This window comes from Roseovarius sp. B-10 (assembly GCF_056859295.1).
The window spans coordinates 113,954-169,111 of record NZ_JBSXOE010000034.1 but is presented as its reverse complement, the minus strand read 5'-3'; the positions used below and the strand labels follow the sequence as shown (position 1 = coordinate 169,111).

General features: G+C 64.5%; 54 protein-coding genes and 3 pseudogenes (1 of these 57 running past the window's edge). 30 read left to right on the top strand and 27 right to left on the bottom strand.

The window, feature by feature from the left end:
• Positions 1–50: 50 nt before the first annotated feature.
• Positions 51–1,190: a ferredoxin reductase family protein gene (locus tag AC13D8_RS11930; protein ID WP_482969024.1), complete on the bottom strand. Its 1,140-nt coding sequence runs from the start codon at positions 1,188–1,190 to the stop codon at positions 51–53.
• Positions 1,191–1,401: 211 nt separating this feature from the next.
• Positions 1,402–1,725: a PepSY domain-containing protein gene (locus tag AC13D8_RS11925; protein ID WP_482969023.1), complete on the bottom strand. Its 324-nt coding sequence runs from the start codon at positions 1,723–1,725 to the stop codon at positions 1,402–1,404.
• A gap of 145 nt (positions 1,726–1,870) precedes the next feature.
• Between AC13D8_RS11925 and AC13D8_RS11920 the strand changes: the two genes are divergently transcribed.
• Positions 1,871–2,530 (top strand): response regulator transcription factor, encoded by a 660-nt coding sequence (locus AC13D8_RS11920; RefSeq protein WP_482969022.1) that lies wholly within the window; start codon positions 1,871–1,873, stop codon positions 2,528–2,530.
• Positions 2,527–3,876, top strand: a complete 1,350-nt coding sequence (locus tag AC13D8_RS11915) for an ATP-binding protein (protein ID WP_482969021.1) — start codon at positions 2,527–2,529, stop codon at positions 3,874–3,876. Before AC13D8_RS11920 ends, AC13D8_RS11915 begins: the two co-directional genes overlap by 4 nt.
• A gap of 38 nt (positions 3,877–3,914) precedes the next feature.
• Here the strand turns inward: AC13D8_RS11915 and AC13D8_RS11910 are convergent, their stop codons facing one another.
• A complete protein-coding gene (locus tag AC13D8_RS11910) occupies positions 3,915–4,622 on the bottom strand; it encodes an IS6 family transposase (protein ID WP_482969020.1) in 708 nt (235 codons plus the stop codon).
• A gap of 55 nt (positions 4,623–4,677) precedes the next feature.
• Here AC13D8_RS11910 and AC13D8_RS11905 point away from each other — a divergent pair.
• The 9 genes and pseudogenes from AC13D8_RS11905 to AC13D8_RS11865 form a co-directional block, all read left to right on the top strand.
• Positions 4,678–4,932 (top strand): annotated as a pseudogene (locus AC13D8_RS11905) (integrase core domain-containing protein); the annotation flags it as partial.
• Positions 4,933–5,213: 281 nt separating this feature from the next.
• A complete protein-coding gene (locus AC13D8_RS11900) occupies positions 5,214–6,359 on the top strand; it encodes an MHYT domain-containing protein (RefSeq protein ID WP_482969019.1) in 1,146 nt (381 codons plus the stop codon).
• Between the two features lie 164 nt (positions 6,360–6,523).
• The gene (locus AC13D8_RS11895) at positions 6,524–7,378 is read left to right on the top strand and encodes an FAD binding domain-containing protein (protein WP_482969018.1); all 855 of its coding nucleotides are present in this window, start codon (positions 6,524–6,526) and stop codon (positions 7,376–7,378) included.
• 11 nt (positions 7,379–7,389) lie between these two features.
• On the top strand, positions 7,390–7,884 hold the full coding sequence (locus AC13D8_RS11890; protein ID WP_482969017.1) for a (2Fe-2S)-binding protein: 495 nt from the start codon (positions 7,390–7,392) through the stop codon (positions 7,882–7,884).
• On the top strand, positions 7,881–10,301 hold the full coding sequence (locus tag AC13D8_RS11885; protein WP_482969016.1) for an aerobic carbon-monoxide dehydrogenase large subunit: 2,421 nt from the start codon (positions 7,881–7,883) through the stop codon (positions 10,299–10,301). Before AC13D8_RS11890 ends, AC13D8_RS11885 begins: the two co-directional genes overlap by 4 nt.
• 46 nt (positions 10,302–10,347) lie before the next feature.
• Positions 10,348–11,226 (top strand): AAA family ATPase, encoded by an 879-nt coding sequence (locus AC13D8_RS11880; protein WP_482969015.1) that lies wholly within the window; start codon positions 10,348–10,350, stop codon positions 11,224–11,226.
• On the top strand, positions 11,223–12,413 hold the full coding sequence (locus AC13D8_RS11875) for a vWA domain-containing protein (RefSeq protein ID WP_482969014.1): 1,191 nt from the start codon (positions 11,223–11,225) through the stop codon (positions 12,411–12,413). The genes AC13D8_RS11880 and AC13D8_RS11875 overlap by 4 nt, the downstream gene beginning before the upstream one ends.
• Positions 12,410–13,237 (top strand): XdhC family protein, encoded by an 828-nt coding sequence (locus AC13D8_RS11870; protein WP_482969013.1) that lies wholly within the window; start codon positions 12,410–12,412, stop codon positions 13,235–13,237. The genes AC13D8_RS11875 and AC13D8_RS11870 overlap by 4 nt, the downstream gene beginning before the upstream one ends.
• Positions 13,238–13,276: 39 nt before the next feature.
• Positions 13,277–13,765 carry an SRPBCC family protein gene (locus AC13D8_RS11865; RefSeq protein ID WP_482969012.1) on the top strand — a complete coding sequence of 163 codons (489 nt, stop codon included), beginning with the start codon at positions 13,277–13,279 and terminating at the stop codon, positions 13,763–13,765.
• 288 nt (positions 13,766–14,053) lie between these two features.
• Here the strand turns inward: AC13D8_RS11865 and AC13D8_RS11860 are convergent.
• From AC13D8_RS11860 to AC13D8_RS11820, 9 genes and pseudogenes are all read right to left on the bottom strand, one after another.
• A pseudogene (locus tag AC13D8_RS11860) lies at positions 14,054–14,317 on the bottom strand (transposase); the annotation flags it as partial.
• Between the two features lie 72 nt (positions 14,318–14,389).
• Positions 14,390–14,794: pseudogene (locus AC13D8_RS11855) on the bottom strand (single-stranded DNA-binding protein).
• 419 nt (positions 14,795–15,213) lie between these two features.
• A protein-coding gene (locus tag AC13D8_RS11850; RefSeq protein ID WP_482969011.1) for an IS5 family transposase occupies positions 15,214–16,007 on the bottom strand; the annotation gives its coding sequence in 2 pieces (ribosomal slippage) (positions 15,214–15,647 and positions 15,647–16,007; 795 coding nt in all).
• A 478-nt stretch (positions 16,008–16,485) separates the two neighbouring features.
• Positions 16,486–16,614 (bottom strand): hypothetical protein, encoded by a 129-nt coding sequence (locus tag AC13D8_RS11845; RefSeq protein ID WP_277815881.1) that lies wholly within the window; start codon positions 16,612–16,614, stop codon positions 16,486–16,488.
• A gap of 25 nt (positions 16,615–16,639) precedes the next feature.
• The gene (locus tag AC13D8_RS11840; RefSeq protein WP_482969010.1) at positions 16,640–17,809 is read right to left on the bottom strand and encodes an alanine/ornithine racemase family PLP-dependent enzyme; all 1,170 of its coding nucleotides are present in this window, start codon (positions 17,807–17,809) and stop codon (positions 16,640–16,642) included.
• Positions 17,806–18,060, bottom strand: coding sequence for a hypothetical protein (locus AC13D8_RS11835; RefSeq protein WP_482969009.1), 255 nt, complete (start codon positions 18,058–18,060; stop codon positions 17,806–17,808). The genes AC13D8_RS11840 and AC13D8_RS11835 overlap by 4 nt, the downstream gene beginning before the upstream one ends.
• A 774-nt stretch (positions 18,061–18,834) precedes the next feature.
• Positions 18,835–19,182 carry a hypothetical protein gene (locus tag AC13D8_RS11830; protein WP_482969008.1) on the bottom strand — a complete coding sequence of 116 codons (348 nt, stop codon included), beginning with the start codon at positions 19,180–19,182 and terminating at the stop codon, positions 18,835–18,837.
• Positions 19,183–19,256: 74 nt separating this feature from the next.
• Positions 19,257–20,129, bottom strand: coding sequence for an extracellular catalytic domain type 1 short-chain-length polyhydroxyalkanoate depolymerase (locus AC13D8_RS11825; protein WP_482969007.1), 873 nt, complete (start codon positions 20,127–20,129; stop codon positions 19,257–19,259).
• A gap of 407 nt (positions 20,130–20,536) precedes the next feature.
• Positions 20,537–21,118, bottom strand: a complete 582-nt coding sequence (locus AC13D8_RS11820; protein ID WP_482969006.1) for a hypothetical protein — start codon at positions 21,116–21,118, stop codon at positions 20,537–20,539.
• A gap of 290 nt (positions 21,119–21,408) precedes the next feature.
• On the opposite strand from AC13D8_RS11820, the gene AC13D8_RS11815 reads away from it, so the two are divergent.
• Positions 21,409–22,782: a hypothetical protein gene (locus AC13D8_RS11815; RefSeq protein ID WP_482969005.1), complete on the top strand. Its 1,374-nt coding sequence runs from the start codon at positions 21,409–21,411 to the stop codon at positions 22,780–22,782.
• A gap of 111 nt (positions 22,783–22,893) precedes the next feature.
• Here the strand turns inward: AC13D8_RS11815 and AC13D8_RS11810 are convergent, their stop codons facing one another.
• Positions 22,894–23,127: a hypothetical protein gene (locus AC13D8_RS11810; RefSeq protein WP_129431891.1), complete on the bottom strand. Its 234-nt coding sequence runs from the start codon at positions 23,125–23,127 to the stop codon at positions 22,894–22,896.
• A 176-nt stretch (positions 23,128–23,303) separates the two neighbouring features.
• On the opposite strand from AC13D8_RS11810, the gene AC13D8_RS11805 reads away from it, so the two are divergent.
• Positions 23,304–24,035 (top strand): Crp/Fnr family transcriptional regulator, encoded by a 732-nt coding sequence (locus AC13D8_RS11805; RefSeq protein WP_482969004.1) that lies wholly within the window; start codon positions 23,304–23,306, stop codon positions 24,033–24,035.
• A gap of 55 nt (positions 24,036–24,090) precedes the next feature.
• Here AC13D8_RS11805 and AC13D8_RS11800 read toward each other — a convergent pair whose 3' ends face one another.
• Positions 24,091–24,285 carry a hypothetical protein gene (locus tag AC13D8_RS11800; RefSeq protein WP_482969003.1) on the bottom strand — a complete coding sequence of 65 codons (195 nt, stop codon included), beginning with the start codon at positions 24,283–24,285 and terminating at the stop codon, positions 24,091–24,093.
• A 355-nt stretch (positions 24,286–24,640) separates the two neighbouring features.
• On the opposite strand from AC13D8_RS11800, the gene AC13D8_RS11795 reads away from it, so the two are divergent.
• Positions 24,641–24,799, top strand: a complete 159-nt coding sequence (locus AC13D8_RS11795; RefSeq protein ID WP_482969002.1) for a hypothetical protein — start codon at positions 24,641–24,643, stop codon at positions 24,797–24,799.
• Positions 24,800–24,870: 71 nt separating this feature from the next.
• Here the strand turns inward: AC13D8_RS11795 and AC13D8_RS11790 are convergent, their stop codons facing one another.
• The 6 genes from AC13D8_RS11790 to AC13D8_RS11765 all read right to left on the bottom strand — a co-directional run bounded on the left by AC13D8_RS11790 (position 24,871) and on the right by AC13D8_RS11765 (position 30,016).
• The gene (locus AC13D8_RS11790; protein WP_482969001.1) at positions 24,871–25,893 is read right to left on the bottom strand and encodes a fatty acid desaturase; all 1,023 of its coding nucleotides are present in this window, start codon (positions 25,891–25,893) and stop codon (positions 24,871–24,873) included.
• 597 nt (positions 25,894–26,490) lie between these two features.
• Positions 26,491–26,976: a hypothetical protein gene (locus tag AC13D8_RS11785; protein WP_482969000.1), complete on the bottom strand. Its 486-nt coding sequence runs from the start codon at positions 26,974–26,976 to the stop codon at positions 26,491–26,493.
• Positions 26,977–27,539: 563 nt separating this feature from the next.
• Positions 27,540–28,364 carry a nucleoside phosphorylase gene (locus tag AC13D8_RS11780; protein WP_482968999.1) on the bottom strand — a complete coding sequence of 275 codons (825 nt, stop codon included), beginning with the start codon at positions 28,362–28,364 and terminating at the stop codon, positions 27,540–27,542.
• The gene (locus AC13D8_RS11775) at positions 28,361–28,714 is read right to left on the bottom strand and encodes a MerC family mercury resistance protein (protein ID WP_482968998.1); all 354 of its coding nucleotides are present in this window, start codon (positions 28,712–28,714) and stop codon (positions 28,361–28,363) included. The genes AC13D8_RS11780 and AC13D8_RS11775 overlap by 4 nt, the downstream gene beginning before the upstream one ends.
• Before the next feature lie 100 nt (positions 28,715–28,814).
• Positions 28,815–29,168 (bottom strand): DsrE/DsrF/TusD sulfur relay family protein, encoded by a 354-nt coding sequence (locus tag AC13D8_RS11770; protein WP_129431836.1) that lies wholly within the window; start codon positions 29,166–29,168, stop codon positions 28,815–28,817.
• A complete protein-coding gene (locus AC13D8_RS11765) occupies positions 29,165–30,016 on the bottom strand; it encodes a sterol desaturase family protein (RefSeq protein WP_482968997.1) in 852 nt (283 codons plus the stop codon). Before AC13D8_RS11765 ends, AC13D8_RS11770 begins: the two co-directional genes overlap by 4 nt.
• A gap of 84 nt (positions 30,017–30,100) precedes the next feature.
• On the opposite strand from AC13D8_RS11765, the gene AC13D8_RS11760 reads away from it, so the two are divergent.
• Positions 30,101–30,769: an ArsR/SmtB family transcription factor gene (locus AC13D8_RS11760; RefSeq protein ID WP_482968996.1), complete on the top strand. Its 669-nt coding sequence runs from the start codon at positions 30,101–30,103 to the stop codon at positions 30,767–30,769.
• A 285-nt stretch (positions 30,770–31,054) separates the two neighbouring features.
• On the opposite strand, the gene AC13D8_RS11755 is transcribed toward AC13D8_RS11760, so the two are convergent.
• Positions 31,055–31,384: a hypothetical protein gene (locus AC13D8_RS11755; protein ID WP_482968995.1), complete on the bottom strand. Its 330-nt coding sequence runs from the start codon at positions 31,382–31,384 to the stop codon at positions 31,055–31,057.
• The gene (locus AC13D8_RS11750; protein ID WP_482968994.1) at positions 31,381–32,325 is read right to left on the bottom strand and encodes a DnaJ C-terminal domain-containing protein; all 945 of its coding nucleotides are present in this window, start codon (positions 32,323–32,325) and stop codon (positions 31,381–31,383) included. The genes AC13D8_RS11755 and AC13D8_RS11750 overlap by 4 nt, the downstream gene beginning before the upstream one ends.
• A gap of 285 nt (positions 32,326–32,610) precedes the next feature.
• Between AC13D8_RS11750 and atpD the strand changes: the two genes are divergently transcribed.
• From atpD to arcC, 13 genes are all read left to right on the top strand, one after another.
• Positions 32,611–34,095 (top strand): F0F1 ATP synthase subunit beta, encoded by a 1,485-nt coding sequence (gene atpD, locus AC13D8_RS11745; protein ID WP_482969047.1) that lies wholly within the window; start codon positions 32,611–32,613, stop codon positions 34,093–34,095.
• Entirely contained in the window at positions 34,092–34,502 is a 411-nt protein-coding gene (locus AC13D8_RS11740) for a F0F1 ATP synthase subunit epsilon (RefSeq protein WP_482968993.1), read from the top strand. The genes atpD and AC13D8_RS11740 overlap by 4 nt, the downstream gene beginning before the upstream one ends.
• Positions 34,499–34,810, top strand: a complete 312-nt coding sequence (locus AC13D8_RS11735; RefSeq protein WP_482968992.1) for an AtpZ/AtpI family protein — start codon at positions 34,499–34,501, stop codon at positions 34,808–34,810. The genes AC13D8_RS11740 and AC13D8_RS11735 overlap by 4 nt, the downstream gene beginning before the upstream one ends.
• Positions 34,792–35,097: an N-ATPase subunit AtpR gene (locus tag AC13D8_RS11730; protein ID WP_482969046.1), complete on the top strand. Its 306-nt coding sequence runs from the start codon at positions 34,792–34,794 to the stop codon at positions 35,095–35,097. Before AC13D8_RS11735 ends, AC13D8_RS11730 begins: the two co-directional genes overlap by 19 nt.
• Positions 35,094–35,807, top strand: coding sequence for a F0F1 ATP synthase subunit A (locus AC13D8_RS11725; protein ID WP_482968991.1), 714 nt, complete (start codon positions 35,094–35,096; stop codon positions 35,805–35,807). Before AC13D8_RS11730 ends, AC13D8_RS11725 begins: the two co-directional genes overlap by 4 nt.
• A complete protein-coding gene (locus AC13D8_RS11720) occupies positions 35,807–36,052 on the top strand; it encodes a F0F1 ATP synthase subunit C (protein ID WP_104018562.1) in 246 nt (81 codons plus the stop codon). Before AC13D8_RS11725 ends, AC13D8_RS11720 begins: the two co-directional genes overlap by 1 nt.
• A gap of 4 nt (positions 36,053–36,056) precedes the next feature.
• Positions 36,057–36,791, top strand: a complete 735-nt coding sequence (locus AC13D8_RS11715; RefSeq protein WP_482968990.1) for a F0F1 ATP synthase subunit B family protein — start codon at positions 36,057–36,059, stop codon at positions 36,789–36,791.
• Complete coding sequence (locus AC13D8_RS11710; RefSeq protein WP_482968989.1) at positions 36,781–38,304, top strand: F0F1 ATP synthase subunit alpha; 1,524 nt, start codon at positions 36,781–36,783, stop codon at positions 38,302–38,304. The genes AC13D8_RS11715 and AC13D8_RS11710 overlap by 11 nt, the downstream gene beginning before the upstream one ends.
• Positions 38,301–39,155, top strand: coding sequence for a F0F1 ATP synthase subunit gamma (locus tag AC13D8_RS11705; protein WP_482968988.1), 855 nt, complete (start codon positions 38,301–38,303; stop codon positions 39,153–39,155). Before AC13D8_RS11710 ends, AC13D8_RS11705 begins: the two co-directional genes overlap by 4 nt.
• A 195-nt stretch (positions 39,156–39,350) precedes the next feature.
• Positions 39,351–40,802: a YfcC family protein gene (locus AC13D8_RS11700; RefSeq protein WP_482968987.1), complete on the top strand. Its 1,452-nt coding sequence runs from the start codon at positions 39,351–39,353 to the stop codon at positions 40,800–40,802.
• Entirely contained in the window at positions 40,799–42,022 is a 1,224-nt protein-coding gene (locus tag AC13D8_RS11695) for an arginine deiminase (RefSeq protein ID WP_482968986.1), read from the top strand. Before AC13D8_RS11700 ends, AC13D8_RS11695 begins: the two co-directional genes overlap by 4 nt.
• 10 nt (positions 42,023–42,032) lie before the next feature.
• Complete coding sequence (gene argF, locus AC13D8_RS11690) at positions 42,033–43,034, top strand: ornithine carbamoyltransferase (RefSeq protein WP_482968985.1); 1,002 nt, start codon at positions 42,033–42,035, stop codon at positions 43,032–43,034.
• Position 43,035: 1 nt separating this feature from the next.
• Positions 43,036–44,052: a carbamate kinase gene (gene arcC / locus AC13D8_RS11685; protein ID WP_482968984.1), complete on the top strand. Its 1,017-nt coding sequence runs from the start codon at positions 43,036–43,038 to the stop codon at positions 44,050–44,052.
• A 168-nt stretch (positions 44,053–44,220) separates the two neighbouring features.
• On the opposite strand, the gene AC13D8_RS11680 is transcribed toward arcC, so the two are convergent.
• Entirely contained in the window at positions 44,221–44,583 is a 363-nt protein-coding gene (locus AC13D8_RS11680; protein ID WP_482968983.1) for an SHOCT domain-containing protein, read from the bottom strand.
• Between the two features lie 230 nt (positions 44,584–44,813).
• Here AC13D8_RS11680 and AC13D8_RS11675 point away from each other — a divergent pair, with 230 nt between their 5' ends.
• Entirely contained in the window at positions 44,814–45,200 is a 387-nt protein-coding gene (locus AC13D8_RS11675) for a DUF302 domain-containing protein (protein ID WP_482968982.1), read from the top strand.
• A 303-nt stretch (positions 45,201–45,503) separates the two neighbouring features.
• On the opposite strand, the gene uvrA is transcribed toward AC13D8_RS11675, so the two are convergent.
• Both uvrA and AC13D8_RS11665 read right to left on the bottom strand, forming a co-directional pair.
• Positions 45,504–48,362 carry an excinuclease ABC subunit UvrA gene (gene uvrA / locus AC13D8_RS11670; RefSeq protein WP_129431817.1) on the bottom strand — a complete coding sequence of 953 codons (2,859 nt, stop codon included), beginning with the start codon at positions 48,360–48,362 and terminating at the stop codon, positions 45,504–45,506.
• Positions 48,363–48,572: 210 nt separating this feature from the next.
• On the bottom strand, positions 48,573–50,996 hold the full coding sequence (locus tag AC13D8_RS11665; protein WP_482968981.1) for a GcvT family protein: 2,424 nt from the start codon (positions 50,994–50,996) through the stop codon (positions 48,573–48,575).
• A gap of 286 nt (positions 50,997–51,282) precedes the next feature.
• Here AC13D8_RS11665 and AC13D8_RS11660 point away from each other — a divergent pair, with 286 nt between their 5' ends.
• Complete coding sequence (locus AC13D8_RS11660) at positions 51,283–53,700, top strand: GcvT family protein (protein ID WP_482968980.1); 2,418 nt, start codon at positions 51,283–51,285, stop codon at positions 53,698–53,700.
• A gap of 63 nt (positions 53,701–53,763) precedes the next feature.
• Here the strand turns inward: AC13D8_RS11660 and AC13D8_RS11655 are convergent, their stop codons facing one another.
• The gene (locus AC13D8_RS11655) at positions 53,764–54,006 is read right to left on the bottom strand and encodes a DUF2842 domain-containing protein (protein ID WP_482968979.1); all 243 of its coding nucleotides are present in this window, start codon (positions 54,004–54,006) and stop codon (positions 53,764–53,766) included.
• Between the two features lie 10 nt (positions 54,007–54,016).
• Positions 54,017–55,158, bottom strand: the 3' portion of a protein-coding gene (locus tag AC13D8_RS11650; RefSeq protein ID WP_482968978.1) for an adenylosuccinate synthase. 154 nt of this gene lie beyond the right edge of the window; 1,142 of the gene's 1,296 nt are visible here — the last part of the coding sequence; its start codon lies off the right edge, out of view; it ends in the stop codon at positions 54,017–54,019.

Genomic DNA, 55,158 nt, shown 5'->3' with positions numbered 1-55,158 from the left:
GCTGGGCACGGGGGCCGCATGACGCGCGTGCCGAACCGGCGCACTGCGCGTCAGGCGAACTCGAAATGCTCGAAGCGGACACGTCGCGGTGTCTGGCCCCGTGCCTTCAGCCCCTTCAGGATCCCGTCTTTCAGCCCCTTCGGGCCACAGAACCACAGATCGGCATCGCGGATCGCGAACGGTGCCATCTCGGTCAGACGCTCGGCCGTCAGGCGCCCTTCGCGCGCGGTTGCGACCAGCTGATAGCTGAACCTCGGGTTGCGCGCCGCTGCCGCTTGCAAGGTTTCCACTCCGATCGCCTCTTCTGGTGTCCGGACACAATGAACAAGGTGAATGGTTCGCCGCTCTGCCTCGGTCAGGCTTTCCGCCCACGCCAGGAACGGCGTGATGCCGATGCCGCCCGCTAGCCAGATCTGGCGCGCGCCACCCTTGCGGAAGTCGAACCGGCCACCATAGGGGCCCTCGACCTGCACGCGCATCCCGGTCCGAAGGGCGTCAGACAGGCGCCGGGTCCAGCCACCGAGCCCCTTGATCGACAGGGTCAGCGCACCATCCGGGCGTGGGGCGCTGGCAATCGTGAACGGGTGCGGTTCGGAAAAACCCGCATCCGGCACGCAGAAGAAGACGAACTGCCCCGGTCGCCAGCGCATGGTCCGCCCCTTGGGGCTGAGCGTCACCGCCGTGGTGTCATCGTGTCGGCTGATATCGCTGACCGTGAACTCCCTGCGCCGCAGGCGCGGTGCGACAAATTCGGTGTAGACCCAAGCGATCACCCCAACGATACCGAAAGTGTTCAGCATCACAGACAGCGACGGATCAACCCCGGTCGGCATGTCGACGAAGAACTGGTGAAACACGATGATTGCGAACAGGACGCCCATGAACCGATGGCTGAACCGCCATAACTGATAGGGAATCTCCAGTGGCATGAATGGCACTCGTCGGAACCAGCTGATCGCGATCAGCACGAGCAACGCGTTGAAGGCGACCTCGCCTGCCTCCTCGGCCAGCTCCCCCAGCCCGGTCTCGCGCACCGTCCGCTCGAAATCGGGCTCGATCTGTTGGTGCAGGATCATCAGGACCATCGCGGAGATGCCCAGCCACATGTGGACCCGGTACATGCGGTCAAGCCCGCCGAACAACGGCTCCAGCAGACGCTGGCGTGCGGCGAGGATCAGGGTCTGCGCCATCGCGACAACCGCCGCGGCGCCGACGGCAATCCCGAGGGCTGCATCCGAACCATAGGACGCATACGTGGTAAAGCCCAGTAGCCCCGCCAGAACGCAGAGCGGGGCGACCAGCAAGGGGCCAGACAGATTGAGGAGGTTGCCAAGTGCTGTGGTCCAGGGAACGCCCGACCGGACTGGCCCCAGGCCGCCATTCCTGGCGGGCTGCGCCAGATCAGTCATCGTTTCGTTCCTGCCGGTCCCGGCGGGGGCGATCGTCCTTGTCCTCGTCATCCTCGTATTCGAACTCGATAACGTCCAGCGTGGCGGGATGAACCGTCACCTCGATCAGGCGCCCCTCGGCATCGCGACCGTCGATCTCGTAACAGCCGTCGTCGATCTTGATGCGGCGCACCGTCCAGCCGTTGTCTTCGGCGAGGCGCTGAACGGCGTCCCTCGGTTGCCAGTCCGCCATCGGCACGAAGCAGTCGTCATCCGCAAGCGCCACTCCAGCCGGAAAGACCGCGAGGAAGCCGAGAATTGTCAATATCTTCTTCATGGGGCAAACTCCTGTTGGCACGCCTCTTGATGCAACACATGCGCGGCGAAGCTGACAGGAGCCTGAAGCTCGGGGCCCGGCGGTGTCAGCTTTGCGTCAGCCTGACAGATCATGACAGGGTCATCGGAAAAGGAACGGGACCAACATGCGCATCCTGCTGATCGAGGACGACACGGTTCTGGGCGCCGCCATACGCGACCAGATCGCAGGCGACGGGCAGTCGGTCGATTGGGTCACCCGGCTGGATGCGGCAGGGGATGCCATGGCCGGCGCCACCTACGATCTCGTGTTGCTCGACCTGATGCTGCCCGATGGTCGCGGCATCGGCTTCCTGAAGGCCCTGCGCGCGCGCGGCGACGTGACGCCCGTGATCATCCTGACCGCGCTCGACCAGGTGTCGGGCCGGATCGAAGGCTTGAATGCCGGGGCCGACGACTACCTCGTGAAGCCGTTCGACCTGTCGGAATTGTCGGCGCGCATCGGCTCGGTCGCCCGGCGCTACACTGGCAATCCGAACCCGATCGTCAGCCATGGCGCACTGAACATCGACCTTGCAGCCCGCAGCATCCACCGCGAGGGCAAGCCGATCGCGCTGACCGCACGCGAATGGGCGCTGTTCGAGGCGTTCCTGACCCGCCCCGGGCAGCTTTTGTCAAAGACGCAGCTGGAAGAGAAGCTCTACGCCTTCGACACCGAGGTGGAGAGCAACACCATCGAGGTCCATGTCAGCCGCCTGCGCAAGAAGCTGGGGCCCCAGATCATCGAGACCGAGCGCGGCATGGGCTACCGCTTGGGCAAGCCATGAGGCTGCCGCGCAGCCTTCAGGCCCGGCTCGGACTGTTGCTCGGCATTCTGTTGACCGTGCTGTGGATCGCTGCCGCCTCCGTGACGGCTTTGATCCTGCGCGGCGAGATGGACGAGGTCTTCGACTCCGCGCTGCAGGAAACCGCGCAGCGCCTGTTGCCGCTGGCTGTCGTGGATATCGTCGGGCGCGAAGAGGATGGCATCACGCAGCGGCTTGGCACGATCCGCGAGCATGACGAGCTCTTCACCTACATCGTGCGGGACGCCGATGGTCGCATCCTGCTTCGGTCGCACGCTACGGACGTGGCGATTTTTCCGGACTATGACGGCCCGGGCTTCCATCAGACCGCAACCCATCGGCTTTACAACGAAGACGCGCTGCAGGGGACCGTCAGGATCACGGTGGCCGAGCCGCTTGAGCACCGCGCGTCCGTCGCGCGCGAGATACAGATGGGTCTGGGGCTGCCCCTGCTGATCGTGGTGCCCCTGGCGCTGCTGTCCATAGTTTTCGCCGTAAAGGCGAGCCTCGCACCCCTGCGGCGCTTCGGCGAACGACTGGATGCGCGCAATGCCCGGGACCTGTCACCGGTTCCAGACGATGACATCCCGTCCGAGATCACTCCTGTGGCTGCCACCCTGAACAGGCTGCTCGACCGGCTGAAGGCCGTCTTTGATGCCGAACGGAGCTTTGCCGCGAACGCCGCGCATGAACTTCGCACGCCTTTGGCCGGCGCCATCGCGCAGGCCCAGCGCCTGCAGTCGGAAACGCGCGACCATGCCGCCCGGGCGCGGGCGGCCGACATCGAAGGCACTCTCAAGCGACTGACCCGGTTGTCCGAACATCTCATGCAGCTCACACGCGCCGAAGGCGGACAGCTTCGCCTTGACCTGTGCTCGGATCTCAGGATCGTCGCGCAGCTGGTGGTCGAGGATGTTGCCCGAACGGGAGCGCCGGGTCGCATCGCGTTGAAACTGCCGGAGACGCCGGTCATGTCGGACCTAGACCCCGACGCCTTCGGCATTCTGTGTCGAAACCTCGTGGAGAACGCTCTGCGTCATGGCTCGGACGCCGCCCCGGTCGACGTGACCTTGACGCCGGATGGCCGGTTGATCGTCGCAAACGACGGGCCCGTCCTGCCACCTGAAACTCTGGATCGGCTCACAGCCCGCTTCGAGCGCGCGGGCGCAAGTGCAGATGGCAGCGGGCTGGGCCTCGCGATCGTCGCCGCCATAGCCGATCGCATCGAAAGCCCTCTTGTCCTCAGATCACCGCGTCCCGGCACGTCCTCGGGGTTCGAGGCGTCCGTCAGGTTGCCTGTAGGCGATGCCAAGGTGCTGTCAGACTAATGCGACGCGGTCTCCGCAAGTGCAGGCAAGCTGACCCTTCAGGCCGCGAAAAGGTCGCGCCGCTCGGCGAGGGCGGCGGCACGGTTCCGCTTGAAGATCGAGCGGAAGGAGAGGCTGCGTTCCTGGTTGAAGTGGTTGTGAACCGTGGCATGAACGGAGGCGAATTTCTGCAGACATCGCATTTGCCGGAAGCGCTGCATCGCCCGCTCCCGTCTTCGGAATGGCAAGTGTGAATTCTCGGCGCGGTTGTTCGTCCACCGCCCCATCTCGCGATCGTCGCCCCGCCCCATCTCCTTCAGGGCGGCACCGTAGCAGCGGAGACGATCCGTCACCACGTCCACGGGTCGACCGTGCCGCTTCATCGATTTCCTGAGGAATTTCAACGCCGAAGCCTTGTCCCGTGTAACCGTGACAAAGCTCTCCAGAACCTCCCCCTCGTGGTCAATGGCCCGCCACAGGTAGTGCTGCTTACCGTAGATCTTCACGAACATCTCGTCCAGATGCCAGCGCGACCGGCTCGACCGCATGCCCTGCACCCGGCGCTTCCGGATCTCGGCCGCGAACATCGGCCCGAACCTGTTCCACCAGTACCGCACCGTCTCGTGGCTCACCTCTACACCCCGCTCGTGCAACAGGTCCTCCACGTTCCGAGGCGACAGAGGGAAGCGAATATACATCATCACCGTGAGGCGGATGATCTCGGGTGACGTCTTGAAATATCGGAACGGGCTGCGCTTCTGGGTCATCGCCGCAGACTACGCGCGCCCTGCCCCGCTCAAGCCGGTTTCCTCTGACACCTCCATCTCGATGGATGGGAAAGGCCGGTTCCTCGACAACATCTTCATCGAGCGGCTATGGCGGACGCTGAAATACGAATGCGTCTACCTGCATGCCTAAGAGACCGGATCAGAAGCCAAGGCCGGAATCCGGAAAGGGATGACCTTCTACAATCACCAACGCCAGCACTCAGCCCTTGGCGTCAGACCGCCAGCCATGGTCCATTGGCTAGGAAAAAACGAAACCAAACCCGATCAGCAGGTGCAAAGAGTAGCGTAATTTACGCCAGATCCTGTCCAAGGGATGGCGAGTAGCTCACCCGCGACCTGCGGTCTCGAGCGCATTCTCGACCAACATGCACTGAGCGACGGCGCGTGCGCAGTCGAATACTGCCACATTAGGCGCTAACTTGCGAGCGGCTTCATGGCCTTCTCCGGGCCTTTCGAGCCAGCGTCAACGACCGTGCCGAAGCCGCGCCGTTCACAACGGAAGGGACGGATCACAAAAATGTCGACTGGAAATTCGGCCCGCGGTGGTATTCTATTGTTCGCGGAGCTTTCTTGGGAGGGAGGGCCCGAGACATCGTCGCCTATTCACACGATCCGCTGCTGGTCATCGCCTCGCTCGCCGTCGCGCTGATGGCGGGGTTCACCGGGCTGACGCTGACGCGCGGGGCCTCGGCCCTGCCCGCAGGGCGGCGGCAGTTGGTCGTCGCAATGTCGGCCTTCGCGCTTGGCGGCGGCATCTGGTCTATGCATTTCGTGGCAATGCTCGGGCTCGAGCTGCCGATCCTGTTCTATTACGACGCGCTGACCACCATGATCTCGGCGCTGATCGCGATCCTGATCGTGGGGCTGGCGTTGCTGCTAATGCATTTCGGGCGGCGTACGCGCCCGCGCATCGTCATGGCGGGCGTACTGGTGGGGCTGGGCATTCCGGCGATGCACTACACCGGCATGTCGGGGATGGAGCTGTGCCGCCCGGTCTATTCGATGGGCGGCATCGCCGCGGCGGTGGGGTTGTCGGTGGCACTGGCGGTGGCCGCGTTCTGGATGGCCTATGTCAGGCGCGACACCCGCAGCATCGTGTTCGGCACGCTGGGTTTCGGCGTGGCGGTATTCGCCGTGCATTTTACGGCGATGGCGGGCACGCAGTTCACCATCGTCGAGCAGGCGGGTGCGGACGGGCCGCGCATCAGCAACGACACGCTCGCCTTCGGGGTTACGCTGGCGGTGTTCCTGATCTCGGGCGCGTTTCTCATGACCGGGGCGACCGTCGCCGCGCTCAAGGACGGGCAGACGGGTGCCGACATACCCGTCCCCGCCGCCACCGGGCCGGAGGCACTGGAGAGCGCGCCCGCGCCTGCCTCTGGCGACGCCCGCATCCCCTACGAGAAGGACGGGCGCATCCATTTCGTCGAGGCGCGGATGGTGGCGGCGATCCGGGCGGAGGGCCATTACACCGTGATCTATTTCGGCGCACAGCGTGCCCTTTCGCCGTGGTCGATGTCCGAGATCGAGCGGCGGTTGCCGGGCACGGGCATGATCCGCACCCATCGCAGCTATATCGTCAACCCGCTCCACGTCTCGGGTTTCGAGCGCAAGAAGGACACCGGCGTGGTGTTCTTCGAGGGCGGCGGGGCCATCGCCAAGGCACCGGTCAGCCGCTCGCGCCTGTCGGCGGTGCGTGCGATGTTCGGGGTCTGAGCGGGGCAGATTGCGATTTTCTGCGGGTGCATACGCCGTTCGTGCGCCATCGTCGCATTTGGTGAAGACGAGCGCGACATCCGTGCGCCCCCGCTCGCCCCCGCCTCCTGCCCTGATCCAGCCTGACCTGCATGGGCCGACACGGCCCCGTCAGGGAGGACAAAATGATACCGTCAGCATTCGAGTATCACCGACCGCCCAGTGTGGCGGAGGCGATTCGCATCGTGTCCGAGCGTGGCGACGATGCGCGCGTCATCGCCGGTGGGCACAGCCTCATCCCGATGATGAAGCTGCGCATGGCCCATCTCGAGCACCTCGTCGATCTGCAGGACGTGGCCGAACTCAAGGAGCTCAGCATCGCGGACGGCATCGTCCGGATCGGCGCGATGGTCACGCAGCATGAACTTATCACGCACGAGGGGCTGGCGCAGGCTGTGCCGATCGTGCGCGAGGCCGCGCTGCTGATTGCCGATCCGCAAGTGCGCTACATGGGCACGATCGGCGGCAACCTCGCCAATGGCGACCCGGGCAACGACATGCCGGGGCTGATGCAATGCCTGGATGCGCGCTTTGCCCTCGAGGGGCCGGAGGGCAACCGCGAGGTCGCCGCGCGCGACTTCTACGAGGCTGCCTACATGACCGACCGCGCGGACGAGGAAATCCTCACGCGCATCACCTTTGCCGCCCCGACCGGAGGCTATGCCTACGAGAAACAGAAGCGCAAGATCGGGGATTACGCCACAGCCGCGGCGGCGGTGCTGATCAACGCGCAGGACGGGCGGGTGATCCGCGCCTCGGTGGCGATGACCAACCTCAGCGACGTGCCCGTCTGGTCCGAGGCCGCCGCCGACGCGCTGATCGGCACGGCCTGCGACGCGGCCGCCTGCGACGCGGCGGTGGCGGCGATGAGCGCCGAAATCGACCCGCAGGAGGATTCCCGCGGACCGATCGAATTCAAGCGCCACGTAGCCGGCACGATCCTGCGCCGCGCCATCGCGCGGGCATGGGCCCGCGCCTGAGGGAGGACAGCATGAGCGACAAGATGCACATAAAACTCACCGTGAACGGCGCGCCGCGAGAGGTGCTGGCCGAGCCGCGCGAACTCCTGATCCACGTGCTGCGCGAGCGGCTCGGGCTGACGGGGCCGCATATCGGCTGCGAGACGACCCATTGCGGCGTCTGCACCGTGGACATGAACGGCAAGTCGGTGAAATCCTGCACGGTTTTCGCCGCGCAGGCCGACGGGGCCGAGATCACCACCATCGAGGGTCTCGGCACGCCGGACGAGCTGCACGTGCTGCAGCGGATGTTCCACGAGCATCACGGGCTGCAATGCGGCTTTTGCACGCCGGGGATGATCACCCGCGCGCACCGCCTGCTCCAGGAGAACCCGGACCCGACCGAGGAGGAGGTGCGCTTTGGCATGGCCGGAAATCTCTGCCGGTGCACGGGATACCAGAACATCGTTCGCGCCATTCTTGCGGCGGCGGCGGAACTGAACGCAGCCAGGGAGGCGGCACAATGAACGACATGACTCCGGAGGGCCGCGAGGAACGCCGCGGCAAGCTCAAGGGCCTCGGCCATGCGCGCCGACGCGTAGAGGATGCCCGCTTCACCCAGGGCAAGGGCAATTACATCGACGACATCAACCTGCCGGGTATGCTGTTCGGCGATTTCGTCCGCTCGCCCCATGCCCATGCCAGGATCACGTCCATCGACGCCTCTGCCGCGTTGGAACTGCCCGGCGTGGTGGCTGTGCTGACGGCGGACGATCTGCGCCCGCTCGACCTGCACTGGATGCCCACCCTCGCGGGCGACAAGCAGATGGTGCTGGCCGACGGCAAGGTGCTGTTTCAGGGGCAGGAGGTGGCTTTTGTCGTGGCGCGCGACCGCTACGTCGCCGCCGACGCGGTCGATCTCGTCGAGGTCGAGTACGAGGAACTGCCGGTCATCACCGACCCGTTTGAATCGCTCCAGAGCGACGTTGTGTTGCGCGAGGACCTTGACCCCGAGGCACCCGGTTCCCACGGTCCCCGCCGCCATCACAACCACATCTTCCTGTGGGAGGAGGGCGACAAGGCGGCCACCGAACAGGCGATCGAAAGCTCGGAGGTGGTGGCCGAGGAGATGATCTATTACCACCGCACCCATCCCTGCCCGCTCGAGACCTGCGGCAGCGTCGCCTCGATGGACAAGGTCAACGGCAAACTCACCCTGTGGGGCACGTTCCAGGCACCGCATGTGGTACGTACCGTGGCGTCGATCCTGTCGGGCATCGAGGAGCACAACATCCGCGTGATCTCGCCCGATATCGGCGGCGGCTTTGGCAACAAGGTCGGGGTCTACCCAGGCTATGTCTGCTCGATCGTCGCCTCCATCGTTACAGGCAGCCCGGTGAAATGGGTCGAGGACCGGATGGAGAACCTGATGTCCACGGCCTTTGCCCGCGACTACTGGATGAAGGGCCGAATCAGCGCCACGAAGGACGGTCGGATCACCGCCCTGCACTGCCACGTCACCGCCGATCACGGCGCGTTCGACGCCTGCGCCGACCCGACGAAGTTTCCCGCCGGGTTCTTCCATATCTGCACCGGCAGCTATGATATCCCGGTGGCCTATGTCGCCGTGGACGGGGCCTATACCAACAAGGCACCGGGGGGCGTGGCGTATCGCTGTTCCTTCCGCGTGACCGAGGCCGCCTACATGATCGAGCGCATGATCGAGGTGCTGGCCATCGAACTGGGCATGGACGCGGCCGAATTGCGGGCCAGGAACTTCATCCGCGAGGACCAGTTTCCCTACCAGTCGGCACTGGGCTGGGAATACGATTCGGGCGACTATCACACCGCCTGGAACAAGGCGCTCGAGGCGGTGAATTACGAAGGGCTGCGTCGCGAGCAGGCCGAGCGGGTCGAGGCGTTCAAGCGCGGAGAGACGCGCAAGCTGCTGGGCATCGGCCTCACCCATTTCACCGAGATCGTGGGGGCGGGCCCGATGAAGAACTGCGACATCCTTGGGATGGGTATGTTCGACTCCTGCGAGATTCGCATCCACCCGACAGGATCGGCCATCGTGCGGCTGGGCACGATCAGCCAGGGCCAGGGCCACGCCACGACGTTTGCGCAAATCCTCGCGTCCGAGATCGGCATCTCCTCGGATTCGATCACCGTGGAGGAAGGCGACACCGACACCGCACCCTATGGGCTGGGCACCTATGGCTCGCGCTCCACGCCGGTGGCAGGGGCCGCCGCGGCGATGGCCGGGCGCAAGATCCGCGCCAAGGCGCAGATGATCGCCGCCTACCTGCTCGAGGTACACGAAGACGATCTGGAATGGGACGTGGACCGCTTTGCCGTCAAGGGCGCGCAGGAGCGCTTCAAGACCATGGCCGAGATCGCCTTTGCCTCCTACAATCAGGCGATCCCCGGCGTCGAGCCGGGGCTCGAGGCGGTCAGCTATTACGATCCGCCCAACATGACCTATCCGTTCGGTGCCTATATCTGCGTGATGGAGATCGACGTGGATACCGGCGAGCACGAGATCCGACAGTTCTACGCGCTCGACGATTGCGGCACGCGGATCAACCCGATGGTGATCGAGGGGCAGGTGCATGGCGGGCTGACCGAGGCACTCGCCATCGCGATGGGGCAGGAGATCGCCTATGACGAGCTCGGCAACATCAAGACGGCCACGCTGATGGACTTCTTCATGCCCACAAGCTGGGAGACGCCAACCTACACCACGGCCTTCACCGAGACGCCGAGCCCGCATCACCCGATCGGGGCCAAGGGTGTCGGCGAGAGCCCGAACGTGGGCGGGGTGCCGGCCTTCTCCAACGCGGTGCACGACGCCTTCCGCGCCTTCGGGCTGCGCCACAGCCACATGCCGCACGATCACTGGCGCATCTGGAAGGTGGCCCACGAGCTGGGCCTGCACGGATGATCGCAGTGGCTGACGGACCCGCGCTCAACGACCGGGGAGGTTTGACATGAACGACTGGCGCGCACTGCAGGACGGGCTTGCCGGGCAGGGATACATCGCCGCGCCCGACCTGGCGATGGCGCTGCACCTATCCATCTCTCTCGGGCGACCGCTGCTGCTCGAAGGGGCGGCCGGGGTGGGCAAGACCGAGGTCGCCCGCGCGCTCGCGGCGGCCGAGGGGACGCGGCTGATCCGGCTCCAGTGTTACGAGGGGCTGGACGCGGCGCACGCGATCTACGAGTGGAACTACCAGAAACAGCTCCTGGCGATCCGCGCCGCCGCCGAGGACGGGGAGACCGGAACGGCGGTGGAGCGGCGCATCTTTTCCGAGGAATTCCTGCTGGAGCGTCCGCTGCTGCAGGCCATACGCCAACCCGAGGCACCGGTGCTGCTCATTGACGAGATCGACCGCGCCGACGAGGAATTCGAGGCCTACCTGCTCGAGGTACTCTCGGATTTCCAGATCACGGTTCCCGAGCTCGGCACGATCGCGGCGCGCAGCATTCCCCGCGTGGTGTTGACCTCGAACGGCACGCGCGATCTCTCGGACGCGCTGCGCCGGCGCTGCATGTACGCGCACGTCGCCTATCCCGACCGCGAGACCGAGCTGGCCATCCTGCACGCCCGCGCGCCCGAGGTCGAGGCGCGGCTCGCGGCGCAGATCGTCGGCTTCGTGCAGGCGATTCGCCGGGAACGGCTCGAGAAGGTGCCGGGCGTGGCCGAGATGCTGAACTTCGCCGCCGCCGTGGCCGGGCTCGGGGTGGCCGATCTCAGCGCCGACCCGGCGGTGCTGCACGCCACGATGGCCACGCTTCTCAAGACCGAGGGCGACCGCGCGGCGATTCCGCCCGAGGTGGCCGCACGGCTGGTGGGCAGGGCGGCATGAGCCGCGTCGCCCGCTTTGCCGCGCGCGACCCGGGCGTGGCGGCGCGCATCACCGGGTTTCTTGCCCACCTGCGCGCGCATGGCTTCGGGTTAGGCGTCGCTGAGGCCGAGACGGCGCTGCGCGCGCTCGAGCATGTCAGCGCCGCCGATCCGGAAATGACGCGCCGCGCACTCAAGGCGGTGTGCGCGGGCTCTGCCGACGAGGTGACGCGCTTCGACGAGTTCTACGATGCCTTCTGGCTCAATGGCGGGCGGGTGCGCCTGCGGGTGACGGCCGACGCGACCTCCGCGCGCTCCGACCTTGTGCGCGCCCCGGGGGTGGACGACGACCGCGCGACAAGCACCGCCTCGGGCCGCGCCGAAAGCCCCGATGACGGCGGCGACGACGGCGAGACCGACGCCGAGGGCAGCGGGCGGCTTATCGCCTCGGGGCGACGCAACCTGATGACGACCGACCTGCGCGAGGTCGTCAGCCCCGCCGACGTGGCCGAGGCCGAGACGGTCGCCGAACGGCTGGGCCGGGCACTGCGCGACCACCGCTCGCGGCGGCGCAAGGCGGCACGCCGGGGCTGCACGATCGATCTGCGGCGCACCATCCGCAAGAGTCTCGGCACCGGCGGCGAGCCGCTGCGGCTGGAGCGGCGCACGCGCCCCGACCGTCCCGTGCGCATCACCGCGCTGTGCGACGTGTCGGGGTCGATGACAGTCTATGCGCGGCCCTTCCTCGCGTTTCTCTCGGGGCTGATGCGCGCCGATCCCGATACCGACGCCTATCTCTTTCATACCCGGCTGGTGCGGATCGCCGATGCCCTGCGCGAGACCGATGCGCTGCGGGCGCTCAACCGGCTGAGCCTGCTGGCCGATGGGTTCGGCGGCGGCTCGTGCATCGGCGCATCGCTCGATCACTTCTCGCGCAGTTATGCGCGGCGGCTGGTCAATGGGCGCACGGTGGTGCTGATCCTGTCGGACGGCTATGACAGCGCCGACCCCGAGGAGGTCGGGGCCGCGCTCGCCCGGATCAGGCGGCGCGGCTGCCGGATCATCTGGCTCAACCCGCTGAAGGGCTGGAAGGGCTACGAGCCGGTGGCGCGGGGCATGGCCGCGGCGCTGCCGCATCTCGACCTATTCGCACCGGCGACGACGCTCGCGGACCTCGCCGCGTTGGAGCCGGAGCTCGTACGCCTATGACCCTGTCGCGCCCTGCCGATACCGAACTCGAGGCCGAGATGGCGCGGCTGCGCGCCGCCGAAGTGCCCTTCGCGGTCGCCACGGTGGTGCGCACGCTGGCCGCCACCTCGGCCAAGCCCGGCGCCAAGGCGCTGATCGACGAGGCTGGCACGCTGCGCGCAGGCTGGCTGGGCGGGGGATGTGCGCGCTCGGCCATCGGATGCGCCGCACGCGCGGCGATCGCCGAGGGGCAGCCCCGGTTCGTCTCGATCCGGCCCGAGGAATTGCTGGAAGCCGGTGGCGTCACCGCCGGAGAGGAGCGCGAGGACGTGCATTTCGCGCGCAACGGGTGCCCGAGCAAGGGCTCGATGGACGTGTTCGTCGAGCCGGTCCTGCCGCCTCCGCGGCTGGTGATCTGCGGGAGCGGGCCGGTGGCGACCGCGCTTGCCCGCCTCGCGGACCGTTTCGGCTTTCACCGGATCGTCTGCGCGCCGGGGGCCCAAGCCTCCGCGCATCCGGACGCCGAGGAGGTGGTGGATGGTCACGCCCCCGACAGCGCAGTTCGCTTCTACGTCGTGGCCACGCAAGGCATGGGCGATGCCCCGGCGTTGCGAGCCGCGGTCGCGTCCGAGGCGGAATATGTGGCCTTCGTCGGCAGCCGGCGCAAGTTCGCCGCGCTGAGCGACCGTCTCGCCGCCGAGGGAGCGAACCGCGCCGCGCTTGCCCGGGTCCATGCGCCCGCCGGTCTCGACATCGCCGCGATCACCCCAGACGAGATCGCGCTCTCGATCCTGGCCGAGATCGTGGCCCAACGCCGGGCGGGCGAGCGCGCCTCGCCCGCCTGACCCGCCCCCGGGACCCGTAACGCTTAAGAGGAGAGCCCAATGAAACTGACCGACGAGGTATTTATCGCCGCCCCGCGCGAGGACGTCTATGCCGCGCTCAACGACGTGGAGGTGCTGAAAGACTGCATTCCCGGCTGCGAGGAGCTTGTCCGCCACTCCGACACCGAGCTCGAGGCGAAGGTGTTGCTCAAGGTCGGCCCGGTCAAGGCGCGGTTCTCCGGCACCGTGACGCTGATCCCCGAAGAACCGCCCCGGCGGTTCACGCTGACCGGCAGCGGCAGCGGCGGGACGGCGGGCTTTGCCAAGGGCGGCGCGGATGTCGTGCTGCAGGAGCAAGACGGCGGAACCTGCCTGACATACGAGGCGCATGCGGATATCGGCGGCAAGCTCGCGCAACTGGGCAGTCGACTCGTCCAAGGTACCGCGAAGAAGCTGTCGGCCAGATTTTTCAAGGCTTTCGCCGTACGGGTGACCACTTGCGAAACGGCTCTTGTTCCAGGCCAGGCGACAAGCGCAAATGGCGGATAAGTCGGCAATGGGTATCATGAGTCCTCCCATCCGGCGCGGTCCACCACATCACCAACTCGACGTTGGCTATTGAAGGTAACCCTGCCGGGTGCAAGTGCGGCGAATGTCAGGATGGGATTTGGTGAAGCCAACCGGCGTAGATGTCCGCTTTTGACGTGGTTATAATGATTGTGACCAATCGTGCCGCGAATGCATCAGGGCGGTTTGTTTAAGGTTTTTCGATGCGGGCGGCGTTGAGACATTTGCTGTCAGCGCGGTTTCGGCCCGTGTTGCAAAACCCTGACAAGGAGGAAGCTGCGGCGGGCTTGGTGCTGTGTCCAGCGCGGTCGCCGCGAGCAGCTGGCGGATTCTGGCGATGTTGGCCTTGCGTTGCGCGGAGGCCAGCAGGCCACAGTGGCGGATGCGATGGATGAACTCGCTGGTCTCGAGGCGCATCACCTTTTGCCGCTCGCCGCGCTTGATCCGGTAATCCTTCCAGCGGAAGGCCACGGTATCCGCGTCGGCGCTGACAAGGCGATGGTTCGAGATGGCGACGCGATGGGTGTATCGGCTCCGAGCGGCCTTGCGGCGATGTAGCGAACCCGGCGGGTTTCCACGTCGGGCCCGAGGGGGAAACCCCGTTCCTTAGAACGGGATCTCGTCGTCGCGGTCGACCAGCTCGGGGTTTTCGTTCTCGGCCAACTTCGGGCGGCTCAGGAAGTCGACCTTCTCGGCGATGATCTCGCAGCCGTAGCGGTCGTTCCCCATGCTGTCGATCCACTTGGTGTAGTGGATGCGGCCGTGGACGAGGACCTTCATGCCCTTTTCGCAATGCTCCGCGATCGTCTTGTCGAGACCGTTGAAGCAGGTATGCGGTGCCATTCGGTGTCCATGACCCGGTAGCCGTTCTCGTCGCGCAGCACACGACCTTCCGAGAGGCGGCGGCGAGAGGTAGCGAGGCTGAAGTTGGTGATGTTGGTGCCGCCCTGGGTGGTGCGGGTTTCGGGTTTTTGACCGATGTTGCCGGGCGAGGATGACGATGTTTTGCATGATTAGCTCCTGTGTTTCCTGTCTTCGGGACCGTCCCTTCGACAAGACCCGGAAAACGCCCGTCGGGTGACGCGTGCATGGTGGACAGAATGGACACCGGAAACCCCCCAAAGGACCGGGGTGGAGCGGGCAGGACGCCATAGGCGGCCAACACGGCCCGGGCTGACGCGGGGTTGCGCGCAGGAGGCCGAACGGGATTAGGGGATTGTCAGTCGAAGGGATGAACCAGAAGCCAGAGAGGCACGGGGAGCCCACGACAGAACCAGTCTCCTGCCAATCGGGACTGCCTGAACCCAAGCCCAGCACCCTACACAGGCGGCAGAGACTATGAATCAACCCTCGTGACCTGGCCCCAGCCTACGGGAGTTGCGGGGTCATGCCACGACGGCTATCGAGACCGGAACATTTAGGGTCAGGACTCATAGCCAATAGATGACGGTTGCTGCGAGTGCGATTGCGGATAGAAAGACCTTCGGGCACCTGTCGTATCTGGTTGCGACGCGCCGCCAATCCTTGAGCCTGCCGAACATGATCTCGATGCGGTTGCGGCGCTTGTAGCGGCGCTTGTCATATTTGACAGTTTTGTTGCGCTGTGACCGCCCCGGGATGCTGGCACGTATCCCCTTGTCTTTCAACGCGTCTCTGAACCAGTCTGCGTCGTAGCCTCGGTCTCCGAGCAGCCATTCGACCTTTGGCAAACCGCCCAGCAATGCCCGTGCACCGATGTAGTCGCTGACCTGTCCAGCGGTGACAAAAGGGTCAAGCGGACGTCCCTGGCTGTCGCAGATGGCGTGCAGCTTGGTGTTCATGCCGCCCTTGGTGCGCCCGATCAGGCGGCCACGCCCCCCTTTTTCGCGGCCAGGCTGGTCGTGGTCCGGTGTGCCTTCAGATACGTCGCGTCGATCATGGCTGTCTTCTTCTCGCCGTGCTCGGCGGCCAGACCGACCATCATCCGCGCAAAGATGCCCTTGTCGCTCCACCGCTTCCAACGGTTGTATAGCGTCTTGTGCGGACCGTATTCCGCGTTCGGGCCTTCATTCGGACCAGTGGCATTCAGGCCCTCACTATCGCGCCACCGCACCCCATTGCGATTGATGAAGATAATACCGCTCAGCACACGCCGATCATCGACACGCGGCTTACCGTGGGACTTCGGAAAATAGGGCTCCAGACGCGCCATCTGCGCGTCGGTCAGCCAGAAGAGATCAGACATGTTCACCGCTCCGTTTTCGGAGCCGTGAATCACGCAAAGGACCTGAAATCAATGGGTCCTGAGCCTGGCGCATCGCCGCATCAATCTGCTCGGGCTGAGGACCACATCGCGGCGCGATCGTTACCTCGTCGTTTACAGCTTGCCGAGGCTGGGCAGAAGGTCCCTCCTTGCCGGTATGCGGGATGCGGCGGACATGGGGATGCGTTCAGCGGTTGCGGGATGTGCCCGGATTGGCGGGGGCCGAATTGCGCCACGCGCTCAACCCCTTACAGCGACGACAAACCCGCTCGCCGAACCCGGAGCTCCAGAATTTGACCTTGCATCGAAGGCAATTGCGCTCCTTGGGCGTGTCATTCAACGTGCTGGGTGGTTGGTATATCTCGGTGACTTCGGTTTTCATCTATGGGTCTCATTCGGGGTGACGTGACGCGGAATCTGGCCGGAAAGAACGTTCGCTCGCCGGCGCAGAGAGCAACGTTCAGACTTTCGGGGCCGGCTTCCGGGGCGGATCGTTCGGCGCTTTCGTTGCGGTTTCCTTTTCCGGTTTCTTGTCTGATTTCGCCTTGTCCAGGTCGGCGGTCTTCTTTGTCAGATCGTTGAAAGACATGGGTTCATCCTTTGGTTGGGTAGAGTCATATCCGGCCCGGGATTGGGCGCGGGATCGGTTCGGGCCTGTCCGCACGCCACCAACGCGGGATAGCTTTGTCGCGGGTGTTTGCGGCGTCTCGTTTGACAGCGGGTGTGGTGTGAAAGGATTTTGTGACGGCAGGTGTGGTCATGGCCCGCATGAGCGCGCCATAGCGCAGGCGCATCCGGACCTCGCTGCCCACCCGTAGAGACATATCCTTGCTGTCGACAATCAGATGATCGCTGGTTGCACCGAGAAAACGGAGGCCCGCGTCAAAGCCGAGCCCCTCCGGATCGGTATCCTGTTGGCCGACCGCGAGGACAGCGCGTGTCCGGCCATCGGCCTCCCCGATCAGGCTCGGCATCGCCCGCCCCGCGCCGGTCATGGGCGAGGGCAGCCAAAGCGGCTTGCATTTCGCCTCGATTACCTCTGCCACGAGCGTGAAGGCGTCCGTGTGCAGGCCCGGGATCGGCCGCCCGGAGGCGGGATCGGTGCCCAGAAGGATCGCCTCGCCCAGACGCAGGTTGTTGATGCGCCCCGATGACCCTTGACCGAGGGCCCATGTCAGATTGGCCGACGCGCCGCCCGACACGGTTTCCAGCATCGGACCACATGCGCCTTCGACGTCATTGGCCAGATCGGAAAGCATGGCCATGGCTGCCGCATCCGGCGCAACATCGCCGAGGCAGGCAAAATTCGCGGCAATACCTTTCAGGGCGAGACCCGGTTTACCGGTGACATAGGCCGCGATACGCACCAGTTGGGCAGGCAGGATACCATCGCGCATATCCCCCATTTCGACCAGCAGGACCACATTGTGGATGACGCCGCGCCGCACGGCGGCCTCGGACAGGGCCGCGAGGATATCCGGCTCGGTATTGTAGCTTGTCTCGCAATTCCGAACGACCTGCCGAACCTCGCTCCGCATCGGGGGGCGGATCATCGTGATCGGACAGGTGAGACCGGCCCTGCGCAGACGCTGGATATTCGCAAGCCGTGCATCGGCCAGACCTGTCGCACCCCCGGCAAGCATCGCCCCGGCGAGAGCCGGACATCCGCAAACGGCCTTGGTGACACCGGTCAAGGTGATGCCGCGGCGGGCCAGATGCGTGACCAGGGTCCGCGTGTTCTCGCGAATCTTGTCGAGGTCGATCTCGATGCGGGGCGTGGTCATTGCGCGGCCAAGACACGATTTTCCCGCAAGCCGGGACAGGCCGCGAGAACCATCGCGACCAGATCCGCAGCCGGTCGGGCGAGGGCATCGCTGACCGGCAAGACCAGATCGCGCCGACACCGCGTGATGGTCGCATCCAGATCCGCCTCGGTCATCTGATCGACCGGCGTGTTGGTTCCCCTCCATGCCAAGAAAAGCAGCACGGTGCCCAGGACAAACGCGACAAGACCGATGATGTTTGACTGTGTCATTGTGTGATCTCCTGAGACGGGTATCTTCCGGCGCGACACATGTGCCGCAGCGGCGCAATTCCCCGACCCTTGGCCCCCGCGAGATGCGGCGGTGAGGGGTCAACATGGCGGTTTCCCGCACGACCGCACTTACCTGGATCAGCCCGGCCACGATACACCCGCGCCACCGGGGGCAGCTCGCGAGCCTTTCTCTGCCGATACTGATCCATGTTGTTTCGCTGGTTGGGCGAAGCGCTAGTGTTGCGCGAAGGGATGCCAATGTTGGTGACCCCGAACGGGACAGGCACCCAAATGAACCGGATCATCTATCTCGTAGGGCTGATCGTGATCATCGTGTTCGTCCTGGGCCTTCTGGGACTTCGCTGAACGCAACCACTCTTCGCCGCACGCAAAAATGACACCGGCCAGCGTCGGTCCGATGACGCCGGTCTGCTCTGCCGCTTGCGGCCTTCTTTCTGGCGCGCCGGTCCTGATGGTTTCGCAACGAACCCCTTACACTAATGCAGGTTAGTGTCCGGGCTGTCGTATCGGATCAAACTGATGATTTGTGGCGCGCGCTCTTACAGGATCTCCGTTCCTCGCCGAACCCCGCGTCAAGGATTGCTTCAAAACGACCTGAGGCATCCTTCGAAAAGAATTCGGCAAGGGCAAGGTGGCCATGCGCAAAGCCTGAGCCCCGTGCCGGATGGCCCCGCCGCCTTTTACCTCGTGCGGCGGGGCCCGATATCTCATGGATCGTCCTGCATCGCGACGTGAAGACAGGAGGTGCCGGGCCTAGGACAAGGGCGTCTGCTGGTGCACCATTCGCCGCCACGTGCCATTGTCCTTCAGGTAAGAGGACGTGCAAAGCGCCTCATAGATCGGCGTGTCGTCGCGCTCGGCGGACACATGATAGGCCAGGATGGCCACGTCCTTTTCGCGGGTGAAGCAATGCTCGGAGAAAGCAACCGTGCGCCAGCGCTGCGCGACCTGGCTTTCCCGCCAGATGTCGTTACCCCGCAGGATGCCCACCGGGTAGGGGAAGACAAGAACGGCTCCCTTGGCCGTCATCGACCGCGCGCTGTCCGCGCCTTCGGTCCAGAACCGCTCTTCCATGGCCCAAAGCGTGTCTTCATCTGTCATGGTCCCATCCCTTTCCTTGAAATTTCAACTTTCGTGGCGTGGTCCTGGTCTCTCTCAGGATCAGCGAACCCGTCTCACGCCGGCTTGTCCAGAAAGAAACGCACCATCTGCGCCGAGGCATCCCGGCCTTTCGTGTCGGTGTAGGATCCCGCCGCGCGGCCCCCGGACCAGGCGTGTCCGGAGCCCTCGATCATCCACAGCTCTATCAGGACCGCGCCCTTGGGGTCCGCGTAGAAACTACGGGAATAGTCACGCCCGCGCACGGACCGCTTGCCCACTCTGGTGGGCGCGACATCCTCGCCCATCTCTGCCGCGACGATAAATCCGGCATTGAGCGGGTTGACCGTGCGGTCGTCTGCACCCTGGAAAATGATCCGGCGCACCGGCCCTGCCCGCGTGACGGCGATGGCGGCAATTCCGGTGGGCGCGCCGCCGCTATGCATTGCCGACATCGCCGAAAGCGTATCCCATGCTGCCCCCCGCGCAAGGCCGGAATGCACCCCGGCGGCGGCAAAGACATCCGGGTAGACATCTGCAAGAATTGTCGCCATCGCACCACCTGCCGAGAGCCCGGCCACGAAGACATCATCGCGACCCAGGCCGAATTCGCGCATCAGCTTGCGCGTCAGCGCGGCGAGAATGGCGGACTCTCCGGTGCCGCGCATCTGGTGGCGTGGTTTGAACCAGTTCCAGCACGCCCCACGATTTTGCCGCTTGGTCTGCGCCGGATAAGCCAAGGCAAGCCCATGCTTTTCTGCGAGGACATTCATATGTGTGCCGATGGCAAAATCTTCCGGGGTCTGGTTGCAACCATGCAGCATCAGGATGAGGCCCTTGGGCCGGTCGGGATGGCTGGCCGGCAGATAGAGCCGGAAGCTACGCGAGCCCGCAGCGCTTCGATGCCTGCGGGTCAGGTATTGCGCCTCCGATGGAATGCGGAGGGGCATCTGGCCGCCCCCTGCTCGGGTGGCGGGCCCGGTCGCAAGCGTCGGCATATCCCGTAACCGCCGGATCACGGCTCCCATCCGGCGTTTGATCTTGCCCGCCCCGGATGCGTCTGTGTCGGCCGTTGTCGCGGGGCTGAACGTCCTGAAAGGCAGCAATGCCGTCTCGACAACAAGGTCGCTAAGCGCCGCCTGGAGCGACAATGCCGGTCGGATCAGGCTGCCTGGCCATTGCACTGCTTGTGTCGCGGTCGTGAGAACATTTACCATTCGGGAAGCCTCCGGTAGGTTGATATCCGGTCGGGATTGTAGAAAATGCCCTGCGCGCCGGTCCTTGCCTTTCGGAAACCTGTCCCGAATCGGAAAAACGCCGGTCCGACAGATGTCGGACCGGCGTCTCATATCAGCGATTATTCCTCGATGCGCTCGACAATGGTCGTCGCGTATGCATCAACGAGAGCGGTGTAGAAATCGTCCTGGGACGGGGCCACGGTGACCCAGCCATCGGGCATCTCGCGCTCTGCGCTGGTGGCCGTCATGCGCAGGGCGTAGCTGCCGATCTGGGAATCGGGGTCGTCCGCCTTGTTGGTCGATTCGGGATCGTTGCCCCCTTCATGCGTGGTCACGGTGCCCTCGAGCGTGTTGAATTCGCCCGAATCCGGCAACACCGTGTCGCCATCGACCGAAACCTTGTTGATCTCGACCGAGATCCGCGGCGCGTCGGCCTTGTCATCAATGTTCAGCTTCGAACTGATCGCGGTGGCGAGGTCTTCGTCCAGGCTTGGCCAGAACTTGAGGACATTGGCTTCCTCATAGGAACTCAGGTCAGATGTGACCTCCACGCCGGAGAGGGTTTTTTCCAACGCGGCCAGCGGGCCGGCGGCGGCCAGCGCGAATACGCTGCAAAGAACTGTGGTCTTGAAAAGGTTCATTTTGATTGTCCTTGATTTCACCATCATCGCCAGATGCCTCTGCGGTGCCCTGATGGGCATGCCGCACGGCTCCTGTTCGGATGTGATGTCAGGTGTGAAGGTCTGCGGACGACTTATCGTTTCGCCCGTTCGTTCCTTATGTATCGCAGGTTTCACGACCACTGGCACTTACATGCATCAGCCTGTCCGCGTTCCTTTCGGGCTAGCTTGGACATGATCGGGCGCGCACGGCATGGCGCCCTTCACGGACGATAACGAACCCGTTTGTCTGGAAAAATGCCGGGCCGCTGTCGATGCGCTGGAGTGATATCCGCGACGCTTATCCTGCCCCCCCTTGAGAGGAAAACGACATGACACGCAATTCCCTGAAATCGACCACTGCAATTCTCGCTGCCATCTCATTGCTGCAACCAGTCCCGTCGCTGGCACAAGCCAACGCGAACACTGCCGATGCCGAAACACACGCAGAAACAGTGGACGACGAGGGAGCACTTGCCGCAGCCGTGACGGTGGCTGAAAACCTTGTCGACGACGCTGCGGCCCAGATCGAGGCAGAAGCGGGAGCCGAAGCACAGGCAGAGGTTGACGCTGCGGCAGCGGATCAGACCGAGGCAGAAGCGGAGGCAGCCGCAGAGGCCCACGCCGAGGCAGAAGCGGAAGCAGAGGCCCTGGCGGCGGAGGAAGCCGAGGCAGAGGCCGACGCAGCGGCAGCGAATCAGGCCGAGGAAGATGCGGCGGCGGCTGACGCCCACGCAGAGGCGGAAGCGGAAGCGGAAGCAGAGGCTCTGACGGCGGAGGAAGCCGAGGCAGAGGCCGACGCAGCGGCAGCGGATAAGGCCGAGGAAGATGCGGCGGCGGCGGCTGACGCCCGCGCAGAGGCAGAAGCGGAAGCAGAGGCCCTCGCGGCAGAGGAAGCCGAGGCACTCGCGGCCGAGGTCGATGACGAAACTCCGGCCGACGTGACGACCGAGACGATCACCGAAGATACAAGCCGTTCGAGCGATGAAGAGTTCGACGAATGGAACCCTGAAAATCAGCAGGGCACCCTCACCCAACAGAATGCCGCACCACAAGCGAAGTCCGATAGCGGAATGAGCGATCTGCAAAAGGCAGGTCTGCTCGCGCTCGGCGCGGCGGTGGTCGGCGGGATCCTGTTGAACGGTCAGCGCGCCGAGGCGAATACCCGGGACCGGGTCATCGTCGTGGATGACGACAATGACTACCGTATCCAAAAGGACGACGATGCGTTGCTTCGTCAGCCGGGTTCGGATGTGCGCACCCAGCGGTTCAGCGACGGCTCCACGCGCACCAATGTCATGCGCAGCGATGGCACCGAGATCGTCACCATCCGCGATTCCCGCGGGCGCGTCCTGAGGCGCGTTCTGATCGAGATGGACGGGCGCGAATATGTGCTGTTCGACGACACCCAGGAGTTTGCGCCGGTGGTGGTTCGTGACCTTCCCGAACCGAAAGTCGACACTTACGACTATCAGGCGGCCAGCGACCGCGAGAGCCTGTGCGCGGCCCTGCTTGCGGCCGACCAGCGCGACATCGGACGCAGCTTCAGCCTGCAACAGGTGCGCGAGATCCATGAAGTGCGTAAGTTGAGCCCCGAGATCAACCTCCAGAACGTGACCTTCGCCACCGCGTCTGCCGCGATCCAGCCGTCGCAGGCAGAGCAGTTGCGGCAGATGGGCCTGCTGATGCGCGATAGCGAGAGGTGATCAAGCGGGGCCGTCAGGGTGCCGGATTGTCGGTCAAAACCGCAGCCCCGCCGGCGTCGCCCGGCGGGGCTGCCCCGAATGCGTCTTTTCCCCGGCCCCTGGCGCGGGGCCTCAGGGCCGTCGCACCGAGTTGCCCCCATTCAGAATTCCGTTGATCAGTGCAGCCACCTCGGCGTGCAGTGCATCGTCGTCGCCTGCCGGTGCATTTTCATGCGCGGCGGCCGCATCCTTGAGAATGCCCACGATCTCTTTCTCGGGCAGGATATTGCGGTCATTCATGGCAAGCAGCAACGACTCGCAAATCGCCAGGGCGGCCGTTCCGGCAGTGTCGTTGTAAAGGGGCATGTCAGCTTCTCTTTTCAAATCGAGATCAATGTGCCGGCCCTCATTGACCTGCAACATCGTGCGATCATAAACGTTTTCTGTTAGCGTGGGCTGATGCAAAGCAGTTTTGCCCACTCATTTCCCAACTATCCGCATTCGTACGCCCGCCTGCCGAGACTTTAGCAATGGAAGCGAGAATGGTGCTATTGAACAGCCCGTTGACCCGAAAACTCTTGGCCTTCGTCGCCCTGACGGAGGTCGATCTCGATACGCTGGCGCGGTTTCACCGACGCCGCCGCACTTTTTTGCCGGGGCACGAGATGATCCATGAGGGGCAATCGAACGCCTCCGCCTTCATCCTGGCCGAGGGCTGGGCGCTGTCCTACAAGATTCTGCCCGATGGCGAACGGCAGATCGTGGATGTCCAGATTCCGGGCGATTTTCTGGGGCTGCGCAGCGTGCTGTTCCGCACCGCCGATCACAGCATCGAGGCGGTCACGCGCATCGAGGCATCCGAGGTTCTCGCCACGGATATTCTCGATGCCTTCGCGCATGCGCCGCGGCTGGCCACCGCCGTTCTCTGGGCGGCCTCGCGGGACGAGGCGATGGTGGTGGAACATCTGGTCAATATCGGCCGCCGGTCGGCCGAGGAACGCATGGCGCATTTCCTGCTCGAGCTCGGGTCACGGCTGATGCTTGTGGGATTGGCGGACAAGACCGGTTTTGCCTGTCCGCTGACGCAGTATCACCTGGCCGACGCGCTCGGGCTGAGCGCGGTGCATGTGAACCGGGTGTTGCGCCATCTGCGCGATGACGGGCTCGTCACCTTCCAGAAGGGGCAGGTGGTCTTCGACGATATCGAGCGGTTACGCAAGATGGCAGGGTTCGACACCGCCTATCTGGATCAGGATGGGCCGCTCCTGCGCTGACGCGCCGCCCCCGGAAGGTCCTGCCGGAGGGGCACCGTTTCCAACTGAGCGAAACTTATGCCAGCGCGTGCCTGGCCGAGTCGAGTTCGCGGTTGCATTCGCCGTCATTCTTCGCCGTGTGCGCCTTCTCGGCTGCCTGGAGGTGCTTCATCGCCGAGTCCTTCATGGGGCCGGCGGTGGCTCCGTCGCAGGCCGCCTTGACGTTCTTCATCTTGTCGGCGGTGCTCAGTGCGGGTGTTTTCGAGTCCATGGAATGGATCCTTTCAAGCGTCTGTACGAATTGACAAGGCTTCCTGCCGGGCCGGGCTGGAGGCCGGTCCGCCGGCAGAAAGCCTCGCCGTCACTCGCAACAAACATCCGACGGCTGAATGGTCTGCCGCCAACAAGAACCCTACACGGTTCGCTCCGGTGCGGGACTGATCCAGGTTGGTACCTGACGCGTAAATCGGCACGAGCCGCCCGGCGCTTTGACCTTTCATGGCCGAGACGGAAAGGTCCGGCGCGATGGCTGATACAGGTAAGCGCCCGCGTTCGCGAACCGGTGTAGGAATGACCAAGCAGATCGCGGCAGATGCCGCTTTGATCCGCGGCAAGGAGAGATCAAGATGAAAACCTCATGGTTCACGACAGCGCCGTTGCTCACACTCGCCATCGTCACGGCCTTCTTGGTGCAGGCGTGCAGCACGACCGCCGGGATCGGCCGTGACGTCTCCGCCGGGGCGGATGCCATCACCGAATCCGCCGAGGCGAACAAGACCTACTGAGCCGCGCCATCGGCGCAGCCCCGCTGGCATCTGTGCCCGCCCTCGGATGACCGGGTGTCCCGTTGCAATGCTCAGGCGGCACTCGCCCGCGCTTCGGCAAAGGACAGCAGCCTGCCGCGCTGTTCGTCCCAGAGGTGAAGCCGGGCACAGCGCAGGCTTTCCCAAAGCGTGATGCGCTTGGACTGCGCCAGCAGGTCGTGATCCTCGATCACCTCGGGCAGGCGGTAGAACGGGATGCGGCTTGCCAGGTGATGCACGTGGTGGACACCGATATTGCCGGTGATCCAGCGCAGCACGCCGGGCAGCGCGTAGTGCGAACTGCCGTGCAAGGCCGCCTCCTGAATGTTCCAGTCTTCGTCGTACTCCCAGCTCGTTTCCTCGAACTGGTGCTGCACATAGAAAAACCACATGCCTGCCATCGCGGCCAGAAGCATCGTCGGCAGGAACACGAACAGCAGGACATCCCAACCGCCCAGCCAGACAATGAGGGTCAGTGTCAGGCCGATAGCGGCATTCGTCGCCATGGCGCTCAACCAGTAGCGCCACCCCGACCGCATCAGGTGGACGGGCAACCGATTCTGAAGGAAGAACGTGTAGAACGGCACCACCCCGAACAGAAAGACGGGATTGCGGACGAGGCGATAAAGCGCCCGGTCGAGCCAACCCTTTTCCTGGTATTCCCGAACGGTCAGCGTCGGCAGGTCGCCGATGCCCCGCCGGTCGAGATTGCCGGTGGTGGCGTGGTGGATCGCGTGGGTCTTGCGCCAGACATCATAGGGCGTGAGCGTGAGCACGCCGATCCCGCGTCCGATCCAGTCGCACAGGCGCCGGTCGCGGAACAGCGAGCCGTGCCCGCAATCGTGCTGGATGATGAACAGGCGCAGCAGGAACGCCGAGTTTGCCAGGGCAAGCGCCACAGCCAACACGGTACTGATCGAGAGCATCCACCAGGCCACCGCCCATATCCCGACGAAAGGTGCAAGCGTGACGGCCAACTCGAATATACTACGAGAGGGGATGGGTTGACGATACTTCATCAGCGACCGCGTCCAGTCCGACGCAGCGGGCGGGCTCTCCGGCTGTGCATCGGGCACGCCGGAGCAAGGCTGGGTGTCAGAGGACACGGCCGGGACCGGCGCGCGCGGCGCTCGGGACGGAGCACCCTTTCGCCCGGTGTCCTGCAGCATGTCCTGTTCGTTGGGTTGCGTGACCCTCTCTTGGCAGGGTCTTGGCGAGTCTGTCATTGAAGGTTCCTTATCCTTCGTCGTCATGTGTATCACCCCGGCGGATTTCCAAAGGGTTGCCGCCGCTGATGTTTCGGTCAAGGCTTGCCACCACGGCCCGGTGCGTTCTCGGTTTACCTCGGCACCGATGACGGCCTGATGACTCGCCGCGGCACGGGGCATCCCCCGTGATCCGGCATTCCGGCAACCGCAATCGACCGCGCGGAACAGGCCGATTCGAGCCTGTTGACCGGGACGCTGGCACAAAATCCGCGATGCCATACTGATCCAAAGCAGCTTTTGCGTCGAAAATCTGGCCACAACGCCCCGGCGCATGAACCGTTCACAGCGCAGCCTGTCATGCCAGCCACGCCTGTAACCTCGGCACATCCTTCGCTTTGGCAATGCGCGCGGAAGGTCTCTGCAAGCGCGTTATCTTGCATCACGCGCGTTTTGCGTCGTCACACCTCAGGTCTTGACTGGCATCCCCTCGTTCTCCGCGGCCCGGATCGAAGCCTCGTCCCGCCGGGTCATCGTTGCCGTTTTCAAACCCGTCGCGTCATCCCCGGTTCGGGGAGTCCGCGAACCGGAATAGAGATGCCGAAGCTGCGCTTCGCTGACACCGTCGGCCTCCATCACGAGAAGGACAAGCGGATCGCCCAGCATTTCCTCCAGGAAAAGGTCCGTCAGTTTCTTGCCCGTCGCATTGTCTCGCGCGCGTGCGCGGTCGAGGTCGATCAGCGAAACGGTCAGTATCCGGGCAAGACCGGGATGCGATTGCCGGGCGTGCATTTTCACCATGACAGAGGCTTTCCATGCGTCCGGGTCAAGTAGATCGGGAGGGGCAAAGTGTTCGGTTTCAATCTCATATGCGCCCGCTGGCAGCGTTTCATCGAACCCCGGAACACTAAAGGGCTGTGCGAACACGGCAATCGTCTTGGTGGTCTGGTTCATCGCTGCATTCCTCTCGTATTCTCTGAATTCGGTGTCCGGCCCATCGCGGGGTGTGTCCGCCCCGAGACGTCGTCTTTCGCTGGCCTTGTGCACGCGGCTCGACACCTCGGCGAGCGCCGTCCCAAAGCCCGTTGTCCGCTTGTTTCGCCACGGCCCGAGGGGGTGGTCCTGAGCGGGGTCATTCGGGCGCACTCATTCGAAGCCTTTCCGAATGCCCCGACCGACCATGTAGATCGCGGTGGCGCGATAAACCGCGAAGCTGATGCCCCGGCGACGCGCCTCCGCTTCCGGAGAACTTGCCGTCAGCGGGCAGTTCGCCTTGATACCTGCGGGGTGTGAAGGGTCGCGGGGAAGTCGCAACCGACCTTCTCGAGCGAAGGACGATGCAGCGGCCCCGTCATGCTTTCGTGTCCGACCCGCTTGGTCGATTTCCGTCGCCAAGTCGACAAGAAGGGTCAACCCGGCGCCCTGCTCGCTTGTTATCCTTGGAATATATCCCGCGCGCTGACCTATGTTAGCACCGTCCGAAATTCGGCTGCGCGAGTGAGATTGGACACCTCCCGTCAGGGGGCTTGTCGGGTCGATATCCCGGGCGCGCCCCGCCCCACCCGTGCCACGATCCGCGCCACGACGCTCAGCGCATCTTCGCTGCCATTGGCCTCACCCTTTTCGAAATCACCCTCGATGGTGCCCATCTGGTTGGTGACATGGGCAAGGCAGATGACGTCGCGCATACGGGCGGTGGCAAAGGCATATAGCGCCGCCGCCTCCATCTCTACCGCGAGGATGCCACGGGCACGGGCGGCGGCAATGGCGGCCTCCGTCTCGCGAAACGGCGCATCGGTGGTCCATGTGGGGCCGGTCAGGACGCGCGGGACGTCCTCGAACGCGCCCCCCAACCGCTCCAGAAGCGGCGCGGGTGCGTCGCTCCAATCCGATGGCGGAAGGTAGTGATAGCTCGTGCCTTCGTCGCGCCACGCCCGGTCGATCACGATGAAATAGGGCGGCGCGCGTTGCGGCGTGATCTGTCCGGACGAGGTGATGCTGATCAGCAGATGGCAGCCCGACGCGAACATCTCTTCGGCCACCAGAACCGCAAAGGACGCCCCCACGGCGCAGCCCACCACCCCGATCTCGAGCCCCTCCAGATCCAACACCCACATCTCCGTGTGGTAACAGACCCATCCCGTATGCCGCCACGCACGGCCCACGGCGCACAGCGCGCGGACGATATCGCCATCGGGATCGAGCAGGCATATTTCGGGCACCGCGACGGACTCCGCCCGCTTCTGACGCCGCGCTTCGCGCAACAGGCTCTCGGGCGTGAAGGCCGAGGGCGCGTCGCGATCCTTGTCGCGCAGGAGCGGCGGCAGGCGCGCGTCGCTCATGCCCGCCCGCCGCGCCAATCGGTCCAGGTGCCCAGGCAGAGCAGCACGAAACCCCCCAGTTCGGCGGGCAGGGAATAGCTGACATACATCGCAAAGGCGATCAGCGCCAATCCGGCACCGCCCAGAAGCACCGGCACGCCGCGCCCGTGCCGCCGCCACCTGAGCGCCAGCGCCGCCACCGCAAGCGCGGCAAATAGCACGATGGCCCCGGACCAGACCGCCTCGTTGAGGGCGATGCCAACCCCGAGCGCACCCAGCAACGCAATCGCCGCCAGCGTTCCGTAGCAGGCGATGAGCGACAGGCTTGTGGCAAGCGCGGCCATCCAGGATCGGTTCGGGGTGTCAGACATCAGGGCCTCCCTGTGCAATGGGTCGCTTGTCAGCCCTCAGACATGATCGCGCAAGCCGTTCAGCGGCCAGGGCCCCGTATCTCGCGCCCTTGTGACCAGCTCAGAACACCAGCACCTTGTCCGCCGCGAGGGTTTCCTCGGCCAGCTCGTCCATGGTCGAGCGCGCGGCCCCTTCCAGCATCTCGGCCTCGCTCAGCCCCCGCGCCTCCATGCAGGTGCCACAGATCAGAACGCGCCCGCCCGCCGACAGAACGCGGCGCAGCATCCGTTCGATATTGTAGAACCCCTCCGGCGTCTTTTGCCCCGCCTTGGCGCAGAGCGCGGCGTCGGCCATCAGGAACACGGTGATCTCGGCCTCCGCGTCATGCTTGGCCAGCGCATGTGCCATGCGCAGCCCGTTGAAGCTGCGCTCGGTGCCATAGGGCGGATCGTTGAGCAGGATCAGGTGCTTCATGGGCGGTCCTCCTTGGTGTTGCGGGGATCGAGCGCGCCACCGCTCGCCGGGCCGCGCAACGGCTGCACCAGCATCCGGTCTAGCCACAGGTCGCGCCGCGTGCGAAACTGCTCGATCCCGATCTCCATGCCCTCATGCCCCTTGGCCGGCTGCGCCACATAGGTGCCAAGCAGCCGATCCCACCACGGCAGGTTGAAGCCATAATTGGAATTCGTCTCGCGCGGATCGATCGAATGATGCACACGGTGCATGTCCGGCGTCACCACGATCAGCCGCAGCCAGCGATCCACCCTGCGCGGCAGGTCGATATTGGCGTGGTTGAAGAGCGCGGTACCATTCAGCAACACCTCGAAGATCAACACCGCCACGGCGGGCGGGCCCAGCGCCGCCACCACCGCCAGCTTGATCCCCATCGACATCACGATCTCGACCGGGTGAAAGCGCAATCCGGTGGTGGCGTCGAATTCCAGATCCGCGTGATGCATCCGGTGCAACCGCCACAGCCCCGGCACCGCGTGGAACAGCACATGTTGCAGGTAGATCGCCAGGTCGAGCAGCAGCACCGAGACGAGGATCGCCACCCAGCCGGGCACGTCGATGTTGTTGAAGAGACCCCAGCCGCGCTCGGCCCCGATTATCGCCAGCCCGACAGCCAGCAGTGGAAAACTCAGCCGCAGGATCACCGTATCCAGCACCACGAGGCCGAGGTTGTTGGTCCAGCGGATCACGCGCGGAATTTCCTTCCGGCGCCGTGGTGCAGCCAGTTCCCAGACCATCATGGCGATGAGGATGCCCAGGAATGCCGTCACTCGGATCACCGGCTCGGCGCTCAGGATCGCGTCTGACATGGGCGGGCCTTTCGGGCTTGCGCGGCGGCGCGTAGCCGTTATCATTCAAGTAACCACTTGAATGATTAGAGACACGTCTACGCCATGTCAACCAGCCCCAAACAAGCCCTCCTGAAGGAATATGCCCTCGTCGCGCAGGCGCTTGCCGCCCCCGCGCGCCTCATGCTGCTGGAGCAACTCGCGCAGACCGAGGCGTCGGTCGAGACGCTGGCGCGCAAGACCGGGCTGACGGTGGCCAATGCCTCGCAGCATCTGCAACAGCTGCGCCGTGCCGGGCTCGTCACCAGCCGCCGCGCGGGCAAGGCGGTGATCTACCGGCTACAAGACGCCCGTGCGATTACGCTCATGGCACTGTTGAATGAGGTGGCCGAGGCCAACCTGGCGCAGGTCACGGATATTCTCGACGGGCTCTACGGCGGTGCCCCGGCCCCCGAGCCGATCACCCGCGCCGATCTCGCCGAGCGGCTCGCACAGGGGGCCGTCACCCTGCTCGACATCCGCCCCGAGGACGAATTCGCCGCCGGGCACATCCCCGACGCACGCAACACCACACTGGCCGATCTCGACCGGCTCCTGCCCACGCTCGACCCCAAGGCAGAGATCATCGCCTATTGCCGGGGGCCCTATTGCATCTACGCCCACCAGGCCGTGGCCCTGTTGCGCAACCGCGGCTTCAACGCGCGGCGCATGGATGGCGGCCTGCCGCAATGGCGCGAGGACGGGCGCGAGGTTCGGGGCGGCACTCGGGCGTGACCGTGCCCCGCTTTTCGCGGGTTTGCCTCACTCGAAAGCTGCGCCGAACGCCCCCAACTTCCAGCAATTCTCAATATGATTGGGTGTTTTCCAAGAGCCGCAAAAGCAGAAAGGAGAGGACGTCCAGTTCTCCATCTGCCCTTTCTGCAATAGAAGTTTCCGATGCGGCCAGTATATTCTGCGGTTTGAAGACGATACATATCGCGGCGAAGCGACCAGAGAGTGAGAGGCGTGCAGTGCTGTTACGTGCAGGAACACCAACCTCGGGTCCCATTCGAATTGCGCTCAGGGCTGTTTCGTGGCGGCAATGATCCGGGCTTGAAGGTCTGTTGGCAGGGTGTCTATGGCGCGTGCCATGGTAGCAAGGTCTTGTCGCGCGGCATGCAATTGATCGATGAGCAAGATCACGATGCCCAAGGCCGTCTCGTCCAGGTCGAGATCCTGGGACAATTCGCACAGGAGTTCCAGGCGCGCGATGTCGACGCGGCGATAGATATCGCCGCTTTCACTGCGCTCCGGGCGAACCAGTTCGCACTCGACAAAGCGCGAAAGTTGCCTTCGGGTCAGACGAGTGACAGCAATGATGACGTCGTCTTCGGAAAATCTTTCTGTCATGCGCTGGCTCCTTTCATCAGATCGACGCGTGGATCGAAGCTATGCGTCTTGCGCCATTCCGTGAAAAAATCGCGCAGGCCCGCGTCAATTTGGGGCGGTGTGACGATCCTCAACTCGACCTTCTGGTCGCCCTTCGCCTTGCGCCCGACATGACCGATCCCGCGCCCCCGCAAGCGCAGGACTTGGCCTGAACTCGCCCCCGGGGGGATCGTCAGGCCCACGGGGCCATCGATGGTCGGTGCTGTGACCTTGCCGCCGAGAATCGCCTCGTCGATGGTGATGGGCAGTGTCAGCAGGATGTCGTCGCCGTCGCGACGGAACACCGGATGGGGTCGCACCAGAACGGTGATGAGCGCATCACCTGCCGGACCGCCACCAAAGCCGGAAGCACCCTTGCCGCGCAGCCGCAGCGTCTTGCCGTCCTCGGTGCCCTGCGGGATCTTGACCGCTAGGCTCTGACCATCGGGCAAGGTGATCCGGGTCTCGGCTCCGCGGGCTGCATCAAGAAACGGAACCTCAAGGGTGTAGCTCACGTCCGGGCCGCGGGCCGAGAATCCACGACCGGCAGAATTGCCACCCGGCGACCGCCCACGATTGCGCAGAATTTCCGCGAAGATATCCGCCGGATCGGCATCCGCTCCGAACCCGCGCCCTTGTTGGTAAGTGTTGTCTGATGCATCCGCGAAATCACGATAATACTGCCGCCGCGGGCGCTCCACGCCGAGGCCGTCGATCTCTCCGGCATCATAACGGGCACGGGTCTCGGGATCTTTCAGGATATCATAGGCAGCGGAGATTACCTTGAACCGTTCCTCGGCCCCTGGATCGTCGGGATGCAAGTCCGGGTGGCTTGTCCGCACCAGCTTGCGATACGCTTTCTTGATATCATCAGCCGTGGCGGCCTTCGTCAGGCCGAGCGCTTCGTATGGATCTTTGGACATCCGGGCTCCCTGTTCGACAACCAGCGCATGTTGAGGCGCCAATCATTTCAAAATGCCATGGCGACGTCCGCTTCGTCGCTGATCTATGTCAGGGCGCGAACAACATGGTCCCCTATCATACCGAAGTTCTTGACTGACCGCAGCCTTTACTACGTCTATCGGTTGGTCCAACGTCGGGGATCAGAGCAAAACAATGAGGCCCGTTTGACATCCACAAGCGCAGATCTGGCACTGGGCAACAGCGCTATCCGCGCCGGGACCCGCGCAGATGTGGGAGACCCTGACCTGCCCGGTGGGACAGAGACGAATGTCCCGAACGCCCGGGACGACCCATCGGCGTCCTCCGATCAACGCGTCCCCTCTGAAGGCGTCGTTCATGCCGTCCGGGGGGCGGTCGTGGATGTTGTTTTTGCCGGGTCCGACCTGCCAGCGATCAATTCCGCGCTGATTGTGAACTGGGATCGGCCGACGGCCCTCATTCTCGAAGTCCACAGCCACCTCGATCAGAAGACGGTACGCGCAGTGGCGTTCCAATCCACGGCGGGCCTCGCCCGTGGCGTTTCGGTCCATGCCAGTGGCGGGCCGGTCACCGTGCCCGTGGGCGAAGCCGTCCTTGGCCGGCTTCTGGATGTCGTGGGAAATCCGAAGGATGACGGGCCTGCCCTGCCGGACGCTATACCACGACGGTCGATCCACGCGCTGCCCCCGCTTCTGAGCTCCCAGACTGGTGCCGCCGACGTGTTCGAGACAGGGATCAAGGTGATCGACCTGCTGGCACCGATGGCGCAGGGCGGAAGGGCCGCGATGTTCGGTGGTGCCGGGGTGGGCAAGACGGTTCTGGTGATGGAACTGATCCGCGCCATGGTCGAGAAATACGAAGGCATTTCGGTCTTCGCCGGCGTTGGTGAGAGATCACGCGAGGGGCATGAGCTTCTGACCGAAATGCAGGACTCGGGCGTGCTGGACCGCACCGTGCTGGTCTACGGTCAGATGAACGAGCCGCCCGGTGCGCGCTGGCGGGCCCCGCTGACCGCGCTGACCATTTCGGAATACTTTCGCGATCAAAAGCATAAGAACGTTCTTCTGCTGATGGATAACGTGTTCCGCTTTGTTCAGGCAGGGGCCGAGGTCTCGAGCCTGCTTGGCCGCTTGCCTTCTCGCGTAGGCTACCAGCCCACTTTGGCAACGGAAGTCGCGGGCCTGCAGGAACGCATCGCCTCCGTCGCGGGGTCCACCGTGACCGCCATTCAGGCAGTCTACGTGCCTGCCGACGATTTCACCGACCCCGCCGTGACCACGATTTCCGGCCATATGGATTGCGTCATCATGCTGTCGCGAGCCCAGGCCGCAGAGGGGTTCTATCCGGCGATCGATCCGCTGGGTTCTTCCTCGATGCTGCTGGATCCACTGGTTGTCGGTGACGACCACTACCAAACCGCCGAAGCCGTCCGTCAGACACTGGCAAGGTTCCGCGAATTGACCGATATCATCTCGCTGCTGGGGGTCGAGGAACTGGGCACCGCCGACCGCCTGATCGTCAGACGCGCACGGCGGTTGCAGCGGTTCCTGACCCAACCCTTCATGGTGACCGAGGCCTTTACCGGCACGCCGGGCGCCAGCGTGCCGCTTGCCGAAACCTTGTCGGGGTGCCGCGCCATACTGGACGGCGAGGCCGACGAGTGGTCCGAAAGCGCGCTCTACATGGTCGGCACGCTGGATGAGGCGCGCAAGAAGGAGGCCGCCGCGACAGCCAGCGAGGCGGTGGCATGAGGCTGCGCATCGTGACCCCCCTGTCAGTCGTGGTGGACGGCGCGGTCGACAGCCTGCGCGCCCAAGACGCGAGCGGCAGCTTCGGCATCCGTCCCGGCCACGCACCGTTCCTGACCGCGCTAGCGGTGTCCATCGTCAGTTGGAAGACCGCAGGGGTAGAACGGTTCTGCGCCGTGCGCGGCGGGGTGCTGAGTGTGACCGGCGGCACCGACATCGCCGTTGCCACCCGAGAGGCGGTCGCCGGAGACGATCTGGCCACGCTGGACAGCGAGGTTCTGGCCCGGTTTCAGTCCGATGTGAACGAGGAACGGGTCGAGCACGTCGAGACGATGCGCCTGCAATTACACGCGATCCGCCGGATGATCAGCCGATTGCATGCGGGCGCAGACACGGGACAGTTCCGATGACCGAAGACCCGTCGCCGCCGCCCGAAACCGATCAGCCGCCCGAAACCGACCCGCTGGTCGAGGAAATCCGCAAGCATCGCAGCCGACACGAGCGGTGGCTGCGCGAAGGTGACATGTCCGTCGGTCGACGTTTGGCACAGATCGGCGTGCTGGGTTGGATCTTCGTGGTGCCGACCCTGGCGGGCTTGTTCTTCGGACGCTGGCTCGATGGGCAATTTGAGACGGGCATCTTCTGGAGCGCGCCGATGATGCTGCTCGGGCTTTGCATTGGCGGCTGGACCGCTTGGAAATGGATGAACGCGCGATGATCGATCTCACTACTCTCCCGCTATTCGTCCTTCTTCCGGTATGCTTTCTTGGCGGGCTCTTGGTCGGATATGGCTATTTCCGCGCGCTTCGCGAGACAGCCAAGATTATCGTCAACGGGGGTGAACCCCTACGGGCCATTGCCCTGACCCTGGGACGCGTTTCGCTTCTGGCCACCGGGTTCTTTATGGCCGTGCTCCTGGGTGGCCTTGCCCTGCTCGCGGCGTTTGCGGGGGTTCTCTGCGCCAAGTGGATAATGCTTCGCAGGATGGGGGATATCCAGACATGAACTCTCCCCTCGAATCCACCGTGCTGTTCCAGATCGGACCGGTTCCGATCACGCAAGCCATCGTCACGACATGGGCGATCATGGCGATACTGGTGATCGGGGCATTTGCCCTGACGCGCCGGTTAGACCTCAGACCGACCCGGCGGCAGGCCGCGCTGGAGCTGATGGTCGCCACGCTCGACACCCAGATTACCGAGACAACAGGCGTCGCGCCCGCACCCTATCGCGGGTTCATCGGCACGCTCTTTCTGTTCATCCTCGTGGCGAATTGGTCCTCGCTTGTGCCGGGAGTCGAGCCACCGACCGCACAGCTTGAAACCGATGCCGCCCTCGCCGTCTTGGTGTTCCTGTCCGTGATCTGGTTCGGAATACGCGCCAGGGGTGTGGGCGGCTGGCTGAAATCCTTCGCCGCGCCCAACCCGGTGATGATCCCGCTCAACATCCTGCAAAGCCTGACGCGGGTCTTTTCCATGTTCGTCCGCCTGTTCGGCAACGTGATGAGCGGAGTGTTCGTCATCGGCATCGTCGCCTCGCTGGCGGGCCTGCTGGTACCGATCCCGCTAATGGCGCTCGATCTGCTGATCGGGCTGGTGCAGGCGTACATCTTCGCGGTGCTGGCGATGGTGTTCATCACCTCCACGGTCAAGGTCGCCGCGCACAACCCTCCAAGTACTGACCTTGCCCCTTCCCCAACGAAAAAGGATTCATGATGGACTATATTCCCCTTGCCAGTATCTTCTGCGCCGCCTTCGCGGTGGCCTTCGGCGCCATCGGCCCCGCACTTGCCGAGGGGCGCGCCGTTGCCGCCGCAATGGATGCCATTGCCCGTCAGCCCGATGCCGCAAACACGATTTCGCGCACGCTGTTCGTTGGGCTTGCAATGATCGAGACGACGGCAATCTATTGCCTGGTGATTGCGCTCCTGCTGCTCTTCGCCAACCCGCTACTGGCATGAGCGCATGACCCTCGATTGGTGGGGACTGGGTCTTCAGGCCATCAACGTCCTGATCCTCGTCTGGCTTCTCAGCCGCGTGTTCTGGCGTCCGGTTGCCGAGGCCATCACCCGGCGGCAGGAAGCCGCGCAAGCCATGTTGGATGAAGGCAAGACAGCACAAGCGAAAGCCGATGCTGCGCTGGCAGAGGTCACCGAGGCCCGCGCAGGCATCGCGGCGGAACGCGATGCCATGCTTGCCGAGGCCAAGGCGGCGGCGGATACAGTCGCGAAATCCGTGCGGAAGGATGCGCAAACCGAGGCAGATACACTACTGGCGGCCGCGCGCAGGGCCATTGACCGTGACCGGACTACCGCACGGAAGGAAAACGCCGCGAAGGCCACCGAGCTTTCAGTCGAGATTGCCGCGCGGCTTCTGGGGCAGTTCAACACGCCTGCGGTCCGGGCGGCGTTCCTTGCGCACCTTGTCGAGGCGATCGCGGGCATGTCCGACTCCGACCGAACGGCGCTGATAGCCTCGGGCGAGATCGAGATCATCACCGCGACAGAACCGGAGGGTGCGGAAAGGGCCGAGATCGAACAAGCGATAAAGGATGCGTTGGGCGACGCGCCCCGCTTTCGCCTTGTTACAGATCCCGACCTGATCGTCGGACTGGAACTCCGCAGCGCGCATTTCGTGCTTCACAACAGCTGGCGGGCCGACCTTGAGAACATCCTGAAGGAGGTCGAGAATGCCGGCTGATACGCTGGACTGGTTCGCATCAGCGCAGGGCGCAGTGCAGCGCGCTGCACTCGGTCCGCGATCCGAACACAGAGGCCGTGTCGAAGAGATCGGGGACGGTGTCGCGATGATCTCGGGCTTGTGCGATGTTCGACTAGACGAGGTTCTGCGGTTCGAGGGCGGCCAATTCGGGTTCGCACGGGTTCTGGACCCGGATCTGATCGGCTGCGTGTTCATTGACGCGGCGACCAAGGTCGAGGCAGGCGACGCGGTCTTCGGCACCGGCGAAGTGGTGAGCGTGCCTGTCGGAGAGTCGCTGCTCGGGCGTATCGTCGACCCACTTGGCCGCCCGCTGGACGGAAAAGGGGCGATCGAGGCCGAAGAGCGGTGGCCGATAGAGCGGCCGACGCCGTCGATCATCGAACGCGATCTCGTGACCCAGCCGGTGCAGACCGGGATACTCGTGATGGACACGCTGTTCGCGCTTGGCCGGGGCCAGCGCGAGTTGATCGTCGGCGACCATTCCACCGGAAAGACGACCCTGGCCACCGACGCGATGATCGCGCAGCGCGACAGCGACATGATCTGCGTCTATATCGCAGTGGGGCAAAAGACATCGAGCGTGCGCCGCGCCATCGACGCGCTTCAGGCGCATGGGAATTTCGCGCGCTGCATCGTGATGGTCGCGGGCTCCGCCTCGGCGCCGGGGCTGCAATGGATCGCGCCCTATGCGGGTATGACGATGGCGGAATATTTCCGAGACAAGGGCGGTCACGCCCTCGTTGTGATCGACGATCTGTCCAAACACGCCGCCACCCACCGCGAGATCGCCCTGCTGACCCGGCAATCTCCGGGGCGCGAGGCCTATCCGGGGGACGTGTTCTACATCCATGCCCGCCTGCTTGAACGGGCGGCCAAACTGTCTCAGGCGCGTGGCGGCGGGACCTTGACCGCCTTGCCGATCGCGGAAACCGATGCGGGGAACCTGTCGGCATACATCCCGACCAACCTGATCTCGATCACGGACGGGCAGATCGTGCTGGATACGGATCTGTTCCATCAGGGGCAGAAACCGGCTGTGGATGTGGGCCTCAGCGTCAGCCGCGTGGGCGGCAAGACCCAGGCGCCCGTGCTGCGGGAGGCCGCCGGAACCCTGCGGCTCGACTATGCGCAGTTTCTGGAGCTGGAGATGTTCACCCGGTTCGGGGGCATGCCCGAAGGTCGCGTTCGCGACCAACTCAAACGCGGGGAAAGGATCCGTGCAATCCTGCGTCAGCCGCAGAATGCGCCGCTTCGCTTGGTCGATGAAGTGGCGCTCCTGCTCGCCGTGCAAACGGGGCTGCTGGACCCCTTGCCACTCGATGCAGTTACCACCTTTCGGGATGCACTCCCGGAAACCCTGGACCGGGATGCCGGCCATGCTCTGCGTGCCATTTCCGAAACCGGGAAATTGAATGAGGCGGCACGGGCCGCCCTGATGGCCGCGATGACCCGCCTTGCGACGCAGCTTGGCGATAGGGAGCCAGCGCCATGACCGAACGACTGGCCGATGTCAGCGCCCGGATCGACGGCATTCGCCAGTTGGGGGCCGTGGTAAACGCGATAAAGGGCATCGCCGCCGCCCGCGCCAACACCGCACGCGATGAGATAGAAGCCGTCGACAGCTATGCCGCGACAATTGCCGCCGCCATTTCCGACGCACTCGGCCCCGCGCGTCCCACTCCACCGGCCGAAACCTCCGGAGGTCAAGCCAACGGCGGCATCGGCCTCTTGGTGTTCTGCGCCGAACAGGGCTTTGCCGGCGCCTTCAGCGAACGCGTTCTCGACAGCGTCAAAGACGACCTGTCGACCGCCAGCCTGTTTCTGATCGGCACCCGTGGCCTGTCAATCGCCGCCGCGCGCGGCCTCCATCCGGTCTGGTCCGCGCCAATGTCCTCGCACACGCCAGGCATTCCGAAACTGGCCGATACAATCACCAAGGCGATCTACCGCGCCTTGGGCGAGGGGCACCTCGAACGCATTGACATGATCCATGCTGTCTGGGCGTCCGGGCAACCTCAAGTCGTCCGGCAGGCTCTGTTGCCGGTCGATCTGTCGGACCTGCCGCCGCCCGGGGTGACACGTCCACTGACCCAGCTTCCGACAGACACCCTGATCAACAATCTCAGCGGGGACTATCTCCACGCCCTGGTGTCTAAGGCGGCGCTCCATGCCTTTGCCGCAGAGAACGAGGCAAGAATGGAGGCCATGTCTGCCGCAGCCAACCAGATCACGCGCGAGCTGGGCCACTTCGAGGCGACCCTGCGCCGGGTGCGACAGGAGGCAATTACCGCCGAGATCATCGAACTGGGAACCGGCGCGGCGTCAGCAACCGACTCAAGGTGATCGCAAAGTTGCCCGGCGCGGGGTCTTCCGGGCGGCAAAGGTCAGGCAAAGCATCGGGCACGGTTCGCGTTCTGGTCGACAAGCCTCTGTAATGCGCGCAACCTAACCTCGATCAGTCCGCCATCTGGTATCCTTGATCAAGATGACGGTGGCCACCGGTTCTTTTTCATGGCCGGACAGGAAAAGGACGCAATCATGACCCCTACCAAAACGACACCTGCAGAACGCAGCTCCCGTTTCCACTTCCCTTCAGCCTATACCATTCTTTTCGCCCTGATCGTGATCATCGCGGGCCTGACATGGGTAATCCCGGCCGGCCAGTACGAGCGCGTGGCTTCCGAGGCGCTCGGCAAGGACGTTCCTGTGGCGGGAACCTACGCGCCCACCGAGGCCAATCCGCAGGGCGTGTTCGACGTCATCCTGGCCCCCATCGCCGGATTTTACGATCCGAGCAGCTACACGGCCAATGCCATCGACGTCGCGTTGTTCGTCCTCATGATCGGCGGTTTCATCGGCGTGGTGACGGCCACCGGTGCGATCGACGCGGGCATCAAGCGCGCGATGGCGCGGCTTAAAGGGCGGGAAAAATGGATGATTCCGATCCTCATGGGGCTCTTCGCGGTCGGCGGCTCTACCTATGGCATGGCCGAAGAGACGCTGGCCTTTTATGTCATCCTGACACCGGTCATGATCGCGGCAGGCTATGACGCGCTGACGGCTGTGGCGGTGATCCTGCTGGGCGCCGGGGTGGGCGTGCTCGGCTCGACCGTGAACGCCTTTTCGACCGTGATCGCGTCGGACGCGGCCGGGGTGTCTTTCACGGACGGGCTGATGCTGCGGCTGGTCCTGCTTGCGCTCACCTTCGCCGCGACCGTCACATACGTCATGCGCTATGCCTCACGGATCAAGGCCGACCCGTCACGGTCGCTGGTCTTCGACAGGAAGACCGAGAACGAGGCGCATTTCCGAACCACCGCAGAGGCCGGAGCCAGCGACTTCACCGGTTTGCACAAGATCGTCCTGCTGCTCTTCGGCGCGACCTTCGCGGTGATGATCTGGGGTGTCTCGTTGGGGGGCTGGTGGATGGCCGAGATGAGCGGGCTGTTCCTGTTTGCCGGCATTGGCATCGGTATCGTGGGGCGCTTGGGCGAAAAGGGATTGGTTGACTCGTTCGTCAGCGGCGCGCGCGACCTGCTGGGCGTGGCGTTGATCATCGGGCTTGCGCGCGGCATCGTCGTTGTGATGGATGCGGGCCACATCACCGACACGATCCTGCACTGGGCCGAAGGTACCGTCGCGGGCTTGAACGAGGTCATCTTCATCAACGTGATGTACTGGATTCAGATCGTCCTGTCGTTCTTCGTGCCCTCGACCTCGGGCCTTGCCGTCCTGTCCATGCCGATCCTTGCCCCCGTCGGCGACTTTGCCGGGGTCTCTCGCAGCCTTGTGGTGACCGCGTTCCAGTCGGCAGAAGGCGTGGTCAATCTGGTCACCCCCACCTCTGCGGTTGTCATGGGCGGCCTCGCCATCGGGCGGGTGCCCTATGAACGCTGGCTGCGCTTCGTCTGGCCGGTGCTGCTGGGCCTCACAATCATTGTCATGGCAGTTCTCAGCCTTGGCGTTGTGCTGCAAGGAGCCCCAACATGAGCATGACCTACGGCGTCCATTCCGAGGCGGGCAAACTGCGCCGCGTCATGGTTAGCAAGCCCGGTGCCGCCATGGCTCGACTGACGCCCGCCAACTGTGCCGAGCTGCTGTTTGATGATGTGATCTGGGTGAAACAGGCGCGGATCGAACACATGACCTTTGTCGATGCGATGCGCAATCGCGGGGTCGAGGTCGTGTTCCTGCGCCAGTTGCTGATGGAAACGCTGAAAGACATGGACGCCCGCCGATGGCTGCTCGAGGCGCGGATCAGTGACAACGCCGTAGGCGTAGGTCTGGCCGATGACCTGCTGGCGCACCTGATGGAGGTCGATGCCGACCTGCTGTCGACCATCCTGACCGGCGGCATGAGCCGGGCCGAACTGCCAATCCCGGTCAAGGGCGTGCTGGCCCCGATGCTGGAACCCGCCGATTTCATCCTGCCACCGCTGCCCAACCACATCTTCACCCGGGACACGACCTGCTGGATATATGGCGGCGTCACGCTGAACCCGATGCACTGGCCCGCGCGGCGGCTCGAGACGCTGAACCTCGCTGCCATTTATCGCTTTCACCCCGATTTCAAGGATGCGGGCTTTCCCGTCTGGTGGGGCGACCCAAAGCAGGATCATGGCCCGGCAACAGTCGAAGGCGGGGACGTCATGCCCATTGGCGACGGCACCGTCCTGATCGGCATGGGCGAGCGCACGACACCGCAGGCCGTCGGCCAGGTTGCGCGCGGCCTGTTCGCCGGAGGCGGTGCCACCCGTGTCATCGCCTGCCAGTTTCCCCGCGCGCGCGGATCCATGCATCTCGATACGGTCTTCACCTTCTGCGACCGCGATCTCGTCACGATCTTTGCCAAGGTGACCGACGCCATCCGGTGCTACAGCCTGCGCCCCGGCAAGGGCGATGACATCGCGGTAGAGACCGAGACGAAACCGTTTCTGCAGGTCGTGGCCACAGCACTCGGACTCAAGAAATTGCGCACCGTGCCCACGGGCGGCGATGCCTATGAATCCGCCCGTGAACAATGGGACGACGCCAACAACCTTCTGTGTCTGGAGCCCGGAGTCGTCGTTGGATACGAGCGCAACGTCTACTCCAACACCCTCCTGCGCAAGGCGGGTGTCGAGGTCATCACCATCCCCGGATCAGAGCTTGGCCGCGGACGCGGCGGGTCACATTGCATGACCTGCCCCCTGATCCGCGACCCCATTTGAGGACGACCTGATGCCACAAAACCTTAGCGGACGCAGTTTCTTGACACTCTTCGACTTTTCACCGGCCGAGATCCGTCATCTTCTGCAGCTGGCGGTCAGCCTGAAGATGGCCAAGAACGGGGGCTATGAGAGGCCCCAACTGAAAGGCAAGAACATTGCTCTGATCTTCGAGAAGGACAGCACTCGCACACGCAGCGGGTTTGAGGTCGCGGCCTACGACCAAGGCGCGCATGTTACATATCTCGGGCCGTCGGGCAGCCATATCGGCCATAAGGAGTCGATCAAGGACACGGCCCGCGTACTCGGCAGGTTCTACGATGGAATCGAATATCGCGGCTTTGGCCACAAGGACGCCGAGGCGCTGGCAGAGTTTTCTGGCGTTCCGGTGTTTAACGGACTGACAGACGATTTCCACCCGACACAGATCCTCGCTGACCTGATGACGATGCGCGAGTTCACACAAAAGCACCTGTCCGACATCGCCGTCTGTTTCATGGGCGACGTGGGAAACAACACCGCCGCCTCGCTTCTGGTGGGCGCGGCCCTGATCGGCATGGACCTGCGCCTGTGCGGCCCGCACAGCTGCTGGCCCGACACGGACCTCGTCACGCGGTGCCGCAAGATCGCAGAGACAACGGGCGCGCGGATCACCTTGACCGAAAAACACGCCGAAGGGCTGCAAGGGGCCGATTTCGTCTATACCGATGTCTGGGTCTCCATGGGCGAGCCCGACACGGTCTGGGAGGAACGGATCGCCCTTCTCTCGCCCTATCAGGTCAACACCAAGGTGATAGAAATGACCGGAAATCCCTACGCCAAGTTCCTCCATTGCCTGCCCGCCTTCCACAACCGTGACACGCAGGTCGGCGAAGATACCTACCAGAAATTCAGGATCGACTGCATGGAGGTGACCGACGACGTCTTCGAATCCCACGCGTCAGTCGTCTTTGATCAGGCAGAGAACCGGATGCACACGATCAAGGCCGTTCTTGTCGCCACGATGGGGTCCTGAGATGCGGGTGGTGGTGGCCCTTGGCGGCAATGCGCTTTTGCAGCGGGGGGAGCCGATGACCGTCGCTGCGCAACACACGAACGTTCGGATCGCGGCAACGGCGCTGGCGGACCTGGCCCGCGATCATCAGATCGTCGTGGCGCATGGCAATGGGCCTCAGGTCGGCCTGCTGGCGCTGCAAGGGGCGGCCTACGATCCGGCCCGGCCCTGGCCGCTGGATGTGCTGGGCGCAGAAACCGAGGGCATGATCGGATATCTGATCGAGCAAGAGCTTATGAACGCCCTGCCCGACGGATCGCAATGCGCCACCCTGCTGAGCCGGGTAGAGGTGGACGCGAATGACCCCGCCTTTGAGACCCCAAGCAAGCCTATTGGCCCCGTCTACACAGAGGCCGAGGCAGAGCAGGCAGCGCAAGATCATGGCTGGGCCATGATCACCGAGGCGTCCGGCGGCCACCGTCGCGTCGTTCCCTCGCCGCTGCCTCTCAGGATCGTGGGACTGGACGCCATCAAGGTGCTTCTGGACGCCGGGCACACCGTGATCTGCGCCGGGGGCGGTGGCATTCCCGTCGTGCGAAACACGGAAGGAGAGATGACTGGCGTCGAAGCCGTGATCGACAAAGATCGAACGGCGGCCCTGCTGGCCTTGGGGCTGGGCGCGGACGCGCTCCTGCTGCTGACCGATGTGCCGGCGGTCTTCCGTCACTATGGCAGCGACGATCAGAGCGCGATTGGCGACGCGACACCCGAGGCGCTCGAAGACCTCGAACTCGCGCCGGGATCGATGGGGCCGAAGGTCGGTGCCGCCATCGCCTTTGCTCGGGCCAGCGGCAAGCTTGCCGGCATTGGGCAACTGACAGACGCGCGCGCGATCCTGGAGGGCCGGGCCGGAACGCGTGTCCTGCCCGACAAGGCGAAAACCGGCCAAGACAACAACTCCGGCCCAAAAACTTCCGGATTCACCGGCGCAGACCAACCTGTATCAGTGTGGCTCGATGACGGCGGGGCTATAGACTGAAGGTCCACCGGGCATCTGTGGGCAAGTACCAGTACGAGTGAGCCAGAAACACGTGAGACAAGCTGTCCCCTCGTCTCGCGTGTTTCCCGTTTTCGGACCGGCTGCGAAAGAACAAATCCATGACACCCGAAGCCTGGCAGATCGAAATTCCCGCCGGATTGACATCGATCAGTGCGCCAGCAATTCCTTGCGCTCTTCAAATTCCTTGGTGTCGATTTCACCCTTTGCATAGCGCTCCTTGAGCAACATCAGCGCCCGATCATGTACCGGCTGGCCATTGCCGTTCGCGCCGAAGAGCCGCAGGACGTAGATCGCGCCAACGACGATCGCGACCAAGATCAGGATCATCAGGATCGGACCAATTACCATTCCGAATCCTCCCCATTGACCACCGCCCCACATCATACCGTGCCCGTGATAGAAGAGGGCATCCCGGTTGGGCATTTCACCGACTTGCGCCATGGCCGTGGTGGCCGTCAGGGCCGCCGCGGTGGCCAGGGTCGCCGACCGTGCTGCTATCCCGTGTTTCATCCGACATCTCCTTGAATGTGGCGGCAAAGGCCGCTCTGACCACATCAAATCGGAAGAGACTGGAACGCACACTGATCTGGATCACCCTGTGCGCTGCAATCAGGGATACCATGGCAAAAAGGGAAACCGCTTCAGAGTGCGGACCTTGTGCCGGATGTGGCCCACCCAAACACTCTCCCCGACATCGGCCCGGCCACGCGGTCGATGATTCCGACTGAAAGGATGCTGCAATGACCTATACGATCAACCGTACCTCCGATGGGGTGTCCTTCCAAGACATCGCCGACCGCACGCACGCCGCGCTGGCCGACAACGGATTTGGCGTTCTGACCGAGATTGACGTGCAAGCGACGATGAAAAAGAAACTCGACGTCGAGATGCCGGCCTACCGGATCCTCGGCGCCTGCAACCCGAAGATGGCCCATGAAGCCATCGGGATGGAGCCGCGCGTCGGTGCGATGCTACCCTGCAACGTGATCCTGCGAGAGGTGGACGGCGGGGTCGAGGTCAGCGCAATCGACCCGGTGGCCTCGATGCAGGCGATCAATAACGGCGAATTGACCGCTGTCGCAGGCCAGGTCCGCGACCTTCTGACCAAGGCCGTCAAGGCGATCTGATCTGCTCATGAACGGTGCCACATTGCCCTGAGCGTCAGGGTCGCAAGCGATCCGCAGCCGTGAAAGGCCAAGTCAAATCCCTGCTTTCAACACAGCGCGCTACCCGATGAAAGGATCTGGTATGAATGTGAATTCACGGGTTCAAGCGAACGTCAAATGGACTGAATGATCGCACCCGCCAAGCGCAGGGCGGAGCGCGCAGAAAGGCGATTTCACGTTGCACACTTAGTGCACACGTCATCACTTACGTTATTGACCTATTTGTATTTGTTTTGAATTTCGATCCATTTGTGGCGACTGCCGCTATTCCGCTGCCACCCGGCGCGCCGCCAGCATATCCTTGAGGTAGCGCCCGGTATGGCTGCGCTCGACCTGCGCTACCTCCTCCGGCGTGCCGGTGGCCACGATCTCGCCACCGCCATCACCGCCCTCGGGGCCGATGTCGATGATGTGGTCGGCGGTCTTGATGACGTCGAGATTGTGCTCGATCACCACCACGGTGTTGCCCGCCTCGACCAGTTCGTGCAGCACTTCCAGCAGCTTCTTCACATCCTCGAAATGCAACCCCGTCGTCGGCTCGTCGAGGATATAGAGCGTGCGCCCCGTGGAGCGCTTGGCCAATTCCTTGGATAGCTTCACCCGCTGCGCCTCGCCCCCCGAGAGCGTCGTCGCCGGCTGGCCCACCTTGATATAGCCGAGGCCCACGCGCGCCAGCGCGTCCATCTTCTCGCGGATCGACGGCACCGCCCGGAAAAACTCCTGCGCTTCTTCAACCGTCATATCAAGAACGTCCGCTATGCTTTTGCCTTTGAAACGAATTTCCAATGTCTCGCGGTTGTAGCGCGCACCCTTGCAGGTCTCGCATTCGACATAGACATCCGGCAGGAAATGCATCTCGATCTTGATGAGCCCGTCGCCCTGGCACGCCTCGCAGCGCCCACCCTTGACGTTGAAGCTGAAGCGCCCGGGCTTGTAGCCGCGCGCCTTGGCCTCGGGCAACCCGGCAAACCAGTCGCGGATCGGCGTGAACGCCCCGGTATAGGTCGCGGGGTTCGACCGCGGCGTGCGCCCGATGGGGCGCTGGTCGATGTCGATCACCTTGTCGAGATGCTCCAGCCCCTTGATCGTCTCGCACGGCGCCGGCGTCTGCCGCGCGCCGTTCAATCGCATCGAGGCGGTCTTGAACAGCGTCTCGATGGTCAGCGTCGATTTGCCCCCGCCCGACACGCCGGTAACACAGACAAACCTGCCCAGCGGAAACTCGGCCGTCATGTCCTTGAGGTTGTTGCCGGTGGCGCGCACCACGGTCAGCTTCTTGCGGTTGCCCTTGCGCCGCTTGGACGGCACGGCGATCTCGCGGGTGCCCGCCAGGTATTGCCCGGTGATCGACGCCGGATCGGCGGCCACCGCATCCGGCGTGCCGTGGCTCACCACGCGCCCCCCGTGCACGCCCGCCCCGGGCCCGATGTCAAAGACGTAATCGGCGGTGCGGATGGCCTCCTCGTCATGCTCGACCACGATCACCGTGTTGCCCTGGTCGCGCAGGTTCCTGAGCGTCTGCAACAGCCGCCCGTTATCGCGCTGATGCAGCCCGATCGAGGGCTCGTCGAGCACGTAGAGCACACCGGTGAGGCCAGAGCCGATCTGGCTTGCCAGCCGGATACGCTGGCTCTCGCCGCCCGACAGCGTGCCCGCGTTGCGGCTCAGCGTCAGGTAATCGAGCCCCACGTTGACGAGGAACCCCAGCCGCTCGCGGATTTCCTTGAGGATGGCACGGGCGATCTCGTTCTTCTGCACCGTGAGATGGTCGGGCACCGTCGCGCACCAGTCATGCGCCTCGCGGATCGACATCTGCACCACCTGCCCCACATGCAGATCCGCGATCCGCACCGCCAGCGCCTCGGGGCGCAGACGATGGCCGCCGCAGGTGCCGCAGGGGCGGTTGTTCTGGTAGCGCTCGAATTCCTCGCGAACCCACGCGCTATCGGTCTCGCGATAGCGCCGCTCCATGTTGGGGATCACCCCCTCGAACACCCGGCTCACCTGGTAGACGCGCCCGCCCTCGTCATAGCGAAAGCGGATTTCCTCCTCGCCCGAGCCATACAGGAACACCTGCTTCACATGCGCGGGCAGATCCTTCCACGGGGTCGCCTTGTCGAACTCGTAATGTTTCGCAATGGCGTTGATGGTCTGGGTAAAATAGGGCGATTTGCCCTTGCGCCAGGGCGCGATGGCCCCATCACCCACGCGCAGCGCCTCGTCGGGCACCACGAGTTTCTCGTCGAAAAACAGCTCGGCCCCCAGCCCCCCGCAATCGGGGCAGGCCCCGAACGGTGCGTTGAACGAAAACAGCCGCGGTTCGATCTCGGGAATGGTGAAGCCACTGACCGGACAGGCGAAATTCTCGGAAAACGTGATCCGCTCCGGCTCGCCCTCGCGCGGGGCGGTCTCCAGCACGGCGATGCCGTCGGCCAGATCGAGCGCGGTGCGGAAACTGTCGGCAAGCCGTGTCTCCAGCCCCTCTTTCACCACCAGCCGGTCCACCACCACGTCGATATCGTGGCGGAATTTCTTGTCGAGCGTGGGCGGCTCGTCCAGCTCGTAAAACGCGCCATCCACCTTCACCCGCTGAAAGCCCTGCTTGCGCAGTTCGAGGAATTCCTTGCGGTACTCACCCTTGCGGTCGCGCACGATCGGCGCCAGCAGATAGCCGCGCGTGCCCGCCTCCATCGCCATCACCCGATCCACCATGTCCTGCACCTGCTGCGCCTCGATGGGCAGGCCGGTGGCCGGTGAATAGGGCGTGCCGACGCGGGCGAACAGCAGCCGCATGTAATCGTAGATTTCCGTCACCGTGCCGACGGTAGAGCGCGGGTTCTTCGACGTGGTCTTCTGCTCGATGGAAATCGCCGGGCTGAGCCCACTGATATGATCCACGTCCGGCTTTTCCATCATGTCGAGGAACTGCCGCGCATAGGCCGAGAGCGATTCGACGTAGCGCCGCTGCCCCTCTGCATAGATGGTATCAAACGCCAGCGACGACTTGCCCGAGCCCGACAGCCCGGTAATCACTACGAGCTGATCGCGCGGAATGTCCACGTCGATGCTCTTGAGATTGTGCTCGCGCGCACCGCGCACCGAGATCGTCCTGAGTTCGGCCATGCCGCAGCCCCCGTTGTCACCGCCCATGACATAGAGGAGAGCGGCGAGTCGTCCAAGCCGAAATTGTGAACAGATGGTGAACGTTGCGAAACGGTCGCGGTCTCGCCAGGCGCTGTCACCCGGCGCCCGGCCCCCGTTGCGCGCCTCCTTTACCCTTGGGCAGACCGTCCGCTCCGGGCCAGCCGCCCCCTCGATCCGGTTACGGTCGTCTCACGCCCGCAGCCGCGCCCCCTTAGGATCGAACGGTGCCTCGTGCAGGATGCGCGCGCGGTGCGGCTGTCCCAGCACCATCACCTCGACCGCGTCGCCCGGCTCGGCATCGGACACGTAGCCCAGCGCCAGGCTCATCCCCACCGAATAGCCATAGGCCCCCGAGGTCACGCGCCCCACGCCCACACCGTCCTTGAAAATCGGCTCACCGCCCGTGGCATCGGCGTTCGACGCGGTCACGTCCGCCTCGTTCAGCGCCAGCATCACCAGCCGCTCACGCGGGGCATTGCCGATCACCTGCTCCAACGCCGCTTTGTTGAGGAAATCCTTGTCCATCTTGCACAGCCCGGCCAGCCCCGCCTCCTGTGGCCAGTATTCGGGGCTGAATTCGCGCGACCACGAGCCATAGCCCTTTTCCAGCCGCAGGCTCATCAGCGCGCGGCTGCCCACCGGCCCCGCGCGCATGGGCCGCCCCGCCTCGATGAGCGCCGCGTAAAGCCGCGCCTGATCATCGGTTGCGCAATGCAATTCCCAGCCCAGATCGCCGGTAAAGCTCACGCGGATCGCCACGCACTCCACGCCCGCGATCTCGACCCGTCGGCTCGCCATGAACGGGAAATCCGAGGTTTCAAGCGACACATTCGTCAGCCGCTGCAACAGCTCGCGCGACTTGGGCCCCGCCACGTTGAAGCCGCACACCGCCTCGGTCAGGCTGTCGAACGTGGTCCCCTCCGGCAACGGCACGGCGTCCAAAAACCGCTTGTGATAGCGCTCCGCCATGCCCGAAGAGATCACCCAGAACTCATCCTCGCCCAGCCGCGTCACCGTCGCATCGCCCGCGATCCCGCCGCGCACACCAATCAGCGGCGTCAGGCACGACCGGCCCACCGCGCGCGGCATCCGGTTGGCAAACACGGCGTTGAGCCACGCCTCCGCCCCCGGTCCCCTGACGCGGTACTTGGCGAAATTCGAGATGTCGATGATCCCGGCGCGGTCGCGCAGCATCTTGCACTCCTCGCCCACCGGCGCCCACCAGTTCTGCCGGGTAAAGCCGTTGGTGTCCTGCGTGCCCGACGCATCCGCGAACCACAGCGGATGCTCCCAGCCATAGTTGAGGCCAAACACCGCGCCCATCTCGCGCTGCATCTCGTAGGCGGGCCGCACCCGCAGCGGGCGGCCCGCCGCGCGCTCCTCGTTGGGATAATGGATGGCAAAGCGGTGCGCGTATTGGTCCTTGACCTTCGCCTTGACGAAATCGCGGTCATTGGCCCACAGGCCGAACCGCGCCACATCCCAGGCGAACATGTCGTATTTCATCTCGCCATTGACCAGCCACTCGGCCACCATCCAGCCCATGCCCGCCGATTGGCTAAAGCCGGGGATGATCCCGTTACAGCAGAAATAGCCTTTCAGCTCCGGCACCGGCCCGAGGATCACGTTGGCATCGGGCGACCAGATCATCGGCCCGTTGATCACCCGCTTGATCCCCGCCTCGCCCACCACCGGCACGCGGGTAATGGCGCGCATCATGTTGTCCTCGATCCGCTCCAGATCGTCGGGAAACAGGTCATGCGCGAAATCGAGCGGCGTGCCATCCTCGGCCCAGAACCGCATGTCGCGCTCGTAGGCGCCGATCAGCAGGCCCTTGCCCTCCTGTCGCAGGTAATACTCGCCATCCCGGTCCGCGACCGAGGGCAACCGCCGGTCCATCCCGGCGATCTCGGCAATGGTTTCGGTCACGAAATACTGGTGCTCGGTAGGCTGCAGCGGCAGCTCGATCCCCGCCAGCCTGGCCACCTCCCGGCCCCACAGCCCCGCCGCGTTGATCACCCAGGGCGTGCGGATATTGCCCTTGGGCGTCTCGACGATCCATGTCCCATCCGCCTGCGGCAGCGTCGCCATCACGGGGGTAAAGCGATGGATCTCCGCCCCCCGCTGCCGCGCCCCCACCGCGTAGGCATTGGTCACGCCCGACGGATCGACATTGCCGCCATCGGGCTCGTACATGATGCAGCGGATGCCATCGAAATTCACCAGCGGGTGCAGCTTTTCGGCCTCACCGCGGGAAATCTCGTGGAAATTCATGCCATAAAGCTTGGCCTTCGCCGCTTGCAGGCGCAATTGATGCACCCGGTTCCCGGTCTGCGCGAGGTAGAGCGATCCGGGTTGAAACACCCCGCAGCTTTGCCCCGTCTCGGCCTCCAGCTCCTTGTAAAGGGTCATCGTGTAATGCTGCAAACGGCTGATATTGGCGCTGTCATGCAGCCCGTGAATATTGGCCGCGGCGTGCCAGGTGCTGCCACTCGTCAACTCGTCGCGCTCCAGCAGGACGACATCGTGCCACCCCAGCTTGGCAAGGTGGTAAAGGATCGAGCATCCGATAACGCCGCCACCGATCACGACGGCCTGTGCATGGGTCTTCATGGGGTGTCCCTCGGGTTTTCACCCCGACACCCTGAAACGCGCGCCCCGCGCCCGGTTGCCGATCTCCGACATATCCTGTCGCTGTGCTACCACGCCCGCGGTTTCTTGTTGGCCGAAATACCCCGGGGAGTGTGAGGGGCAGCGCCCCTCATCATTGCAAGACGCGCGGCGCAGCCGCCCCGCCCCCACCACCAATTAGAAACGACACATCCTGTCGCAAACCGACATGCGGCCCCGCGCAGCCGTTCCACTTTGGGCAAAACTGTAACCGCAAGAGGCCGCACCCATGAAAACCACCACCCGCGTCTGCGTCATCGGCGGCGGCGTCGTCGGCGCCTCGGTTCTCTACCACCTGACGAAACTCGGCTGGTCCGACGTCATGTTGGTGGAACGCTCCGATCTCACCTCCGGCTCCACCTGGCACGCGGCGGGGGGCTTTCACACGCTCAACGGCGATACCAACATGGCCGCCCTGCAGGGCTACACCATCCGCCTCTACAAGGAACTGGAAGAGATCACCGGCCTCAGTTGCGGGCTGCACCACGTCGGCGGCGTCACGCTTGCCGACAACCGCGACCGCTTCGACATGCTGCTCGCCGAACGCGCCAAGCACCGCTACATGGGCCTCGACACCCACATCGTCGGCCCCGAGGAAATCGCGCGCCTCGCCCCCGTCACCAATACCGACGGCATCATCGGCGCGCTCTACGACCCCCTCGACGGCCATCTCGACCCTTCCGGCACCACCCACGCCTATGCCAAGGCCGCGCGCATGGGCGGGGCCACGATTGAAACCCACTGCATGGTGCACGAGACCAAACCACGGCCCGACGGTACCTGGGACGTGGTCACAGACAAGGGCACCATCCATGCCGAGCATGTCGTCAACGCCGCCGGTCTCTGGGCGCGCGAGGTGGGGGCGATGGCGGGCACCTACCTGCCCCTGCACCCGATGGAGCATCAGTATCTGGTGACCGACGAGGTGCCCGAGATCGCCGCGATCATCGACGGCGGCGGCGAGCACCCCCACGTCATGGACCCGGCGGGCGAGAGCTACCTGCGGCAAGAGGGGCGCGGCCTCTGCATCGGCTTTTACGAGCAGCCCTGCCGGCCCTGGGCGGTCGATGGCACACCGTGGGAATTCGGCCACGAATTGCTGCCCGACGATTTCGACAAGATCGAGGACAGCATCGAATTCGCCTACCGCCGCTTCCCGGCGCTGGGGCGCGCGGGCGTCAAGTCGGTGATCCACGGCCCCTTCACCTTCGCCCCCGACGGCAACCCGCTGGTCGGCCCGGTGCCGGGCTTGCGCAACTACTGGTCCGCCTGCGGGGTGATGGCAGGCTTTTCTCAGGGCGGCGGCGTCGGGCTGATGCTGGCGCAATGGATGATCGAGGGGGAATGCGAGCGCGACGTCACCGCGATGGACGTGGCCCGCTACGGCGACTGGATCACGCCCGGCTATACCCGCCCCAAGGTGATCGAGAACTACCAGAAGCGGTTTTCCGTCTCCTACCCCAACGAGGAACTGCCCGCCGCCCGGCCCTTCCGCCAGACGCCGATGTATGACGTGTTCGATCAGATGGGCGCGGTCTGGGGCCACCAGTTCGGGCTGGAGGTGGTCAACTACTTCGCCGAAGGACACGAACCCCGCTTCGAGACGCCCTCCTTCCGCCGCTCCAACGCCTGGGACGCCACGGCGCGCGAGGTCAGGGCGGTGCGCGAGGGCGTGGGCATCAACGAGGTGCATAATTTCGGCAAATACCTCGTCACCGGACCGCACGCGCGCGACTGGCTCGACCGGATCATGGCTGGCCGCATCCCGAAACCGGGGCGGCTGTCACTCTCGCCCATGCTGTCGCCGCAAGGGCGGCTCTGGGGCGATTTCACCGTATCGTGCCTGGGTGACGAGGCGTTCCAGCTCACCGCCTCCTACGGCGCGCAGGCGGTGCATATGCGCTGGTTCGAGATGAACGAGGCCGGCGGCGTGCAGGTCGAAAACATCTCGGACCGGCTCAACGGCTTCCAGATCGCCGGACCAAAGGCGCGCGACGTGCTGACGGCCTGCACCCGCGACGCCGTGGCCGACATGCGGTTCATGGACCTGCGCCACGTCACCATCGGCATGGTCGATTGCCTCGTGCAGCGGGTAAGCTTCACCGGCGATCTGGGGTTCGAGATCTATTGCGATCCGATGGCGCAGCGCGCGCTGTGGGACACGCTCTGGGCCGAAGGGCAGAACCACGGCATGAAACCCTTCGGGATGCGCGCGATGATGTCGCTTCGGCTCGACAGGTTCTTCGGTGCGTGGCTGCGCGAGTTCTCGCCCGACTACACCCCCGGCGAGACCGGCATGGACCGCTTCATCGCGTGGCAGAAGAACGCCGATTTCATCGGCCGCGCGGCCGCCGAGGCCGAGCGCGCGGCAGGGGCGGCGCGCACGCTCGTCGCCTTCGAAGTCAAGGCAACGGACGCGGATGTGAACGGCTACGAACCGGTCTGGATCGACGGCGAGGTGCGCGGCTTCTGCACCTCGGGCGGCTATTCGCACCACGCGGGCAAATCCATCGCGCTGGCGCTGGTGCCCGCGGGCGACGCGGAACCCGGGTTGGAGGCCGAGATCGAGATCCTCGGCGAGAAATGCCCCGCCCGCCTGCTCACCGAGCCGCTGTTCGACGCCGACGGCACCCGGATGCGCGGCTGAGCCAGCCCCCCGGCGGCGGGCTTGACCTGCGCCGGGGGCTGGATATTTTCGGCAAGATGAAGATCAGGGCCGGTCCTGCCGCTCGTCCGGGTCGGGCTGGCCCACGCCGATAAAGATGCGTTTGAGCGGGAAAATCCAGACCACGCCGAGCACGACGAACACGATCAGTTCGATCAGCATGGGCATGCCGTCATACCGCGCGCGCAGCCAGTCGGTGAGGGTGACGGCGGCGACGATATACGCGGGCAGCGCAATCAGTAGCACCACCAGCGACCAGCGTTTGCGCGCCTTGTATCCAAGCGCCATGTCTGCCTCCTCAATCGGCGAACGGATCTGTGACGAGGATCGTATCCTCGCGCTCGGGTGAGGTGGACAGTAGCGCGACCGGGCAGCCGATCAACTCCTCGACCCGGCGCACGTACTTGATGGCGGCGGCGGGCAGATCGGCCCAGCTCCGCGCGCCCTCCGTCGATTCGCTCCAGCCCTCCATCTCCTCGTAGAGAGGCGTGCAGCGCGCCTGCTCATCAGCCGCCGTCGGCAGGTAGTCGAGCCGACGACCGTCGAGATCGTAGCCCGTGCAGATCCTGAGCGTCTCGAACCCGTCGAGCACGTCGAGCTTGGTCAGAGCGATGCCGTTCACGCCGGAGGTGGCGCAGGTCTGGCGCACGAGGCAGGCGTCGAACCAGCCACAGCGCCGCTGCCGGCCCGTCACGGTGCCGAACTCCCGCCCCCGCTCGCCCAGCCGCTGGCCGTCGGCATCGTGCAGCTCGGTCGGGAACGGCCCCTCGCCCACGCGGGTGGTATAGGCCTTGACGATGCCCAGCACGTAGTCGATCGCGCCGGGGCCCAGCCCGACGCCGGTGGCCGCCTGCCCGGCGATCACGTTCGACGAGGTGACAAACGGGTAGGTGCCGAAATCGATGTCGAGAAGCGCGCCCTGCGCGCCCTCGAACAGGATGCGCTTGCCGGCACGACGCTGCTCGCCCAGCACCTTCCAGACCGGTGCGGCATAGGGCAGCACCTGCGGCGCGATCTCCATGAGCTGGGCGATCAGCGCCTCGCGATCGACGGCTTCGATGCCGAGGCCGCGGCGCAGCGGGTCATGATGCTGCAGCGCCCGGTCCACCCGCGCGATCAGCGTCGCCTCGTCGGCGAGATCGGCCACCCGCACCGCGCGGCGGCCGACCTTGTCCTCGTAGGCGGGGCCGATGCCGCGGCCCGTGGTGCCGATCTTGGTGCCCTTGCTGGCCGCCTCCTCGCGCGCGCGGTCAAGCTCGCCGTGAATCGGCAGGATGAGGGACGTGTTTTCCGCCACCATCAGCGTCTCGGGTGTAATGGTCACACCCAGCCCGCGGATCGCCTCGATTTCCTGCACCAGGTGCCAGGGGTCGAGCACCACGCCGTTGCCGATGACGCTGAGCTTGCCCGCGCGCACCACCCCCGAGGGCAGCGCGTTCA

Excerpts from the sequence above, each read along its gene's own strand:
- AC13D8_RS11930 (WP_482969024.1), bottom strand. The coding sequence starts at position 1,190 with ATGGCGCAGACCCTGATCCTCGCCGCACGCCAGCGTCTGCTGGAGCCG.
- AC13D8_RS11925 (WP_482969023.1), bottom strand. The coding sequence starts at position 1,725 with ATGAAGAAGATATTGACAATTCTCGGCTTCCTCGCGGTCTTTCCGGCT.
- AC13D8_RS11920 (WP_482969022.1), top strand. The coding sequence starts at position 1,871 with ATGCGCATCCTGCTGATCGAGGACGACACGGTTCTGGGCGCCGCCATA.
- AC13D8_RS11915 (WP_482969021.1), top strand. The coding sequence starts at position 2,527 with ATGAGGCTGCCGCGCAGCCTTCAGGCCCGGCTCGGACTGTTGCTCGGC.
- AC13D8_RS11910 (WP_482969020.1), bottom strand. The coding sequence starts at position 4,622 with ATGACCCAGAAGCGCAGCCCGTTCCGATATTTCAAGACGTCACCCGAG.
- AC13D8_RS11895 (WP_482969018.1), top strand. The coding sequence starts at position 6,524 with ATGATACCGTCAGCATTCGAGTATCACCGACCGCCCAGTGTGGCGGAG.
- AC13D8_RS11890 (WP_482969017.1), top strand. The coding sequence starts at position 7,390 with ATGAGCGACAAGATGCACATAAAACTCACCGTGAACGGCGCGCCGCGA.
- AC13D8_RS11885 (WP_482969016.1), top strand. The coding sequence starts at position 7,881 with ATGAACGACATGACTCCGGAGGGCCGCGAGGAACGCCGCGGCAAGCTC.
- AC13D8_RS11880 (WP_482969015.1), top strand. The coding sequence starts at position 10,348 with ATGAACGACTGGCGCGCACTGCAGGACGGGCTTGCCGGGCAGGGATAC.
- AC13D8_RS11875 (WP_482969014.1), top strand. The coding sequence starts at position 11,223 with ATGAGCCGCGTCGCCCGCTTTGCCGCGCGCGACCCGGGCGTGGCGGCG.
- AC13D8_RS11870 (WP_482969013.1), top strand. The coding sequence starts at position 12,410 with ATGACCCTGTCGCGCCCTGCCGATACCGAACTCGAGGCCGAGATGGCG.
- AC13D8_RS11865 (WP_482969012.1), top strand. The coding sequence starts at position 13,277 with ATGAAACTGACCGACGAGGTATTTATCGCCGCCCCGCGCGAGGACGTC.
- AC13D8_RS11845 (WP_277815881.1), bottom strand. The coding sequence starts at position 16,614 with ATGTCTTTCAACGATCTGACAAAGAAGACCGCCGACCTGGACAAGGCG.
- AC13D8_RS11840 (WP_482969010.1), bottom strand. The coding sequence starts at position 17,809 with ATGACCACGCCCCGCATCGAGATCGACCTCGACAAGATTCGCGAGAAC.
- AC13D8_RS11835 (WP_482969009.1), bottom strand. The coding sequence starts at position 18,060 with ATGACACAGTCAAACATCATCGGTCTTGTCGCGTTTGTCCTGGGCACC.
- AC13D8_RS11830 (WP_482969008.1), bottom strand. The coding sequence starts at position 19,182 with ATGACAGATGAAGACACGCTTTGGGCCATGGAAGAGCGGTTCTGGACC.
- AC13D8_RS11825 (WP_482969007.1), bottom strand. The coding sequence starts at position 20,129 with ATGCCCCTCCGCATTCCATCGGAGGCGCAATACCTGACCCGCAGGCAT.
- AC13D8_RS11820 (WP_482969006.1), bottom strand. The coding sequence starts at position 21,118 with ATGCCCATCAGGGCACCGCAGAGGCATCTGGCGATGATGGTGAAATCA.
- AC13D8_RS11815 (WP_482969005.1), top strand. The coding sequence starts at position 21,409 with ATGACACGCAATTCCCTGAAATCGACCACTGCAATTCTCGCTGCCATC.
- AC13D8_RS11810 (WP_129431891.1), bottom strand. The coding sequence starts at position 23,127 with ATGCCCCTTTACAACGACACTGCCGGAACGGCCGCCCTGGCGATTTGC.
- AC13D8_RS11805 (WP_482969004.1), top strand. The coding sequence starts at position 23,304 with ATGGTGCTATTGAACAGCCCGTTGACCCGAAAACTCTTGGCCTTCGTC.
- AC13D8_RS11800 (WP_482969003.1), bottom strand. The coding sequence starts at position 24,285 with ATGGACTCGAAAACACCCGCACTGAGCACCGCCGACAAGATGAAGAAC.
- AC13D8_RS11795 (WP_482969002.1), top strand. The coding sequence starts at position 24,641 with ATGAAAACCTCATGGTTCACGACAGCGCCGTTGCTCACACTCGCCATC.
- AC13D8_RS11785 (WP_482969000.1), bottom strand. The coding sequence starts at position 26,976 with ATGAACCAGACCACCAAGACGATTGCCGTGTTCGCACAGCCCTTTAGT.
- AC13D8_RS11780 (WP_482968999.1), bottom strand. The coding sequence starts at position 28,364 with ATGAGCGACGCGCGCCTGCCGCCGCTCCTGCGCGACAAGGATCGCGAC.
- AC13D8_RS11775 (WP_482968998.1), bottom strand. The coding sequence starts at position 28,714 with ATGTCTGACACCCCGAACCGATCCTGGATGGCCGCGCTTGCCACAAGC.
- AC13D8_RS11770 (WP_129431836.1), bottom strand. The coding sequence starts at position 29,168 with ATGAAGCACCTGATCCTGCTCAACGATCCGCCCTATGGCACCGAGCGC.
- AC13D8_RS11765 (WP_482968997.1), bottom strand. The coding sequence starts at position 30,016 with ATGTCAGACGCGATCCTGAGCGCCGAGCCGGTGATCCGAGTGACGGCA.
- AC13D8_RS11760 (WP_482968996.1), top strand. The coding sequence starts at position 30,101 with ATGTCAACCAGCCCCAAACAAGCCCTCCTGAAGGAATATGCCCTCGTC.
- AC13D8_RS11755 (WP_482968995.1), bottom strand. The coding sequence starts at position 31,384 with ATGACAGAAAGATTTTCCGAAGACGACGTCATCATTGCTGTCACTCGT.
- AC13D8_RS11750 (WP_482968994.1), bottom strand. The coding sequence starts at position 32,325 with ATGTCCAAAGATCCATACGAAGCGCTCGGCCTGACGAAGGCCGCCACG.
- AC13D8_RS11740 (WP_482968993.1), top strand. The coding sequence starts at position 34,092 with ATGAGGCTGCGCATCGTGACCCCCCTGTCAGTCGTGGTGGACGGCGCG.
- AC13D8_RS11735 (WP_482968992.1), top strand. The coding sequence starts at position 34,499 with ATGACCGAAGACCCGTCGCCGCCGCCCGAAACCGATCAGCCGCCCGAA.
- AC13D8_RS11730 (WP_482969046.1), top strand. The coding sequence starts at position 34,792 with ATGGATGAACGCGCGATGATCGATCTCACTACTCTCCCGCTATTCGTC.
- AC13D8_RS11725 (WP_482968991.1), top strand. The coding sequence starts at position 35,094 with ATGAACTCTCCCCTCGAATCCACCGTGCTGTTCCAGATCGGACCGGTT.
- AC13D8_RS11720 (WP_104018562.1), top strand. The coding sequence starts at position 35,807 with ATGGACTATATTCCCCTTGCCAGTATCTTCTGCGCCGCCTTCGCGGTG.
- AC13D8_RS11715 (WP_482968990.1), top strand. The coding sequence starts at position 36,057 with ATGACCCTCGATTGGTGGGGACTGGGTCTTCAGGCCATCAACGTCCTG.
- AC13D8_RS11710 (WP_482968989.1), top strand. The coding sequence starts at position 36,781 with ATGCCGGCTGATACGCTGGACTGGTTCGCATCAGCGCAGGGCGCAGTG.
- AC13D8_RS11705 (WP_482968988.1), top strand. The coding sequence starts at position 38,301 with ATGACCGAACGACTGGCCGATGTCAGCGCCCGGATCGACGGCATTCGC.
- AC13D8_RS11700 (WP_482968987.1), top strand. The coding sequence starts at position 39,351 with ATGACCCCTACCAAAACGACACCTGCAGAACGCAGCTCCCGTTTCCAC.
- AC13D8_RS11695 (WP_482968986.1), top strand. The coding sequence starts at position 40,799 with ATGAGCATGACCTACGGCGTCCATTCCGAGGCGGGCAAACTGCGCCGC.
- argF (WP_482968985.1), top strand. The coding sequence starts at position 42,033 with ATGCCACAAAACCTTAGCGGACGCAGTTTCTTGACACTCTTCGACTTT.
- arcC (WP_482968984.1), top strand. The coding sequence starts at position 43,036 with ATGCGGGTGGTGGTGGCCCTTGGCGGCAATGCGCTTTTGCAGCGGGGG.
- AC13D8_RS11680 (WP_482968983.1), bottom strand. The coding sequence starts at position 44,583 with ATGAAACACGGGATAGCAGCACGGTCGGCGACCCTGGCCACCGCGGCG.
- AC13D8_RS11675 (WP_482968982.1), top strand. The coding sequence starts at position 44,814 with ATGACCTATACGATCAACCGTACCTCCGATGGGGTGTCCTTCCAAGAC.
- uvrA (WP_129431817.1), bottom strand. The coding sequence starts at position 48,362 with ATGGCCGAACTCAGGACGATCTCGGTGCGCGGTGCGCGCGAGCACAAT.
- AC13D8_RS11665 (WP_482968981.1), bottom strand. The coding sequence starts at position 50,996 with ATGAAGACCCATGCACAGGCCGTCGTGATCGGTGGCGGCGTTATCGGA.
- AC13D8_RS11660 (WP_482968980.1), top strand. The coding sequence starts at position 51,283 with ATGAAAACCACCACCCGCGTCTGCGTCATCGGCGGCGGCGTCGTCGGC.
- AC13D8_RS11655 (WP_482968979.1), bottom strand. The coding sequence starts at position 54,006 with ATGGCGCTTGGATACAAGGCGCGCAAACGCTGGTCGCTGGTGGTGCTA.